Origin of the sequence: Natrinema altunense (assembly GCF_000731985.1) — an archaeon.
GTDB classification, from domain to species: Archaea; Halobacteriota; Halobacteria; order Halobacteriales; family Natrialbaceae; genus Natrinema; species Natrinema altunense.
Map to the genome: position 1 here is coordinate 1 of NZ_JNCS01000009.1, position 54,242 is coordinate 54,242.

The 54,242-nt window shown below is 66.5% G+C and carries 60 protein-coding genes (1 of these 60 running past the window's edge); 34 read left to right on the forward strand and 26 right to left on the reverse strand.

The annotated features are described in order from the left end of the window. The 4 genes from ALTAJ2_RS14315 to ALTAJ2_RS14330 all read left to right on the forward strand — a co-directional run. Nucleotides 1-542: phosphoenolpyruvate carboxykinase (ATP) (locus ALTAJ2_RS14315; protein WP_144240255.1), on the forward strand; the 542-nt coding region annotated here is incomplete at its 5' end. A 131-nt stretch (nucleotides 543-673) separates the two neighbouring features. Then, nucleotides 674-865 (forward strand): HEWD family protein, encoded by a 192-nt coding sequence (locus ALTAJ2_RS14320; RefSeq protein ID WP_006187267.1) that lies wholly within the window; start codon nucleotides 674-676, stop codon nucleotides 863-865. A 59-nt stretch (nucleotides 866-924) separates the two neighbouring features. After that, nucleotides 925-1,227 carry a divalent-cation tolerance protein CutA gene (gene cutA, locus ALTAJ2_RS14325; protein ID WP_007108517.1) on the forward strand — a complete coding sequence of 101 codons (303 nt, stop codon included), beginning with the start codon at nucleotides 925-927 and terminating at the stop codon, nucleotides 1,225-1,227. Nucleotides 1,228-1,325: 98 nt separating this feature from the next. Next, nucleotides 1,326-1,814, forward strand: coding sequence for a 50S ribosomal protein L11 (locus ALTAJ2_RS14330; RefSeq protein WP_007108518.1), 489 nt, complete (start codon nucleotides 1,326-1,328; stop codon nucleotides 1,812-1,814). Between the two features lie 227 nt (nucleotides 1,815-2,041). Here the strand turns inward: ALTAJ2_RS14330 and ALTAJ2_RS14335 are convergent, their stop codons facing one another. Continuing rightward, the gene (locus tag ALTAJ2_RS14335; RefSeq protein WP_049899966.1) at nucleotides 2,042-2,650 is read right to left on the reverse strand and encodes a hypothetical protein; all 609 of its coding nucleotides are present in this window, start codon (nucleotides 2,648-2,650) and stop codon (nucleotides 2,042-2,044) included. Between the two features lie 277 nt (nucleotides 2,651-2,927). On the opposite strand from ALTAJ2_RS14335, the gene ALTAJ2_RS14340 reads away from it, so the two are divergent. From ALTAJ2_RS14340 to ALTAJ2_RS14355, 4 genes are all read left to right on the forward strand, one after another. Beyond that, nucleotides 2,928-3,560: a 50S ribosomal protein L1 gene (locus tag ALTAJ2_RS14340; RefSeq protein WP_006187271.1), complete on the forward strand. Its 633-nt coding sequence runs from the start codon at nucleotides 2,928-2,930 to the stop codon at nucleotides 3,558-3,560. A gap of 1 nt (nucleotide 3,561) precedes the next feature. Next, nucleotides 3,562-4,602 carry a 50S ribosomal protein L10 gene (locus ALTAJ2_RS14345; RefSeq protein WP_007108520.1) on the forward strand — a complete coding sequence of 347 codons (1,041 nt, stop codon included), beginning with the start codon at nucleotides 3,562-3,564 and terminating at the stop codon, nucleotides 4,600-4,602. 18 nt (nucleotides 4,603-4,620) lie between these two features. Next, a complete protein-coding gene (gene rpl12p / locus ALTAJ2_RS14350; protein ID WP_007108521.1) occupies nucleotides 4,621-4,968 on the forward strand; it encodes a 50S ribosomal protein P1 in 348 nt (115 codons plus the stop codon). A gap of 157 nt (nucleotides 4,969-5,125) precedes the next feature. After that, complete coding sequence (locus tag ALTAJ2_RS14355; RefSeq protein ID WP_007108522.1) at nucleotides 5,126-6,364, forward strand: tripartite tricarboxylate transporter permease; 1,239 nt, start codon at nucleotides 5,126-5,128, stop codon at nucleotides 6,362-6,364. 20 nt (nucleotides 6,365-6,384) lie between these two features. Here ALTAJ2_RS14355 and ALTAJ2_RS14360 read toward each other — a convergent pair whose 3' ends face one another. Then, a complete protein-coding gene (locus ALTAJ2_RS14360) occupies nucleotides 6,385-7,227 on the reverse strand; it encodes a BtpA/SgcQ family protein (RefSeq protein WP_007108523.1) in 843 nt (280 codons plus the stop codon). A gap of 130 nt (nucleotides 7,228-7,357) precedes the next feature. Here ALTAJ2_RS14360 and ALTAJ2_RS14365 point away from each other — a divergent pair, with 130 nt between their 5' ends. Then, nucleotides 7,358-8,476 carry an NADH:flavin oxidoreductase/NADH oxidase gene (locus ALTAJ2_RS14365; RefSeq protein WP_007108524.1) on the forward strand — a complete coding sequence of 373 codons (1,119 nt, stop codon included), beginning with the start codon at nucleotides 7,358-7,360 and terminating at the stop codon, nucleotides 8,474-8,476. Nucleotides 8,477-8,527: 51 nt separating this feature from the next. On the opposite strand, the gene ALTAJ2_RS14370 is transcribed toward ALTAJ2_RS14365, so the two are convergent. The 3 genes from ALTAJ2_RS14370 to ALTAJ2_RS14380 form a co-directional block, all read right to left on the reverse strand. Then, a complete protein-coding gene (locus ALTAJ2_RS14370) occupies nucleotides 8,528-9,316 on the reverse strand; it encodes an HpcH/HpaI aldolase family protein (RefSeq protein ID WP_007108525.1) in 789 nt (262 codons plus the stop codon). A 116-nt stretch (nucleotides 9,317-9,432) separates the two neighbouring features. Further along, the gene (locus tag ALTAJ2_RS14375) at nucleotides 9,433-9,996 is read right to left on the reverse strand and encodes a thioredoxin family protein (protein WP_007108526.1); all 564 of its coding nucleotides are present in this window, start codon (nucleotides 9,994-9,996) and stop codon (nucleotides 9,433-9,435) included. Nucleotides 9,997-10,090: 94 nt separating this feature from the next. Then, nucleotides 10,091-10,315, reverse strand: coding sequence for a hypothetical protein (locus ALTAJ2_RS14380; protein WP_007108527.1), 225 nt, complete (start codon nucleotides 10,313-10,315; stop codon nucleotides 10,091-10,093). A gap of 116 nt (nucleotides 10,316-10,431) precedes the next feature. Between ALTAJ2_RS14380 and ALTAJ2_RS14385 the strand changes: the two genes are divergently transcribed. After that, on the forward strand, nucleotides 10,432-11,061 hold the full coding sequence (locus ALTAJ2_RS14385; RefSeq protein WP_007108528.1) for a hypothetical protein: 630 nt from the start codon (nucleotides 10,432-10,434) through the stop codon (nucleotides 11,059-11,061). 178 nt (nucleotides 11,062-11,239) lie between these two features. Here ALTAJ2_RS14385 and ALTAJ2_RS14390 read toward each other — a convergent pair whose 3' ends face one another. After that, nucleotides 11,240-12,394 (reverse strand): ABC transporter substrate-binding protein, encoded by a 1,155-nt coding sequence (locus ALTAJ2_RS14390; protein ID WP_049899969.1) that lies wholly within the window; start codon nucleotides 12,392-12,394, stop codon nucleotides 11,240-11,242. Between the two features lie 253 nt (nucleotides 12,395-12,647). Here ALTAJ2_RS14390 and ALTAJ2_RS14395 point away from each other — a divergent pair, with 253 nt between their 5' ends. From ALTAJ2_RS14395 to ALTAJ2_RS14410, 4 genes are all read left to right on the forward strand, one after another. After that, nucleotides 12,648-13,133 (forward strand): Lrp/AsnC family transcriptional regulator, encoded by a 486-nt coding sequence (locus ALTAJ2_RS14395; RefSeq protein WP_007108530.1) that lies wholly within the window; start codon nucleotides 12,648-12,650, stop codon nucleotides 13,131-13,133. A 2-nt stretch (nucleotides 13,134-13,135) separates the two neighbouring features. Then, entirely contained in the window at nucleotides 13,136-14,293 is a 1,158-nt protein-coding gene (locus ALTAJ2_RS14400) for a pyridoxal phosphate-dependent aminotransferase (RefSeq protein ID WP_007108531.1), read from the forward strand. Nucleotides 14,294-14,500: 207 nt separating this feature from the next. After that, nucleotides 14,501-15,733: a GNAT family N-acetyltransferase gene (locus tag ALTAJ2_RS14405; protein WP_007108532.1), complete on the forward strand. Its 1,233-nt coding sequence runs from the start codon at nucleotides 14,501-14,503 to the stop codon at nucleotides 15,731-15,733. A 233-nt stretch (nucleotides 15,734-15,966) separates the two neighbouring features. After that, nucleotides 15,967-17,820, forward strand: a complete 1,854-nt coding sequence (locus ALTAJ2_RS14410; protein ID WP_049899978.1) for a PAS domain-containing sensor histidine kinase — start codon at nucleotides 15,967-15,969, stop codon at nucleotides 17,818-17,820. Nucleotide 17,821: 1 nt separating this feature from the next. Here ALTAJ2_RS14410 and ALTAJ2_RS14415 read toward each other — a convergent pair whose 3' ends face one another. Beyond that, nucleotides 17,822-18,409 (reverse strand): response regulator, encoded by a 588-nt coding sequence (locus ALTAJ2_RS14415; RefSeq protein WP_007108534.1) that lies wholly within the window; start codon nucleotides 18,407-18,409, stop codon nucleotides 17,822-17,824. A gap of 169 nt (nucleotides 18,410-18,578) precedes the next feature. After that, nucleotides 18,579-20,729 (reverse strand): phosphoribosylformylglycinamidine synthase subunit PurL, encoded by a 2,151-nt coding sequence (gene purL, locus ALTAJ2_RS14420; protein WP_007108535.1) that lies wholly within the window; start codon nucleotides 20,727-20,729, stop codon nucleotides 18,579-18,581. Nucleotides 20,730-20,929: 200 nt separating this feature from the next. Between purL and ALTAJ2_RS14425 the strand changes: the two genes are divergently transcribed. The 3 genes from ALTAJ2_RS14425 (at nucleotide 20,930) to ALTAJ2_RS14435 (ending at nucleotide 23,248) form a co-directional block, all read left to right on the forward strand. Further along, a complete protein-coding gene (locus ALTAJ2_RS14425) occupies nucleotides 20,930-21,310 on the forward strand; it encodes a hypothetical protein (protein WP_007108536.1) in 381 nt (126 codons plus the stop codon). 106 nt (nucleotides 21,311-21,416) lie between these two features. Continuing rightward, nucleotides 21,417-22,100 (forward strand): PHP domain-containing protein, encoded by a 684-nt coding sequence (locus ALTAJ2_RS14430; protein ID WP_007108537.1) that lies wholly within the window; start codon nucleotides 21,417-21,419, stop codon nucleotides 22,098-22,100. Next, the gene (locus tag ALTAJ2_RS14435; protein ID WP_007108538.1) at nucleotides 22,097-23,248 is read left to right on the forward strand and encodes an asparagine synthase C-terminal domain-containing protein; all 1,152 of its coding nucleotides are present in this window, start codon (nucleotides 22,097-22,099) and stop codon (nucleotides 23,246-23,248) included. Before ALTAJ2_RS14430 ends, ALTAJ2_RS14435 begins: the two co-directional genes overlap by 4 nt. On the opposite strand, the gene ALTAJ2_RS14440 is transcribed toward ALTAJ2_RS14435, so the two are convergent. The 6 genes from ALTAJ2_RS14440 to ALTAJ2_RS14465 form a co-directional block, all read right to left on the reverse strand. Continuing rightward, a complete protein-coding gene (locus ALTAJ2_RS14440) occupies nucleotides 23,245-23,571 on the reverse strand; it encodes a cupin domain-containing protein (protein ID WP_007108539.1) in 327 nt (108 codons plus the stop codon). The genes ALTAJ2_RS14435 and ALTAJ2_RS14440 overlap by 4 nt on opposite strands. Nucleotides 23,572-24,236: 665 nt before the next feature. Then, nucleotides 24,237-25,328 carry an Mrp/NBP35 family ATP-binding protein gene (locus ALTAJ2_RS14445; protein ID WP_007108540.1) on the reverse strand — a complete coding sequence of 364 codons (1,092 nt, stop codon included), beginning with the start codon at nucleotides 25,326-25,328 and terminating at the stop codon, nucleotides 24,237-24,239. A gap of 150 nt (nucleotides 25,329-25,478) precedes the next feature. Continuing rightward, nucleotides 25,479-25,787, reverse strand: coding sequence for a hypothetical protein (locus ALTAJ2_RS14450; protein WP_006187297.1), 309 nt, complete (start codon nucleotides 25,785-25,787; stop codon nucleotides 25,479-25,481). Next, nucleotides 25,784-27,136, reverse strand: coding sequence for an NrfD/PsrC family molybdoenzyme membrane anchor subunit (nrfD, locus tag ALTAJ2_RS14455; protein ID WP_007108541.1), 1,353 nt, complete (start codon nucleotides 27,134-27,136; stop codon nucleotides 25,784-25,786). The genes ALTAJ2_RS14450 and nrfD overlap by 4 nt, the downstream gene beginning before the upstream one ends. Then, complete coding sequence (locus ALTAJ2_RS14460; protein ID WP_007108542.1) at nucleotides 27,133-28,794, reverse strand: 4Fe-4S ferredoxin N-terminal domain-containing protein; 1,662 nt, start codon at nucleotides 28,792-28,794, stop codon at nucleotides 27,133-27,135. Before ALTAJ2_RS14460 ends, nrfD begins: the two co-directional genes overlap by 4 nt. A 240-nt stretch (nucleotides 28,795-29,034) precedes the next feature. Then, nucleotides 29,035-29,709: a helix-turn-helix domain-containing protein gene (locus tag ALTAJ2_RS14465; protein WP_007108543.1), complete on the reverse strand. Its 675-nt coding sequence runs from the start codon at nucleotides 29,707-29,709 to the stop codon at nucleotides 29,035-29,037. A gap of 135 nt (nucleotides 29,710-29,844) precedes the next feature. Here ALTAJ2_RS14465 and ALTAJ2_RS14470 point away from each other — a divergent pair, with 135 nt between their 5' ends. The 12 genes from ALTAJ2_RS14470 (at nucleotide 29,845) to ALTAJ2_RS14520 (ending at nucleotide 38,553) form a co-directional block, all read left to right on the forward strand. Then, entirely contained in the window at nucleotides 29,845-30,072 is a 228-nt protein-coding gene (locus ALTAJ2_RS14470) for a DUF2249 domain-containing protein (protein WP_007108544.1), read from the forward strand. A 66-nt stretch (nucleotides 30,073-30,138) separates the two neighbouring features. Then, nucleotides 30,139-30,372 carry a DUF2249 domain-containing protein gene (locus tag ALTAJ2_RS14475; protein WP_049899984.1) on the forward strand — a complete coding sequence of 78 codons (234 nt, stop codon included), beginning with the start codon at nucleotides 30,139-30,141 and terminating at the stop codon, nucleotides 30,370-30,372. A gap of 76 nt (nucleotides 30,373-30,448) precedes the next feature. After that, entirely contained in the window at nucleotides 30,449-30,712 is a 264-nt protein-coding gene (locus ALTAJ2_RS14480; protein WP_007108546.1) for a DUF2249 domain-containing protein, read from the forward strand. 90 nt (nucleotides 30,713-30,802) lie between these two features. After that, a complete protein-coding gene (gene cyoE / locus ALTAJ2_RS14485) occupies nucleotides 30,803-32,245 on the forward strand; it encodes a heme o synthase (RefSeq protein WP_007108547.1) in 1,443 nt (480 codons plus the stop codon). Between the two features lie 227 nt (nucleotides 32,246-32,472). Further along, entirely contained in the window at nucleotides 32,473-33,051 is a 579-nt protein-coding gene (locus tag ALTAJ2_RS14490; RefSeq protein ID WP_007108548.1) for a plastocyanin/azurin family copper-binding protein, read from the forward strand. A gap of 148 nt (nucleotides 33,052-33,199) precedes the next feature. Continuing rightward, the gene (locus tag ALTAJ2_RS14495) at nucleotides 33,200-33,949 is read left to right on the forward strand and encodes an SCO family protein (protein ID WP_007108549.1); all 750 of its coding nucleotides are present in this window, start codon (nucleotides 33,200-33,202) and stop codon (nucleotides 33,947-33,949) included. 3 nt (nucleotides 33,950-33,952) lie between these two features. Next, nucleotides 33,953-34,486, forward strand: coding sequence for a TlpA family protein disulfide reductase (locus ALTAJ2_RS14500; RefSeq protein ID WP_007108550.1), 534 nt, complete (start codon nucleotides 33,953-33,955; stop codon nucleotides 34,484-34,486). Between the two features lies 1 nt (nucleotide 34,487). Continuing rightward, nucleotides 34,488-35,150 (forward strand): cytochrome c biogenesis protein CcdA, encoded by a 663-nt coding sequence (locus tag ALTAJ2_RS14505; RefSeq protein ID WP_049899988.1) that lies wholly within the window; start codon nucleotides 34,488-34,490, stop codon nucleotides 35,148-35,150. Between the two features lie 144 nt (nucleotides 35,151-35,294). Next, the gene (locus ALTAJ2_RS19470; RefSeq protein ID WP_160163679.1) at nucleotides 35,295-35,444 is read left to right on the forward strand and encodes a hypothetical protein; all 150 of its coding nucleotides are present in this window, start codon (nucleotides 35,295-35,297) and stop codon (nucleotides 35,442-35,444) included. Between the two features lie 4 nt (nucleotides 35,445-35,448). Beyond that, on the forward strand, nucleotides 35,449-35,991 hold the full coding sequence (locus ALTAJ2_RS14510) for a cupredoxin domain-containing protein (RefSeq protein ID WP_007108553.1): 543 nt from the start codon (nucleotides 35,449-35,451) through the stop codon (nucleotides 35,989-35,991). Between the two features lie 2 nt (nucleotides 35,992-35,993). Then, the gene (locus ALTAJ2_RS14515) at nucleotides 35,994-37,739 is read left to right on the forward strand and encodes a cytochrome c oxidase subunit I (protein WP_007108554.1); all 1,746 of its coding nucleotides are present in this window, start codon (nucleotides 35,994-35,996) and stop codon (nucleotides 37,737-37,739) included. Between the two features lie 82 nt (nucleotides 37,740-37,821). After that, nucleotides 37,822-38,553 (forward strand): hypothetical protein, encoded by a 732-nt coding sequence (locus ALTAJ2_RS14520; protein WP_007108555.1) that lies wholly within the window; start codon nucleotides 37,822-37,824, stop codon nucleotides 38,551-38,553. A 95-nt stretch (nucleotides 38,554-38,648) separates the two neighbouring features. Here the strand turns inward: ALTAJ2_RS14520 and ALTAJ2_RS14525 are convergent, their stop codons facing one another. From ALTAJ2_RS14525 to ALTAJ2_RS14540, 4 genes are all read right to left on the reverse strand, one after another. Next, a complete protein-coding gene (locus ALTAJ2_RS14525) occupies nucleotides 38,649-38,864 on the reverse strand; it encodes a hypothetical protein (protein ID WP_049899991.1) in 216 nt (71 codons plus the stop codon). A gap of 129 nt (nucleotides 38,865-38,993) precedes the next feature. Continuing rightward, nucleotides 38,994-41,489, reverse strand: coding sequence for a heavy metal translocating P-type ATPase (locus ALTAJ2_RS14530; RefSeq protein WP_007108557.1), 2,496 nt, complete (start codon nucleotides 41,487-41,489; stop codon nucleotides 38,994-38,996). An 85-nt stretch (nucleotides 41,490-41,574) separates the two neighbouring features. Then, on the reverse strand, nucleotides 41,575-42,018 hold the full coding sequence (locus tag ALTAJ2_RS14535; RefSeq protein WP_007108558.1) for a DUF3054 domain-containing protein: 444 nt from the start codon (nucleotides 42,016-42,018) through the stop codon (nucleotides 41,575-41,577). 155 nt (nucleotides 42,019-42,173) lie between these two features. Then, nucleotides 42,174-43,082, reverse strand: a complete 909-nt coding sequence (locus ALTAJ2_RS14540) for an alpha/beta fold hydrolase (protein WP_049900025.1) — start codon at nucleotides 43,080-43,082, stop codon at nucleotides 42,174-42,176. Nucleotides 43,083-43,348: 266 nt separating this feature from the next. Between ALTAJ2_RS14540 and nirK the strand changes: the two genes are divergently transcribed. After that, nucleotides 43,349-44,404, forward strand: coding sequence for a copper-containing nitrite reductase (gene nirK / locus ALTAJ2_RS14545; RefSeq protein WP_193365039.1), 1,056 nt, complete (start codon nucleotides 43,349-43,351; stop codon nucleotides 44,402-44,404). Nucleotides 44,405-44,519: 115 nt separating this feature from the next. On the opposite strand, the gene ALTAJ2_RS20320 is transcribed toward nirK, so the two are convergent. Together ALTAJ2_RS20320 and ALTAJ2_RS14550 are read right to left on the reverse strand one after the other, a co-directional pair. Next, nucleotides 44,520-44,645 (reverse strand): hypothetical protein, encoded by a 126-nt coding sequence (locus tag ALTAJ2_RS20320; RefSeq protein WP_007108561.1) that lies wholly within the window; start codon nucleotides 44,643-44,645, stop codon nucleotides 44,520-44,522. A gap of 137 nt (nucleotides 44,646-44,782) precedes the next feature. Continuing rightward, the gene (locus ALTAJ2_RS14550; RefSeq protein ID WP_007108562.1) at nucleotides 44,783-45,772 is read right to left on the reverse strand and encodes a transcription initiation factor IIB; all 990 of its coding nucleotides are present in this window, start codon (nucleotides 45,770-45,772) and stop codon (nucleotides 44,783-44,785) included. 190 nt (nucleotides 45,773-45,962) lie between these two features. On the opposite strand from ALTAJ2_RS14550, the gene gatC reads away from it, so the two are divergent. From gatC to ALTAJ2_RS14570, 4 genes are all read left to right on the forward strand, one after another. Continuing rightward, a complete protein-coding gene (gatC, locus tag ALTAJ2_RS14555) occupies nucleotides 45,963-46,241 on the forward strand; it encodes an Asp-tRNA(Asn)/Glu-tRNA(Gln) amidotransferase subunit GatC (RefSeq protein ID WP_007108563.1) in 279 nt (92 codons plus the stop codon). 2 nt (nucleotides 46,242-46,243) lie between these two features. Next, nucleotides 46,244-47,512: an Asp-tRNA(Asn)/Glu-tRNA(Gln) amidotransferase subunit GatA gene (gatA, locus tag ALTAJ2_RS14560; RefSeq protein WP_007108564.1), complete on the forward strand. Its 1,269-nt coding sequence runs from the start codon at nucleotides 46,244-46,246 to the stop codon at nucleotides 47,510-47,512. Between the two features lie 128 nt (nucleotides 47,513-47,640). After that, nucleotides 47,641-48,054, forward strand: coding sequence for a hypothetical protein (locus tag ALTAJ2_RS14565; RefSeq protein WP_007108565.1), 414 nt, complete (start codon nucleotides 47,641-47,643; stop codon nucleotides 48,052-48,054). A gap of 104 nt (nucleotides 48,055-48,158) precedes the next feature. Further along, nucleotides 48,159-48,947, forward strand: a complete 789-nt coding sequence (locus tag ALTAJ2_RS14570; protein ID WP_007108566.1) for a formate/nitrite transporter family protein — start codon at nucleotides 48,159-48,161, stop codon at nucleotides 48,945-48,947. A 90-nt stretch (nucleotides 48,948-49,037) separates the two neighbouring features. Here the strand turns inward: ALTAJ2_RS14570 and ALTAJ2_RS14575 are convergent, their stop codons facing one another. The 6 genes from ALTAJ2_RS14575 to ALTAJ2_RS14600 form a co-directional block, all read right to left on the reverse strand. Next, nucleotides 49,038-49,388 (reverse strand): helix-turn-helix transcriptional regulator, encoded by a 351-nt coding sequence (locus tag ALTAJ2_RS14575; RefSeq protein WP_007108567.1) that lies wholly within the window; start codon nucleotides 49,386-49,388, stop codon nucleotides 49,038-49,040. Nucleotides 49,389-49,460: 72 nt separating this feature from the next. After that, nucleotides 49,461-50,264, reverse strand: a complete 804-nt coding sequence (locus ALTAJ2_RS14580) for an NRDE family protein (RefSeq protein ID WP_007108568.1) — start codon at nucleotides 50,262-50,264, stop codon at nucleotides 49,461-49,463. 82 nt (nucleotides 50,265-50,346) lie between these two features. Continuing rightward, a complete protein-coding gene (locus tag ALTAJ2_RS14585; protein ID WP_007108569.1) occupies nucleotides 50,347-51,879 on the reverse strand; it encodes a class I adenylate-forming enzyme family protein in 1,533 nt (510 codons plus the stop codon). After that, nucleotides 51,876-52,973, reverse strand: a complete 1,098-nt coding sequence (locus ALTAJ2_RS14590) for a mandelate racemase/muconate lactonizing enzyme family protein (RefSeq protein ID WP_007108570.1) — start codon at nucleotides 52,971-52,973, stop codon at nucleotides 51,876-51,878. The genes ALTAJ2_RS14585 and ALTAJ2_RS14590 overlap by 4 nt, the downstream gene beginning before the upstream one ends. Then, entirely contained in the window at nucleotides 52,970-53,914 is a 945-nt protein-coding gene (locus tag ALTAJ2_RS14595) for a 1,4-dihydroxy-2-naphthoate polyprenyltransferase (protein WP_007108571.1), read from the reverse strand. The genes ALTAJ2_RS14590 and ALTAJ2_RS14595 overlap by 4 nt, the downstream gene beginning before the upstream one ends. Nucleotides 53,915-53,981: 67 nt before the next feature. After that, a protein-coding gene (locus ALTAJ2_RS14600) for a DUF7350 domain-containing protein (protein ID WP_007108572.1) crosses the window boundary here: on the reverse strand, nucleotides 53,982-54,242 show its end. The gene runs 945 nt beyond the window's last position; 261 of the gene's 1,206 nt are visible here — the last part of the coding sequence; the start codon falls outside the window, past its right edge — the gene reads right to left on this strand; its stop codon occupies nucleotides 53,982-53,984.

Here is a 54,242-nt window from a genome sequence, read left to right on the forward strand (position 1 = left end):
AGATCGACCTCGGTCGCATGGACCAGGTCTTCTTCATCACCCGCAACCCCCTGATGCCCCCGGTCGCCAAACTCGACGAGGAGCAGGCTGCCGTCGCCTTCATGCTCGGCGAGTCGATCCAAACCAGTGCGGGCGATCCGTCCCGGGCGGGTGAGTCGATCCGCGTCGTCGGGACCAACCCGTTCATCATCGGCTCCGAGGGAGAGGAGGGGAACATCTTCCACGAACTGATCGACATCCTCGATGTCGACTGTTACGTCATCAACACGGGCTATCTCGGCGATCGATCGGCGGATATCGGCGTCACCGAGTCCGTGACGATCCTCACGGAGGCCGCCCGCGGCACTATCGAGTGGACCCACGACGAGCGGATGGGGCTGACGATCCCCGAATCCGTCCCGGGACTCGATGTCGACGACTACTACGTCCCCGACCACGTCGACGACTACGAGGCGGCGCTGGCGGACCTGCGAACCGACCGTCGCGAGTACTTGGCGCAGTTCGACGAACTCCGCGAGGAGATCAGGGACGCCGTCTACTGATCGATCGCGTCCCGCACGTCCCGGTGCACGAACGATACTCCCGGTTTTCAGACCCGTTGCGATCCCCGGAGGGTGGCAGTACTTGCCGCACACGCACAGCGTTATATGTGTCGAGTTCTCACGGTTCGGTAATGAGTACCCAAGTGCGGAAACCGACCGCGAGAATCTGTGAATCGTGTGGTCGAGGTGAACAGTGGGACGAACGCCTCGAGGCCTGGCAGATCGCCCGCGACGGCGGCGAGAAACAGGTCGGCAACCCACACTGCATCCACGAGTGGGACATCACCGGCACCTTCACGCCTGTCGACGCGACCGACAGTTAGCCGATGCGCCGCGGGCGACGATATGGACGTTTTTCACCGACTGGTTCGTAGCGCTTTCCATGCCGACCGTCTACATCACGGCACCGCCCGAAGCGGCCGACGAACTCGCCGAAACGCTGGTCGAAGAGCGACTCGCGGCCTGTGTCAACCGGCTGTCGACGACATCGACCTACCGCTGGGAGGGCGAACTCCACCGCGACGACGAAGTCGTGTTGCTCGCGAAGACCACCGACGACGCCTACGACGCCCTCGTCGACCGCGTTCGCGACAGCCACCCCTACGACGTCCCCTGTATCGAGCGCTTCGACGAGAGCGACGTTCTCGAGTCGTTTGCGGCGTGGCGAACGGAACGCGTCGACTGACGGGACGGCACCCGTTCGGCCTGCGTACGGCAGACGGTCACAGACGATGACTGCCCGAATTAGCAACCCTTAAAACTCGCGCACGGGTTATCACGGGTATGGCTGGAACCATCGAAGTGCTCGTTCCGGGTGGCCAGGCCAACCCTGGCCCACCACTCGGTCCCGAGCTCGGACCGACGCCCGTCGACGTGCAGGCCGTCGTACAGGAGATCAACGACCAGACCGAAGCGTTCGACGGGACCGAAGTCCCCGTCACCGTCGACTACGAGGAGGACGGCTCCTTCGAGATCGACGTCGGTGTCCCGCCGACGGCGGCACTGATCAAAGACGAAGCCGGTTTCGAGACCGGGAGCGGCGAGCCCCAGAAGGACTTCGTCGCGGACCTTTCCGTCGATCAGGTCAAGAAGATCGCCGAGCAGAAACACCCCGACCTGCTCGCTTACGACACGATCAACGCCGCGAAAGAAGTCGTCGGAACCTGCGCCTCGATGGGCGTCACCATCGAGGGCAACGACGCTCGAGAGTTCAAGCAGCGAGTCGACGACGGCGAGTACGACGACGTGCTCGCCGGCGAAGCGAGCGCCTGAAGGCGGCGCAGCGAGTACTTCTCCGTTCTCGTGGACGGCCGGTAGCGCTGACGACACCGTTTGGCACACCGTGACGGCCGGCCGGTTTCCGTGTCCCCTCGAAACTGCCGTCACCGACAGTATCGGTCGGTAGTATTGACGTTCGCGCTCGATGCCGGCGGATGGAGGACAAACGAAACGGCCGTCGAGCCGACGATCCGGAGCAGGGACGCAGTTGGGACGGCTACCTAGATCTTGTTCGCGGGCGGGACGGTCCGATCGTCGGGACGGGTCGTCCCGGACGCTCCGAATAGAACCCGAATGAACGCACCGGTTCCGAGCGTCCCGGCCAGCCCGACGAGAGCGACGGTGGCCGGAAGCGACAGTCCGGCAGCCCCGCTCGCGAGCGCCCCGACGAGCAGCCCGGTCGCGAGCCGGTCGTCACCGAGCCGCGCGGCGACGGTTCGGCCGATCGCGACGCAGCCGATCGCCATCGCCGCCGGGAGGACGACCGCGCCGAGGATCACCATCGGAATCCCGAAGAACGTCCCGATGTCCGTATCGACGATCAGGTATCCCGTACTCGCGAGTCCGCCCACGACGAGGAACCCCGGGATCCCGACGCAAAGCGAGATGATGGGGCTCTGGCGTGATTTCGACACTGCCCGTCTGCTGCTGTTCTGTGCCAATCCGAAGACGACCATCGCCACGAGGGCGGTCGCGGCGAACTGAACGCCCATCCGAACGAGGGGCTCGAGCGAACGATACGCCTCGAGTTCACCGCCGGCCGGTGCCAGCACGGCGACCGAACTGATCCCCGCCCGACCGATGATAGTATATAAGTCTACTGGCCACATAGATGCATTATACATTGGCACGTATAATAGAGTTTTCGGTTGTTGTGAGCGTGAATAATACGTTACTGTGATGAAACGAGGTGGGAAGAACGCGGCCGCGTGGCTGTCCGTCTCGCCGAGACGGTCCCCGCGGAGACGACGGACGGACCCCACCGCGAGCCGAGCGTACTGGTAGTTCGACGGGTTTAAGTTCGGGTTGGCCCTCGGTTCAAGGGAGACAGGCATCGCCTGTTTCACTGACCCGTAGGAGCAGTCCTGCGTACTACGGAGGTGAACGATGGCAGATTCGGATATTGAAACAGCAGTAGCGCGCGCACTCGAGGATTCGCCCGATCGGAACTTTACCGAAACGGTAGACCTCGCGATCAATCTGCGCGACCTAGACCTGAACGAACCGTCGAACCGCGTTGACGAGTCGATCGTCCTGCCGGCCGGAACCGGCCAGGAGACTCGGATCGTCGTCATCGCCGAAGGAGAGACCGCAGTCCGCGCCGAGGAGGCCGCGGACGAGGTGCTTTCGGTGGACGACGTGGCCGATCTGGACGACGACGAGGCCAAAGACATGGCCAACGAGACGGACTTCTTCATCGCCGAAGAGGCGATGATGCAAGACATCGCCCGGCACCTGGGTACCATTCTCGGTCCCCGAGGGAAGATGCCGGACCCGCTCTCGCCCGACGACGACGTCGTCGAAACCGTCAACCGGCTCAAAAACACCGTGCAGCTTCGCTCCGGCGACCGACGAACGTTCCACACGCTCGTCGGTGCCGAAGACATGGACGCCGAGGACATCGGCGACAACATCGACGTCATCCTGCGTCGCCTGCACGCCGACCTCGAGAAGGGGCCCCAGAATATCGACGCCGTCTACGTGAAGACGACGATGGGGCCGTCCGTGGAGGTGGCCTAGAATGAGCGCACAGGCTGAACGCAAAACCGAGAACCTTCCCCAGTGGAAGAAAGAGGAAGTCGACGAACTCGCACGAATCATCGACGAGTACGAGAGCGTCGGCGTCGTCGGTATCGCCGGCATTCCCTCGAAGCAGCTCCAGGACATGCGTCGCGACCTGCACGGTACTGCCGTGTTGCGCGTCAGCCGCAACACCCTGCAGACGCGTGCCCTCGAGGACGCCGGATTCGGCGACCTCGTCGAGCACATCGGTGGTCAGGTCGGCATCATCGCGACGGACGAGAACCCGTTCTCGCTGTACAAGGAACTCGAGGCGTCGAAGACGCCCGCGCCGATCAACGAAGGCGAAGTCGCCCCGAACGACATCGTGATCCCCGAAGGGGACACCGGTGTCGACCCGGGGCCGTTCGTCGGCGAACTTCAGGGTATCGGCGCGAACGCGCGCATCGAAGACGGATCGATCCAGGTCATGGAGGACTCGACGGTCCTCGAGGCCGGCGAGGAAGTCTCCGCCGATCTGGCAAACGTCCTCAATGAACTCGGAATCGAGCCAAAGGAGGTCGGGCTCGATCTGCGCGCCGTCATCGCCGAGGGCGTGCTCTTCGATCCGGAGGACCTCGACATCGACGTCGAGGCCTACCGGAGCGACGTGTCGACGGCCGCCGCCCGCGCTCGGAACCTCTCGATCAACGCGAGTTTCCCGACCGCGACGACGGCCCCGACGCTCATCGCCAAGGCGACGGGCGAGGCCAAGAGCCTCGGCCTGCAGGCCGCCATCGAGGACGAAGACCTGATGCCCGACCTCGTCAGCAAGGCCGATGCACAGTTGCGTGCGCTCGCCGGCCAGATCGACGACGAGGAGGCGCTTCCTGACGAGCTTCAGGACGTCGCGGCTCCCGCCGAACCGGCGGCGGCCGACGACGAGGACGAATCGGCAGACGACCAGACTGACGACGAGGCCGAGACCGAAGACGCCGAGACCGACGATGACGACGAAGACGACGGCGACGGCGCGGCCGGTCTCGGCGAGATGTTCGGCTAATCAACGGAGGATCCAACAATGGAATACGTATACGCTGCACTCATCCTGAACGAATCGGACGAAGAGATCAACGAAGACAACCTGACGAACGTGCTCGACGCTGCCGGCGTCGACGTCGAGGAGTCCCGAGTCAAGGCGCTCGTCGCCGCGCTCGAGGACGTCGACATCGACGAGGCAGTCTCCGAGGCCGCTGCCGTCCCCGCCGGCGGGGCCGCCGCAGGCGGTGCCGCAGGTGGCGAGGCCGCTGCCGACGACGCCGACGAGGAAGAAGAGGCCGAGGAGACCAGCGACGTGCCGGACACGACGGACGACGACGACGATGACGACGAGGCCGACGGCGAGGGTCTCGGCGAACTCTTCGGATAACGCGTCCCGTCGATCCGGTTTCGACGAGTTTCCAATCCCGATTTTTATCGATGCTCGGCGACGAGTGGCAACGCCGCCCGCGGGGACGCGGCGGATCAGGACTCGATCGCTCCGCCGAGCCGAGACATTATAACGGAAGGCGCGGCCACAGTCGGCGATGCCCACCCCAGTCGAGGTCGTCGCCGAGCCGATGCTGACGCTCCAACTACTCGCGTGGGTGGTCGCCGGCTCGCTGCTGGGGTGTTGTAGCGGGCTCGTTCCCGGCGTACACGCCAACAACTTCGCGTTCTTGCTGGCCGGGGCCGCGCCGTCGGTCCCCGCGCCGCCGCTGTTCGTCGGCTGTGCGATGCTCGCGGCCGGCGTCGTCCACACCTTCTGTAACGCCGTCCCGGCGATGGCCCTCGGCGTTCCCGATGCAGAGATGGCCGTGACCGCACTGCCGGGCCATCGGATGGTTCTCGAGGGGCGGGGCTACGAGGCCGTTCGGCTCTCCGCGCTCGGCAGCATCCTCGCCGTGATCGCGGCGGTTCCGCTGGCCGTTCCCGTCACCTGGGCCGTGACGGCCGTCTATCCGACGCTCCGGGCCCACCTGTCGCTCGTTCTTGCGTTCGTCGCGGTCGCGCTGGTCGCCTCGGAACCGACGTGGCGCGGCCGGGTCGGTGGGCTGCTCTCGTTCGCGCTCGCGACCGGCCTCGGCGCGCTCACGCTGGATCTCGCCACGGACGCCCCGCTCGAGGCGGGTGGCACGCTCGCGCCCCTTTTCGCCGGCCTCTTCGGCGCGCCGGTGTTGATCGACGCGATCCGGGGCAGCGGGATCCCGCGACAGGAGAGCGACGGCGTACGGGCCTCGCGACCGTTCGTCGGCGTCACCGCCGTCGCCGGCGCGCTTGCGGGTGCCGTGGTCGGCTACCTGCCCGGAATCACGGCGGCGATCGCCGCCGTCGGGGTGCTGGCGCTCGTCCCGAACGGAGCCAGCGACCGCGGCTACATCGTCGCGACCAGCGGCGTCGACACGTCGAATACGATATTCGCGCTCTTCGCACTGGTCGCGATCGGTCAGCCCCGAACCGGCGTGATCGTCGCGTTCGAACGGACGGCCGCGCCGCTCGAGGTACCGATCCTGCTCGCCGGCGTCGTCCTCGCGGGGCTGATCGGGTTCGCGGTCGTGATCGTCGTCGGCGACGCCTATCTCGAGGTGATCGGCCGGCTGACCTACTGGAAGGTATCGGTCGCCGTCCTCGCCGTCCTGCTCGCCCTGTCGTATCTGTTTACCGGCCCGGTCGGTATCGGGATCTTCGCCGTCGCGACCGCGATCGGCCTGGTGCCGGTTCGGGTGCGGTGTCGCCGCGTCCACCTGATGGGCGTACTGATCGGGCCGCTGATGCTCGGCCTCTGATCCGTTCGCCGTCCTCACCGTCAGTCGTCGCTGGTGGTGGCATCGCGAGCAGCCGCGACGAGCGCTTCGACGCGCTCCCGTGAGACCGGAGCAGTCGTCTCGCCACCACGTTTGAGTGCGGTGCCGACGATGACGCCGTCTGCATCCGCGTCGAAGCACTCGGTGACCGTCTCGCTCGTCACGCCGCTCCCGACGAACACCGGAACCCGATCGTGGTCCCGCTCCGCGAGCGCGTCGGCGACGCGTTCGACGTCCGCGAGCGAGGTTTCGACGCCGGTTCCAGCTCCGGAAACGATGACGCCGTCGGCCGCGCCGCGCTCGACCGTCTCGAGGGCCGTCCGCTCGATATCTCGCTGTCCCATCGGCGTCGCGTGCTTGACGTGGACGTCCGCGAGGATGGCCACGTCGGCCCCGATCCGATCGCGAAGCCGGAGCGTCTCGTGGGCCCGGCCCTCGACGAGACCTTGATCGGTCGCCGCGGTGCCCACGTGGACGTTGACCCGGACGAACGCGGCGTCGGCGGCCGCCGCGATCGACAGCGCGGCGCGGGCGTCGTTGCGGAGCACGTTGATCCCGACCGGCACGTCGACGGCGTCGGTCAGTGCCGTCGCGACGGCCGTCATCTCCGCGACGACGTGTTTCGGAACGTCATCGGGATGGAACGGCGCGTCGCCGAAGTTCTCGAGGACGATGCCGTCGACGCCGCCCGCCTCGAGCCGGGTGGCATCCTCGAGTGCGCGGGTTCGGACGGCCCGGCGGTCGCCGTCGAAAGCCGGTGCGCCGGGGAGCGGCGGGAGGTGAACCATGCCGATAACGGGGCGGTCGGCGTCGAATCGCTCCGAGAGTGCTGTGGCCGTGGCCATATCGATGCTGGGTGCGAGCCGAATAAATGAGTGCGGATCGCTCCGCCGGACGAGACACGTTGTACTGACGATCCGGCAAGCCCCGCTCCCTCCACGGCTGTTTTTTCGGCGGCGTGGTAACGTTTTGCCGATGACAGACGTACTCGCTCCGTTATCATTGCGCGACCGTGAGGCGGAAAACCGGATCGCCGTCTCGCCGATGTGTCAGTATTCGTGTGAGCGCGACGGGCTCGCGACCGAGTGGCACCGCGTCCACCTCGGAAGCCGGGCCGTCGGCGGTGCCGGCATCGTCATGACCGAGGCCACGGCCGTCGAGCCGGCCGGCCGCATCACGCCCTACGACCTGGGGATCTGGAGCGACGAACACGCGGCCGCGCTCGAGCCGATCACCGAGTTCATCCGCGACCAGGGCGGGCTGCCCGGAATCCAACTCGCCCACGCGGGTCACAAGGCCAGCAAGGAACGGCCCTGGGAGGGCCACGTCCCGATCCAGCCCGACGGGACCGACCCCCACGGTGCGTCCGGTTGGGAAGTCCTCTCGCCGTCCCCCGACGCTTACCCGCCGTTCGACGGCGACCGGCCGGCGATGCGGAAGGCCGACCAGGACGATATCGAGGGCGTCATCGAGGCCTATCGCGCGGCGGCCGAACGGTCGCTCGAGGCCGGCTTCGAGATCGCGGAGATCCACGCGGCCCACGGCTACCTGCTCCACGAGTTCCTCTCGCCGGTTACGAACACCCGCGAGGACGACTACGGCGGCAGCTTCGAGAATCGGACCCGGCTGGTCCGAGAGGTCGTCGCGGCCGTCCGCGAGGTCTGGCCCGACGACAAGCCGGTCTTCGTCCGCATCTCCGGTACGGACTGGCTCGACGACCGCGAATCGTGGGACATCGAGCAGTCGGTCCGACTGGCGAACGACTTCGCCGATCTCGGCGTCGATCTGGTCGACGTGAGTTCGGGCGGGCTCCACCCCAAACAGTCGATTTCGGGCGGCCCGAACTTCCAGGTGCCGCTGGCAGAGCAGGTCCGTGAGGAAGCAGACGTCGCCGTCGGCGCGGTCGGCGGTGTCACCGAACCGGAACAGGCGGACGCACTGGTCCGTAACGGCCGCGCCGACCTCGTACTCGTGGGCCGGGAGTTCCTGCGCGATCCGTACTTCGGCCTCCGCGCAGCCGACGACCTCGAGCGTGACCCGGACGCGGCAGCGAACGCGTGGCCGGCCCAGTACCGGCGCGCCGCACAGCGGTAACGCGATCGACTCGATTCCGGGTTCGAACCGGTCGAAAAAGCGGAACTCGAGTTACGTTCCGTCGAAGCCGTCCAGCCATCCGGTGACCGAGGACTGTAACGCGCCCGTCGTCGTCCCGATATTCAGGAGTTGGTAGCCGTTCGCGGTCTTTTCGTTGACGTCGTCCATGCCGAAGCCGAGTCCGCCCACCGGGACGTCCGCCTCGATGGCGGCCGACCGGATCGTCTCGACGGCTTCCTCGACCTCCGGGTGATCGAACTCGCCTGGATGGCCCAGCGAGACCGAGAGATCGAGCGGGCCGATGAAGACGAAGCCGAGTTCGGGGACCGCGAGGATATCGTCGAGGTCGTCGAGAGCGGACTGGGTCTCGATCGTGACGCCGACGACAACGGACTCGTCCTCGCTGGTCACGTAGTCGTCGGTCAGTCCCCAGCGGCCGGCACGCGGGTTCGCCATGCCCCGGCGGCCGGGTTCGCCGTCGTACTCGAACCGACCGGCCCGAACCGCCGCTCTGAGTTCCTCGGCGCTGCCGACTCGCGGGAGGAAGACGTTTCGAACGCCGGCATCGAGGGCTTTCCGTACCAGCGACGGGTCGGTATCGGGGAGCCGAACTAACAGCTCCGTCTCGGTGCCGTCAACTGCGCGCAGCAGTTCCTCCAGCCGGCCCGCGTCCCGCGGACTCGGGCCGCCGTGCTCGAGGTCGATCCAGACGAAATCGACGCCCAGCGCCGCGTAGAGTTCGACGACCGTCGGGCTATACGTGTTCTCGAGGACGCCGAGGGCGACCTCGCCGGACTCGAGCGTCTCGCGGAGCGCGTTGCCGCGCGGTGTCTGACTCATACGGCCGAAAGTCACGCTCGCCCGCGACTAAAGTCTGCGGCCACCGGCGTTCCCGGCCTGAACCGAAGGGTCGAAACACCGTCGAAGGGCTCGAAAAACAACCGCGGACGGCCACGTCAGTCGTCCGTCCACTTGATCGAACAACCCCGGGAGGGCTGCCACTCGAGGTCGACCGGGTCGTCGGCGAGGACGGCGTCGATCGCCTCGCGGATGTGGTACCGGCTCGGCTCGTCGTCGGGGTTGGGGGCGTCGTCGAGCCGACCGTGGTAGACCAGTCGGAACGCACCGTCCTCGCGCGCGAACAGGAACGGATCCGGCGTACAGACCGCGCCGTAGGCGCGAGCGACCGCCTGGCTCTCGTCACGGAGATAGGCGTCGTAGTCGACCCGGCCGTCGTCGACGAACGCCCGCATCTGCTCGACGGAATCGTCGGGGTACTCCTCGGCATCGTTGGGGTTGATCCCGACGACCGAGACGTCGTCGTACTCGGCGGCCAGTTCGTTTAGCAGGTCGAACTTCGCCTGCGCGTACGGACAGTGATTGCACGTGAACACGACCAACAGCGCCTCGTCGTCGGCGAAGCTCTCGAGCGAGTACGTCTCGCCGTCGACGCCCTCGAGTTCGAACGCGGGAGCGGGGTCGCCGGCCTCGAGTTCCGAGTCGGACTCTTTGAGAACCATGGCCGACCGTTCGGGTCGTTCAGCCTTAATCGTCACGTTCGGGGCAGTCGGGTTCCATGGGCAGTTCAAGGCGCGCGGCCGCTGGCATCGCGCCCTATCCGAACAGCTCCGCGACTGCCAGAAGTACTCCCGGAACGACCAGCAGGGCGACCCCGCCGACGAGCAGGGCGAGCGGGACGACCAGGCTGATGTCTGTCAACAGCCAGAGGGCGAGTCCGCCCAGGATGGCCAGCAGGCCCACCAGCCGGAGCAGCCAGACGAACAGCCCCTCGAGCTCCGAATCGGCGACGACATCGGCGAGTTCGAGTACCTCGTCCATGAGTGTTCGCAACTGGCCGACGGATTCACTTAATTCCGGCGACAGATGTCGCGAGTCGATCCTCGCGTTCCCCGTGACGACTTACATATTTGTACCCCCGGCCGCATCGACTGGGTATGAAGACGCTCGAGGTCACCGACGAACAGTATGCGTTCATCCAGCACCTCCGCGAGGAAATTTCCGAATCGGTCGTCGGCAAGTACGGGTTCGTCCGCGAACAGGACGCCGTCCAGTTCCTGGTCGACAACCTCGACGAGGAGATCGAGATCGACGCCGACGAGTTCGACTCCTCGGCGACCGACGACGTTTCGGCATCCGTCGGTGCCGCCATCGACGGCAGGGACGATCCGACCGAACTCGAGGAAGTCTCCTACGTCGAAGGCGACGCCGCCGACCCGCCGGCCGACGACACGGGAGACGCCGACGGCTCGAGCGAGACGAGTCCGACCGACGACGCGGACGAGACCGGAACTGAATCGGACGACGGCGACGCCGACACGGACGCCGACGACGGCGACGATGAGGACGCAAGCGATGGCGATGGTTCGGCCGACGACGGCGACGGCTCGGCCGACGACGACGACATGTTAGACGAGATGATGAGCCTGCTCGAGACCCACGACGACAAGTGGAGGGAATCGGACTCGGCGGACTACCGGTATACGGTCGACCTCCCCGACGGCTCGTCGGAACAGGTCCAGACCAAAGACGACGTGCGGGCGTTGCTGTTCAAGAATTATCGCTGATACAGCCGGGACAGCGCCGTCTCGCCGGGTTCCATCGCGCAGCCGAGGGATCGTCGGTATCGTGACGCGAGTCAGGTGAGCGGCCGCTCGAGTGTGGGCCTGCGACGGAGCGCCCTCGTATCGCGTTCCGAGAACCGATCTCGCTTGCGGGACTGCCGTCGGTCGTGGGTGCGTTCGGTCAGATCGCTCCGTTGATGATGTCCGCGACTTCCTGTCGATCGAAGAGGTGTTCGTCGCCGGTCACATCGCCGAACTCTTCTGGGAACAGTTGCTTCGCTGCTCGTTCCGTCAGGAAGAGGTTGTGAATCGGGCCCTGATTGAGGTAACCGCCGCGATACACGCGCCCGTTCTGTACGGCAGTGAGTTCACTCCCGACGGGATGGCGCTGCATATAGTCGAGAACCGTGTCACGGAATTCCGTCGCGGACTTCCGCTCGTGGCCGCGGATGAGGATCACAGCAGGATCGATTTCGAGCAGGTTCTCGTAATCGAGTTTTCCCCGGTTCGTGGTGCTGAGATTCTCGGTTCCGGTCCCCGCCAGCGCGTCGTGGATACCGAGGTCCCGCCACTGTTTCTTGCTCGTCCCCTCGTCGTCGAGCCGGTACGGTGAGAACGTCTCCGGCTCTTCGGAACCCTCGAACGTGAGGAAGACGGACGGGCGGTCGTCGGCCGGTGGGAGCCGCTCCTGCACCGACGCGATGAACGCGGTGTGGAGTTCGCGAAACGCCTCGTAGCGATCACGCTGTTGGAACACTGCCGCTACTTTCTCGAAGGCCTCGTACAACGTGTAGTAGCGGTAGTCGTGCCATTCGTCCGATCGACGGAAGATCAGGTTGCCGACGAACGGCGCGACCATCGACGTGATTTCGTCGATATCCGCATCGTCCCACCCGAACCAGTTGATGAGCATCTGTGGGTCGTACAGGTGCACGTCGCTGTCGAGTTCGTAGAACTCCTCTTTGGTCCGGACCTCCGGATAGGACTCGAGGACGTCTCGATCGACTGTGACTCCGGGAAGTTCGTCGTACACGTCGGTGTAGTACCGATTCGCTCCGCCGAGCCCCGCTAATCCATCAGCTTGCCCCAGTGCGACGGCCATATCCGCGTATCCGCCGTCGTACGCGACCCAGCGTTCGGGTACCGTCTCGAAGGTGACGCTTCCCATCGGTTCCATCGACACCGAGTACGAGTCGCTCCCACTTGTCTCGCCCTGCTTGCTCTGGTCGGCCAACTCTGAACAGCCGGCGAGGGAAACGCCGGTCGCGAGCGTTGCGCCGTATTTTAGCGTGTCTCTGCGTGTCGGGACATCGTGTGTTGTCTCATCCATCCCCATGATTTTAGGCCGGCCTAAAATATGATAAACGCTCCGATTATTAGGCGTGCCTAAAATTACGGTCGACGGAACCGCGCGGTGTCTCGAGGGGACTGGGCATCGCACCGGTTTCACCGGCTTGACACCCCACAGCGCCGCGTACGGACCATCCATTGCGAGCACCTCGTCGTGGGTCCCGTCCTCGACGACCGTCCCCGCGGGCCGCCGGCCGGACAACGTTAAACCTTTACACACGCTCGCGCTTTCACGCCGTATGAGCGAACGCGAGGTGCTCGAGTTGCTTCGTGAGAACGCGCGCTACTCCACGGCGGATATCGCGCGAATGACCGACCTCGAGGAACGCGAGGTCGAGGCGACCATCGAGGAACTCGAGGCGGCGGACGTCGTCCGGGGCTACCAGGCGGTCGTCGACTGGGACAAACTGGAAGACGAGCGCGTCCGCGCCGAGGTCGAGTTGAACGTCACGCTCGACCGCGAGACGAGCTACGACGACATCGCGGAGCGCCTCGCGCGGTTCCCGGAGGTCAAAGCCCTGCGGCTGATCAGCGGCGACTACGACTTCGACATGGAGGTCGAGGGCGATTCCATCCGCGAGGTCTCGCAGTTCATCAGCGAGAAGGTCGCGCCCGTCCCCGAGATCACCCAGACGGTCACCCACTACGTGATGGCCTCCTACAAGGAGAACGGGATCGAACTCGGCGACGGCGAGGGGGACGATCGCCTCTCGTTCTCACCCTGACCATGACGTTCGAACTGTCAGACCGCGTGCAGACGGTGCCGCCCTCGGGCATTCGGCGCTTCTTCGAGATCGCCGAGGAACGCGACGACGTCATCTCGCTTGGCGTCGGCGAACCCGACTTCGCGACGCCGTGGGCGGCCCGCGACGCCGCGATCACGTCCTTAGAACAGGGGAAAACCTCCTACACGGCCAACCGCGGGAAGCGAGCGCTCCGCGAGGCGATCGCCGACTACGTCGCCGATCGGTTCGATCTGGGGTACGGTGCCGACGAGGAGATCATCGTTACGGCGGGTGCGAGCGAGGCGGTCGACCTGGCCTTCCGGGCCTTCGTCGACCCCGGCGACACGGTCGCGATCGCCCAACCGGCCTACATCTCCTACGAACCCGGCGTGATCTTCGCCGGCGGCGACGTGTTGCCGGTGCCGACCAAGGAGGAAGACGAGTTCCGACTCACCGCCGAGGCACTCGAGGCGGCCGGCGCGGCCGACGCGGACGTGCTCGTCCTCTGTTATCCCAACAACCCGACGGGCGCGATCATGCCCGCCGAGGACCTCGAGCCGGTCGCGGCGTTCGCCCGGGAGCACGACCTGACGGTCCTGTCCGACGAGATCTACGCCGAGTTGACCTACGACGGCGAGCACACCTCGATCGCGACGCTGCCGGGGATGCGCGAACGGACCATCGTCTTCAACGGCTTCTCGAAGGCCCACGCGATGACCGGCCTCCGGCTGGGCTACGCCCTGGGTCCCGCCGATGCCATCGGTGCGATGAACAAGATCCACCAGTATACGATGCTCTCGGCCCCGACGACGGCCCAGCATGCCGCGCTCGAGGCGTTGGATTCCTGCGATGACGACGTCCGGGAGATGGTCGCCCAGTACGACCGCCGCCGGCAGTTCGTCCTCTCGCGGTTCCGCGAGATCGGGATGGACGTCTTCGAGGCCAAGGGCGCGTTCTACTGCTTCCCCGAGGTCCCCGAGGGCTTCACTGCCGAGGAGTTCGCCGAGGCAGTCCTGCGCGAACAGGGCGTGGCCGTCGTCCCCGGCGACGTCTTCGGCGAGGGCGGCGCGGGTCACCTGCGGATCTCCTACGCGACCGGCCTCGAGGACCTCCGACGGGCGCTCGACCGGATCGAGGCGTTCGTCGAAGAACACACCTGAAACGGGAGTGACCGGCGTCGCTGCTCGCGACCACGTCTCCCGACCGTCGGTCCACCGGGAACGCCGGCCACGCACTATCGGTGTTACTGAAGACCACTGCACACCTGACCACATGACGGCGCTGCGGTCAGCATGGTAATCGGCTCAGTGGCTCCGATAGTGTGACGATCACGAACAGTTTTCCCGATCGCCCGCACTCTCGTGTACATGGTCGACTATCGTCCCATTCCGGACGAGCGGGACGTCTTTCACGAGTACCGCAGCTACGCGTTCAGGCCCGAGGAGGGGGTGCCGGCGTACGACCCCGACGAGCACGAAACGCCCCGCGCGACGCTCGGGTCCCGTCGCGGCGTGTACGAAGCCGGTGCGGCCGACGACGCGGAGCCCCGGTGTGTCTGTCGGCACTACTGGCTCGAGTCACGCGTTCGCGACGAAAACCACCGAACGGCCGGGCTCGCGTCCGTCGCGACGCCACCCGAGCACCGCCGACGGGGGTACGTCCGGCAGTTGCTCGCCGACTCGCTCGCGGAGTATCGCGACCGTGACATCCGGTTTTCCGTACTGTGGCCGTTCAGTTATCGGTTTTACCGGCAGTACGGGTGGGACACGTGCAACCGGATCGTCACCCACGAGTGCGAGCCCTCGGTGCTCTCGTTTGCGACCGCCGCGGTCGATCGGGATGCGGGGTCGATCCGCCGATTCGCGGCCGACGAGTTCGAGTCGCTCAGACCGGCCTACGAAGCACACGCCGACCGATACGCGCTGGCCCTCGAGCGCGACGCGGACTGGTGGCGGTATCGCGTGTTCGCCGGCCACGATCGGGACCCGTTCGTCTACGCGTACGAACGTGACGGGCACGTGCGGGGCTATCTCGTCTACACGCTCGACGGCGAAATGGGCGACCGGACGATGGCCGTCTCCGAGTTCGTGTCCGCGGATCGCGATGCCACCCTATCGTTGCTGTCGTTCTGTCACGATCACGCGTCACAGGTCGAGCGCGTGCGGCTTCGCGCTCCCGCGGCCCTTCCACTCCGCGATCTCGCTCGAGACCCCGACCGGATCGAGACCCACGTCGAGGACGGGCCGATGGTCCGCATCGTCGACGTCGCGGAAACGCTCTCCGCACTCTCGGACCCGGCTCTGGACGTCGATCTGACGATCGCCGTCGAGGACCCGCTGGCCGAGTGGAACGAGGGCGTGTTCCGGCTGGCGGTCACGGCCGACCACGCGGACTGTACCCGTCTCGGCGACCGGTCGGCGTCGGCCGTCGACGCCGACGCTCGCCTCGAGATCGGTGCACTCTCGCAGCTCGTCGTCGGGTTCCGGTCCGCGGCGAGCCTCGAGCGAACCGGAGGGATCGAGACGGCCGATTCGGAGGCCGTGGAGGCGCTGTCGACGCTCTTTCCCGAAACGGACATCTACCTCGGTGATCAGTTTTGACTGCACGCGACGCTGCGTCGACCGCCGCCTTCGACCGGCGGGGGAGGGAATTCGATGACGGACGGGGATTGTCACAGCGTCCCATCCAAACGCTCGGCCACGGCACTGAAATAGGACGTTCACTAACTACGTGCTAACTGTCTGTCGATGATGACTACGGTTGCGAGTGGCGATCGCCTCGAGCGCGGGGTGGGTCGGTGTCGGTCGGCGAGTCGGGGTGGAGAGCCGTGACGATGCGCTCCGTTCCGATCGTCGATCGGGTGACCGACGCCTTCTTCGCCCTCGATACGGGCTTTCGGTTCACCTATCTCAACGAGCGAGCGGAGACGCTCCTCGAGCGGTCCCGCGAGGAACTGATCGGGCGCGTCATGTGGGACGAGTTCCCTCAGACCGTCGAGACCCAGTTCCCCGACGGGTTCCATCGCGCGATGGACGAGCAGGTGCCGGTCTCCTTCGAGATCTATCACATGCCCCTCGAGACGTGGTTCGAAGCCCGGGCGTATCCGTCCACCACCGGCCTCTCGGTGTACATGCGCGACGTCACCGAGCGGAAGGCACAGGAGACGACGCTGGCCCAACACGCCGCCGTCGTCGAGGCGGTCCACGACGCCGTCGTCACGCTCGACCGCAACCGGGAAATCGTGACGATAAACGGTGCGACCGAATCGATTCTGGGCGCGGAGCGGTCGGCCATCGTCGGCGAACACGTCGAAACGCTCACCGAACTGGCCGGGATCGACGACCAACACGCCGTCGACATCGGCCGCGCGATCACCGACGTCGACGTCAGGAACGCGGATCGCCGCCAACTCGAACTCCCCTACGTCGGCCCGGACGGTGACGACCGGATGGCCGAGTTCCGGTTCGTGCCGATCGAGGACAACACGGCGACCGTCGCCGCCGTGGTTCGAGACGTCACCGACCGACACGAGTACGACCGCGTCGTCACGTCCCTCCACGAGATCACGCGGTGGCTCCTCGAGTCGGACGATCCGGAGGAGATCTGTGCGATCTCCGTCCACGCCGGCAGCGATCTGCTCGACCTCCCGATCAGCGGCGTCTGGCTTCTGGAGGAGGAACGGGGCTACCTCGAACCCGTCGCCGGGACCGCGGGTGCCCACGACGAGTTCGGCGGCCTGCCGCGATTCAACGCCGGTGAAGGGCTCGTCTGGGACGTCTTCGAGGCCGGCGAGGTCGAACTGTTCGACGACCTCGAGTCGGTCGACGGCCTCTACAACCCGGATACGACGCTCGGGTCGGAGATCATCGCACCGATCGGTACCCACGGCGTCCTCATGACCGGCTCGCTCAAGCCCCACTGGTTCGACGAGACCGACGTCGATCTCATCTCGACGCTCGTCGAGAACACGCGGGCCGCCCTCGATCGGGCCGAACGGGAGCAGGTTCTTCGGGACCGGACGACCGAACTCGAGCGCCAGACCGAGCGCCTCGAAGCCGTGGCCGACGTCCTCTCGAGCGATCTGCAACGCCAACTCGAGGCCGTGGCCGACGCGCTCGAGGACGATCGGGCCGACGAGTGGGAGTTCCCCCTCGCGGAGGACACGGTCGAAACGACGCTCGACCGCACCGAAGGGCTCGTCGACGACATCCGGGAGTTCGCCCGCAACGCCTCGCGAGTCGGGACCCGAAGCCGGCTCCGCCTCGAGTCGGCGATCGCCGACGCCGTCGGCGAGTCACGTCTCGACGAGGCCGCCGTCGTCGTCGACGGCTCGGCGGTGCTCCGGGCCGATCCCGATCGGTTTTCCCACCTGCTCGAGACGGCCTTCGACAGCGCCGTCGCACGGGCCGACGGCGACGTGACGGTCCGGATCGGGCTCGTCGGGTTCGACGACGACGGGAGCCGTGGCTTTTTCGTCCTCGACGACGCGGCGAAAATCCCGCCGAACGCACACGATCGCGTGCTCGACCCGACCGCCGACGACGAGACCGCGATCGACGGACTCGGTCTCGCGCTCGTCCGTGCCATCGCCGAGGCTCACGACTGGGAGTGTACCGTCACCAACGGCGACGGCGGCACGCGGATCGAGTTCCGGGACGTGACGACACTCGAGCGCCGGCTCGAGTGACTTACTCTCGAATCACCGACTCGCCCGCGATGTCGCGACAGAGCTGTCGGTAGCCGTCTTGTTCGAACAGCGACTGCATCGTGTCGTTGACCTGGACCCGGAGGACCGCCAGTCGGTCCCTGAGTTCGGCGTACTCCTGGCTCGACTTCCGTTGGGCGTCGGTCTTCTGGTCGTCTAACAGCGCCTTCTTCGACGCGAGCGCGAAAAACTCCTGGAGTTTCTCGTTGTAGCTCGCTCGGAGCTGCAGTTGGTCGATGATGTCGACCAGTTCGCCCTTCGAGACCGGCTTGACGAGGTAGTCGTCGAACCCCAGCCCGATGATGTCGAAGTCCGGCTCGACCGCCGTCACCATCGCGACGCGACAGTCGAGGCCCCGTTCCCGAATCGTATCGAGGACGGTATCGCCGGAGAGTCCCGGCATCCGCCGGTCGAGTAGCACGACATCGATCGAGCCGTCGATGGCGTCTAACGCTTCGTTGCCGTCGTAGACCGTCTCGACGTCGCAGTCGTCCTCGAGCCAGGCGGCGTAGAGATCCGCGAGGTCGGGTTCGTCTTCGACGATCAGGACGGACGGGGTGTCGATTGTCATCGAAGTTCCTCCGAGACTATCGGTTCGTCGGGTAGGTGGGCCCGACTGTATATCAATATTCCGGACAATAGATCGACGGAATCACGACACGGGTAGATATTACTATACCTTAGCTCGAGTGACAGGTGTGGTAACCCGGATCGTGATCGGTCGCTTCGTCGACGGCTCGTTACTCGAGGTCGCGTTCGATCGTCGCGCGTCGCTCGCGGATCGTCGCCGCGTCGGTTTCGATCGTCCGATCGCCCGCGTCGATCACCAGCCGTCCGCCGTCGGTCGCGGTCCCGAGTTCGACGACCGGTGCGACGCCGTCGAACGCGTCGCGGACCGCCGCCGGCGAATCGGTCTGGATCAGCGCTCGCCCCGGCTGTTCGTGGAACAACGTACCCGCGGGATCGTCGCCCGGGAGCGACACCTCGAGACCGGCGTCCGCGGTGACCATCTCGGCGAGCGCGACGGCGAGGCCGCCGTGGCTGACGTCGTGGACCGCAAGCGTCGCGTCCTCGTCCGCGACCGCTGCGAGCGTCTCGATCAGGGCCGCGGGATCGTCGGGGAGCGCCGGGAACCGGTCGCTGCCGTCGAACTGTGCGAGGTACTCCGAGCCGCCGAGTCGGACGTCGTCGGCTGCGAGGCCGCGATCGCCGACGAGCAGCAGGTCGCCGTCGGCCGCGACCGACAGCGGCGGGGCGTCGTAGCCGTCCTTGGCACCGACCATCGCCAGCGTCGGCGTCGGCGGGATCGGCCCGGCGACGGAGTCGTTGTACAGCGAGACGTTCCCGCCGACGACCGGCGTCGAGAGGGTTTCGCACATCTCGGCGAGCCCGTCGACGATTCCCGTGAACCCGCCGTACACGTCCGGCTTCTCCGGGTTGCCGCCGTTGAGACAGTCGACCGCGGCCAGCGGCGTCGCCCCCTTGGCCGCGATGTTCGTCGCGTTCTCGAGCGCGACCGCGCGGGCCCCCTCGTAGGGCGCGGCGTCGGTCCAGTTCGGTGCCCCGCCGGTAGATAGTGCGAGCCCCTGTTCGGCTTCTCGGACCGCCATAATCGCGGCGTCGTCGCCCGGTCCGACGCTCGTGCGGACGCCGACCTCGTGGTCGTACTGCCGGTAGACCCACCGCTTCGAGGCCGTGTTCGGGCTCGAGACGACCGCGTCGAAGGCGTCCGTGAGGTCCGCGTCGGGCAGGTCGGGTTCGGGTTCGGGGGGTACCTCGCTCTCGAGGTCGTTCATCGGCGCGCCCTCACCGAGGAAGTAAGCGTCGACGTCGACGACCGTCTCGCGCTCTCCGGACGCGCTCTCCTCGACGGTACAGACGTAGTTGCCCTCGGTGACCTCGCCGATGACCGAACAGCCCAGATCGAACCGCTCGGCGATCTCGCGGACCCGCTCGACGTTGTCGGGCTCGACTTCGTAGCACATCCGCTCCTGGGATTCGGCGAGCAGGATCTCGAGCGCATTCATGTTCGGTTCGCGCTGGTGGACCCGATCGAGTTCGATGTGGGCACCGAGATCGGCCTTGGCGACCATCTCGCTGGATGCACCGCCGAGACCGGCGGCACCGAGGTCGCGGGCCGATTCGATCAGGTCCTCGTCGACGAGTTGCTCGTTGGCCTCGATCAGCAGCTTCTCCGCGTAGGGGTCCCCGACCTGAACGGCGGGGCGGTCCTCGGTCTCGGCGTCCTCCGCTAGGTCCTCGCTGGCGAAGCTCGCGCCACCGAGCCCGTCGCGGCCGGTGGCGTTCCCGACGAGCACCAGTTTGTTGCCGGGCTCTTGGGCCTCGGCGGTCACGAGTCGCTCCTCGGTCGTCAGGCCGACGCAGGCGACGTTGACGAGCGGGTTGCCCTCGTAGTCCGTGTGGAAATCGACGCTGCCCGCGACCGTGGGAACGCCGATACAGTTGCCGTAGTGACTGATCCCCTCGACGACGCCCTCGAAGAGGTACTTCGAGTGCTCGTCGTCGAACTCGCCGAAGTACAGCGAGTCCGCGAGCGCGATCGGGTAGGCACCCATCGAGAGCGTATCCCGGACGATACCGCCGACGCCGGTCGCCGCGCCGTCGAACGGGTCGACGTAGGAGGGGTGGTTGTGGCTCTCGATCCCCAGCGTGATGTAGGTCTCCCCATCGAGCGCGACGACCGCCGCGTCGTCGCCCGGGCCGACGACGACCCGCTCGCCCTCGCTGTCGAAGGCCGACAGCAACGGTCGCGAGGAGCGGTACGCACAGTGCTCGCTCCAGAGGTTCTCGAACAGCGCCGCCTCCGCTCGAGTCGGCTCCCGATCTAACTCGGAGACGACGAGTTCGCGGTCCGAATCGGCAAGACTCATTCACCTAGGTGATGAAAGTCGGTCGGTAAATGGGTTTCTATATGCACGTTCGTGGATAAAATACGCGCCAGAGCGAGCGGGCAGCGGAGCGGTTCGGTGAGAGGGTCACCGCGGTGTCAGCGTAGATCGCGGCGTGACCGTCGAGAAGGTGGGTCGACGTCCCGCGAACGTTTCCTATCCACAGTGTGACGGGACCATCGATGAGTGGGGACGAATTCGACGACAGGGATCTGGTCGATGTGCTTCGCTACGAGACCGCATCCGGACCCAGCTACCGGTCCGTGCCCGCGGGAGAGGGAACGCGGATCGTCGCCGCCCACGAGAACGAGTTGCGAAAGCGGATTCGGGTTCGACGGCTCGGAATAGCGGGGATCGCGATCGCCGTCGGCGTCGGCGGCGTCTTGGTCGAGCACGCGATAGTCGGGGCGCTCGTCGCGGCGATTCTCGTCGGTGCGGGCTGGCTGGTCGAGGGCGATCACGAGGGGTTCGTCCCGACCGTCGTCGACGAACGAATACGGCTGGAACGCGCGGCATCGACGTACGATATCGACGTTCATTCGGCAGACCCCTACAAGGAGTAGTCCCATCGACGAGACAACCCGTTGTCTCGAGTCGCGACGATGGCTCCGTTCCCCGACCGTAGTCGGGACCGAGTCGTTTTTGATCAGGCCGCCTAAACGTGCGATCGTGCTGTCGGTCGAACTCCACACGCATTCGTCGCTGTCCTACGACGGTCGCGACCCGGTCGAGCTCATTCTGGAGCAGGCCGAAGCCATCGGCCTCGACGCGATCGCCGTGACGGACCACGACGAGATCGACGCGAGCCTCGAGGCCGTCGAGCGCGCCCCCGATTACGGACTGGTCGCCATTCCGGGCATGGAAATCTCGAGCAAGGCGGGCCACGTGCTCGGCCTAGGGCTCGAGGAGGCCGTCCCGCCGGGACTTTCGTTCGAATCGACGCTCGAGGCGATCCACGACCAGGGCGGCCTGGCCGTGATTCCCCACCCGTTTCAGGAGTCTCGCCACGGCGTCATGGCGCGGATTTCGCGGGACCAACTCGCCTTGGGCGACGCGATCGAGGTCTACAACTCCCGGCTGTTTACCGGACGCGCCAACCGACAGGCCGAACGTTACGCCCGCTCGCGGGATCTGCCGATGACCGCCGGGAGCGACGCTCACATCAGTGAGATGGTCGGCCAGGCGGTCACCCGCGTCGACACCGACGAACGCTCCGTCGACGCGATTCTGGACGCGATCGCCGCCGGACGGACGACCGTCGAGGGCAAACGAACCCCCTGGCGGATCAGCGTCCAGCAGTTCGCCGGCGGCGTCACGCGACGACTGAGCCGCGTTCTGAAACTCCTCCAATGACAGCGCCACGCCTCCGCGGCACCGAGCCCCCGGTCGTTCGCACCGCCCTCGAGAATCGCGACCCGCTCCCCGGAACGACCGGCTTCGCGGGAGCGGTCGACGACCGGCTCGTTCGCGACGTGCTCGGACGGGTCCCCCTCTTCGTCGACGGCGCTTCGAGCACGACACGCGCGGAGCCGACGTGGGCCTTCGAGCCGACCGCACTCGAGGAACCGACGCTCTTTCCGGCCGGCGCAGCCGCGGCCGTCGGCGAGTCGCTTCCCGACCCCGAGTCCCACTGGGCGCTCCCCGATCCGACGCCGGCAGCGCCCGACGCCGCTCTCGCGGGGCTCGCCGACGCGATCGAAACCGCGGCCGACGCGGCTCGGCGGGACGACCGGGATATCGCCGTCGCCTTCTCCGGTGGCGTCGACTCGGCGCTGGTCGCCGAACTGCTGGACGCGCCGCTGTACGTCGTCGGCTTTCCGGACAGTCACGACGTCGAGGCCGCACGGACGGCGGCCGACGCGATGGGGCGCGACCTGACGGTCGTCGACCTCGAGCCGGCCGACCTCGAGCGCGCCGTCCCCGACGTGGCGCGGGCGACCGGCCGGACGAACGCGATGGACGTCCAGATCGCGCTGCCGCTGTTTCTGGTCGGCGAACGCGTCGCCGCCGACGGGTTCGACGCGCTCGCCGTCGGACAGGGTGCCGACGAACTGTTCGGCGGCTACGAGAAAGTCGTCCGACTCGACCACCGAGTCGAGGCCGAGACGGTTCGCGGGGCCGTTCGCGAGGGGATCCGCAGCCTGCCCGCCCAGCTCCCTCGAGACGTGTTGACAATTCGGGCGACGGGCCTCGAGCCGGTCGCGCCCTTCCTCCACGACGCCGTGGTCGCGGCCGCACTCCGATTGCCCGACGAGCTACTGGCCGACGAGGACGAACGAAAGCGTGGCTTCCGTCGCATCGCCGCCGAGTATCTCCCCGCCGAGGTCGCCACGCGGGACAAGAAGGCGGTCCAATACGGGAGCCTCGTCGCCCGCGAACTCGACCGGCTCGCTCGCCAAGCCGGCTACAAGCGCCGAATCGACGATCACGTCACCAAGTACGTCGCCGCGCTGTGTTCGGACGGCCCGACCGAACGCGATTCCTCTTCCGCGTCGTCTTAGGACGGCAGCGGACAGAGGCTCGCCGTGAAGAGTACCGTCTCGTCGGTCTCGTTTCTCGCGCCGTGGGCGACGCCGCGCTCGTGGTGGACCACGCCTGGTGCATCGACCCGCTCGCGTTCCTCGTCCTGGACGACGGTCACCGTCCCCTCGAGCACGTGAAAGACGTTCGTGCTGTCGGCGTGGTCGTGGACCTCGAGTTCCGCAGCCGGACCGAGGGCGAACGCCTTGACGAGCACGTCGTCGGTGACGATCAGTTCCGCGGTCTCGACCTCGCCGTCGGCGGGCTCGAGGTCGGCGATCGCATCGGCGTACGTATCCAACATGGGCGTCGGTTCGAGGGGACGCGGTTTGACATCCTCCTCCGGGTAAACGCGGAGGAATCCCGAGCGGTAGGAGTTTCAGGTTCGCAGTCCAGTCACCGGACTCCCAGTTCTTTCGGGCACGGGTAGTCCCACACATCGAACTGGTGGACTGCTGGCGGTGCCAAACCGCCGTTACCCCTCTCCTTGACCGTTTTTGGCGTCCCGGTATTGTTTTTGCCAGCGGGATGCCGGCAGGTGTCAGCAGAGTCGGGGGTATCGTGGTGCTCGCTTTGAACAGTCAGCACAGACACACTCTTCTGGAAAGTGCGTTCACCGACTGCCGTTCCGGATACTGCCTCGTTTCGTGGGCGGACAGGCCGCCTCCGAAGGACGGTTCGGAATCCGATCCGTTCCGACCGATTCCTACTCTACAGTAGGTCGCCTGCCACTTAACCATCACCATGGGAAACTCGGGAGTGGCGTTTGAACGGTGAGTTGTTACGACAAGTGACGGCTCGTATCCACGCCGTGAACGGCGTGGTATTGTGCCTGTTCAGCCTATAACGGCGGGGGGAAACGGAGACCGAAACCGGGATTCGCAATCGGAGTTGAACCGCTCCGTCTCGGGACTGGCCAGCACGAAAATTCGACCTGCGGTCCGCACGTCGTACTCGCCGGGACGGACGTTAGTCCTCGGTCTCGGTCGGCAGCTTGTTCGCGGGTTCCTGCGTGATGTTCTCCGATACCGTCCGACGGTTGGTCTCGCCGATCCGATCCGCGACCTCGCCGACGACGTCCTCGAGGTGGCTCTGGACCTCGCTGTCGTCGTCCTTGACGAGCGCACCCTGGCTGCCGTCGGCTCCGAAGTCCGGGTGGATCGGGATTCGACCGAGCAGCGGGACGTCGTACTTGTCGACGATGGTGTCCGCGCCGCCAGTGCCGAACAGGCCGTGCTGGTCGCCACAGGACGGACAAATAAAGGAGCTCATGTTCTCGACGACGCCCAGCACCGGCGTATCGTGTTTGTTGAACATCTGAATCCCCTTCCGGGTGTCGTCTAACGCCATCTCCTGGGGCGTCGTGACGACGACCGATCCCGTCACGGGCATCGACTGGAGCAGGTTCAGCGTCGCGTCGCCGGTCCCCGGCGGCAGGTCGACGATGAGGTAGTCCAGCCGCCCCCACTCGACGCCCTCGAGGAACTTCATCATGAACTTGTTGACCATCGGACCGCGGAGGATCGCAGGGTCGTCCTCGTCTTCCATCATCATTCCCATACTGATGATGCGGACGCCGTCCGATCGGGGCGGAACGATCTCCTCGTTGGGCGTGACGCCGGGGTCGCTCTCGGGCGGGAGAATCTGTGGGACGTTCGGGCCGTGAATGTCCGCGTCGAGTAGGCCGACCATCGCACCGCGTTTCTCGAGCCCGGCCGCGAGGTTGGCCGCGACCGTCGTCTTCCCGACGCCGCCCTTCCCGGAGGAGACGGCGATGACGTTACGAACCCGCGGGAGGACTTCGTCGTCGAAGCCGTGGTCCTCGCCGACGTGCGCCCGCAGGTCGGCCTCGAGACCGGCGTCCTCGATGACCTCACGGACCTGATTCCCGATCTCCATCTCGGAGGGCGCGTAGGGCGCGTTGAAAGCCAACGAAATGCGGGCGGTCTCGTCGTCGATGGTAACGTCGTTGACCAGCCCAAGCGAGACGATGTCCTCGCCGATGTCCGGATCTTCGACCCCCTCGAGTTTGATTTCGAGTTCGTGTTCTGTGATACTCATAGTGACTGTATGCTAGCCGAATGGAGGGCGTGCAACGGGATACGTGTGATGGTTCGATACTCGAGCGGCGGCTCACGGACCGCGTACTGGGGGCCGGTCACAGCGGGCGCGAAAAAACGAAACGGTGTTCGGATGCGATTCGAGTGACGGTTACGGCGGACCGACGCTGCTGATCGGCTCCGGTGGGCCGCCGTAGAAGACGACGCCGATCAGCACGGTCAGGACGAACATCCCGACCCACATCGATGTCGTCAGGCCGACGAGGTAGCTTACGCCGGTCAATCCGGCTTTCGTGTCGCGTGGTTTCCCGAGGAACCAGGCCGCGAGCATGATGTAGACCGGGACCAGAATGACGGCGAAGATGATCCAGGTCCCCTCGTTGGCGAAGCCAGTGAAACCGGACGTACCGTCGTAGCCGTGGTACAGGAGCGTCGAGAGGATCGTTTGCGTAGTACTCATGCTTCCACCTCCGGTTCGGTCGCTTCCTCACTGTGCTCGTGCTCACCGCGCAGGTGTTCGATCGCGTGGAGTTCGACCACCGGGACGAGCTTCGAGAGGTTGAGGAATAAAAGTACGACCAGCGCAGTCGTTCCGACGAGCGACAGCCATTCGATCGCGCTCGGGAAGTAGGACCCGGGCGTGTTGGCGTAGATGTTGAAGTGCGGGTCCATGAAGCCTTCGACGACGAACAGGACCTTCTCGGTCAGGGTTCCCATGAGCACCGCACAGCTGACGACGAGCGCTCGTTTCTTGCTGAACAGCGCCGGGCGGATTCCCTGAGCGAAGATGTACACGAGCGAGGCGAAGATGAGCCCGATCGCGATACGGTAGAGTGGGTGGGCGATTTTCGCTTCGGCCGCGTGTGCCTTGTCGAGCGGACCGAGGAAGATGCCGTTGAAGACGGCCTGAAGCTGGAACCAGAGGAACAACAGGGTGAAGAACCCGAGCCACAGGAGCAGCCCGCGGAAGATGTCGTCGGTGATGATGTGGTCCCAGTCGTAGGCACGACGGAACCCATAGGAGATGATGATCACGCCGCTGATCGCGGACATCAGCGCGATACTCAGGAACATCGGCCCCTGAATCGCACCGGTCCAGGCGGGCATCGCCGGCAGCAGCGCGAACAGCCACGGAATGACGCCGCCGTGGAGCAGGAGCGGGGCCATGATGATGACCGCCGCCGCGAGCCACCAGACCATCCGCTGGATGACCTCGTCCTCTCGCTTGGTGTAGCCGATCGTCATGATCTTGTAGATCGGCTCGAACATGTCGGGGAGGTCGTCACGCAGGCGGTTGACGTCGTACCGGAGCGTCAGACCGAGGTAGGTGGCCGACAGCACGAAGTACGCCGTAATGACCGTCACGTCCCACACCAGCGGCGAGTTGTTGACCGTGATGTGATAGTGACCGATGATGCTGGTGACCATCCGGTCCGGACGGCCCATGTGAACGATAATGTAGAAGCCGGCGGCCGAGAGGCCACCGATCGTTGTCATCTCCGCGAGTCGGGCGATCGGCATGTATCGGTCCATGCCGAGCAGGCGAACGGCGGCCGAGAGGATGATGCCGCCGTGAGCGACGCCGACCCACCAGATGAACGCGCCGATGTACAGGCCCCAGGTCGAACCGCCGCCGCTGCCCCAGTCGCCGAGGCCGGTGACGACCAGCCCTTTCTGGAGCTGGTATCCCCAAGCGACGATGAAGGCGAGGAGGCCGATGGCGGCGATACCGTAGACCAGGAAGTACTTCTTCGTGAGCGTGTTGATCGGACGAAGGATGTCCGCTTCGGACGGCTCCTTCGTGCTCATAGCGACACCCCGTCAATACCGCCGACGGTTTCCTCGTCGAGGAGATCCTGCCGTTTGTCGACGAGACCGACGTCCTCGTACTTCGTCGGCCCTTCGACCTGCTCCGCTTCCGGTCCGGGCTGTTCGCCGAGATAGGTGACGTTCGGGTTCGTCCCGACGTCCTCGAGCAACTTGAACGAGTTCGGCTTGCCGGTGTACTGCTGGATGCGGAACCTGGCCTGCCGCTCGCTGCCGTCGCCGAGTTGCAGTTGAGTGATGGCCGCGTCGGTCTCGAGGTCGACGTACTGTTCGAAGGCGTCGACGGCGGCGACGACCTCCTGTTCCTTGCGGAGGATGCTGTTGTTCTCCTCGTCACCGGGCTCGGTGCGATCGCTGACGAGCTCGACCGCCTTCATGATCGAGAGGGTCTCCTTGTCGAGGTTCTCGAACTTCTCGAGGGCGGACTCGATGTCGTCGTCCGAACTGAGCGTCCCGTCGATCGTCTCCGGCGACGGAATGCCGCTCGAGTCGGTGTGCTCGCTCGATAGACGGATGACGGCCCGGCTCTTGCTCGGGTGCTCGCGGTGCTGGTACGGATCGCTCTTCTCGTCTTTGACGTTCCCGAACTGGATCGCGTTCGGCGGGCAGGCCGTCTCGCAGGCGCTCGTGCCGACCTTCTCGTCGCCCTGTTGACCGTCCTGCATGGACGGACACATCGTACACTTGCTCATCACGCCACGAGGTGCGCGGCTGTCAACCCAGCGCTCGCCGTGTTCGTACTGGGCGTGTGTGATCTCGTCGGGACTGTCGACATCGCGGTCCTTTGCCTTCGGGATGTCCTCGTAGTCCGTGTGGGGTTCGTCCCACTGGAAGTAGTTGACGCCGTAGGGACAGGCGACCTGACAGTAGCGACAGCCGATACAGACGTCGTAGTCGGTCAGGACGAGCCCGTCCTTGTCACGCGTATGCCGGGCCGTCGTCGGACAGACCTTCTCACAGGGGGCGTCCGTGCAGTGCTGGCACGGCCGCACGAGCATGTTGAAGTCGCTCCCCATGTTGAAATCGGAGCTGTAGACGCCGGTGTCGGTGCCCTCCTCGTGGCCCTCGTGGAGTTCGTCCTCCCAAGCCATGACGTACATCCAGTTGACGCCGGCGTCGAGGTCGTTCTCCTGGGTACAGGCCGTCATACAGGTCAGACAGCCGTCACAGCGCTCGAGGTCGATCGTCATCCCCCACTGCGTGTCGCTGTGTTCGGTGGTTTCCGAGTGTCCGCCCTCGGCGGAGAGGCTCTCCATGGGACCGTCCCGGGTGGAACTGAACGCACCCATCCCGACGGCCGCTGCACCGACGCCCATCTTTTTCATCGTCTCGCGACGCGTCTCTCCACCGTCGCCGTCGAAGGCATCGAGCATTCTGGAGGCGGTTCCCTTGGCCTCCTCCTGTGCTGCCTCGTAGGCTTCTTTGGTCGGACGCTCGTCCTCGCCGAACTCCTCCATCACGGCCTCGTGATGCTTCTCGTGGAATTCGGCCTCGGAGAGTTCGCCCTTGGTGACCCGCATCGCGTCCTGGGCCATCTCCATACCGAGATCACTATCGTACTCGGTATCGTCGAGCATCGTCTCGAGTTCGTCCTCCCACTCGTCCCCGAGCGGGTGGAATGATTCATCGTCCGTGCTCATTAGATCAGAACACCTCTGAATATGACACTGGTGTCATGCCGGAGGTACTCGACGGCATGCACTTGAAATCGTTCATTTATCGATCCTCATTCGGCCTCTCACAACCGTACTCGGATGAAATACCGAGCCGATTTCCATTGCGTGAGAATAGCTGCGAACATGTTCGCAAATACAAATAGGATGGTCCGAAACGCGGCCGGTGATCGGACGGGTATCGGTTCCCGCCAACCGGTGCCCTATTTACGTACTCGCGAGTTCCTCCTCGATCGGGTCGCCGCTGTCGACGCTCGGGAGGTCCTCGACGAATCGCTTGATTACCGCCTCCTCGGCTCGGTGTAGCGTTTCGCTACAGGTCGACTTGGCGATATCGAGGTGGTCGGCCAGTTCCGTCAGCGAGGACCGCCGCGGGGTGTCGTAATACCCCTCTTCGACCGCCGCGACGATGACCTCGAGTTGTCGCTCCGAGAGCAGTTGGCTCTCGTGGAGTCGCTCGCGGACGTGCTCGATCCGATACTGCAACCCGAAGTGCTCGAGTTGTTCGGCGAGTTCGGCGAGCCGTTCGCGGGAGCCGGTCACGTCGATCCTCGCCTCGCCGTCCTGAATCTCGACCGGGAGTTCGATGGGCATGCCGGACTCTCGAGAGGAGAACAACAGAAGCGGTGCCGTCGTCTCGAAGTGAACCGTCGCCTCGTTATCGCTCCACTGGGCGAGCGTGATTTCGGTAAGCTGTGGGTGGTCGTTCATGGCTTCGATCACGTCGGGGACCACCGGCCCGGCGATCCGGACGAGAGCGAAACCGGACTCGGAGCCGGGCACGGCCGCGAGAACCCGGAACGTCGATTCGGGATACTCCGTCGAAATCTGCTGAATCCAGACGTTCTCGGGCATCGTGAGTGTAAGGGTTGCTTGAGCCATACGAACGTGTTCCGCTCGAACCTATATACCGGTGGTTACGAATATGTTCGGTGAATTCTCGTCCCGCGGGAAGACCGAGGGCTGCGAACACGTTCGGACGAACGTCCAACCGGACCCGGATCGAACGCGGAACCGATGGCAACGAAATCAACGGACCGAACGCTGGATGTCAGGGAGATCGACGGCCCGCCGTTCGACGACATCATGGCCGCCCTCGATGATCTCGAGGCGGGGCAGCGGCTCCGGTTGATCGCCCCGTTCGAACCGAAACCGCTCTACGAGGTGCTCGACGACCGCGGGTTCACCCACGAGAGCGAGAAACGCGAAGGCGGCGTCTGGCACGTCCGTATCGATCGTGCGTAGCGACGGGCTGATCCCGATCATGTTCGTACGAAAGTCGATGTGGGGCTCGGTCCGAGTACGCACTGCATGACACGACTCGATGTCAGGGACATTCCGCCAGTGAACCGCCATCCCAAGATCCACGACGAGTTCGACGCCCTCGAGCCGGGCGAATCGCTGACGATCGTCAACGACCACGAGCCCAAGCCGTTGTTCTACGAGTTCGAGGCCGAGGTCGACAGTTTCGACGCCGACGGCTACGAGGTCGAACAGGTCGCTCCCGACGAGTTCGTCGCTACGTTCCCGAAAACGGAGGCCTGATCGGATCGTCCGGATAGCCGATCGACCGAACACGTACGGGAGCAGAGATAGCCGCCACCGGATCGAACCGACACCCATGCAATCGGGACCCTCGATCGTCGACCGCACCGACGCACCGGATGACCGACCGCAGGAGACGATCGACGTCCGATCGGCCGGCCCGCCGGAGCCGCTCCAACGGACGCTCGAGACGCTCGTCGAACTGCCCGACGAGACGGTTCTCGTCCAGCGAAACGACCGCGTTCCCCAGTTCCTCTTTCCGAAACTGGACGACCGCGGCTACAGCTACGAGACGGTCGAACGCGACGACGACGTCGTGACCGTCATCTGGCGTGGCTGACGCCGTCGTACGACGGGCGAATCGGCCGACGACTGACCGGTTGCGGGGCCGCGGGAACGGGGACGGTAACGGCCGGGAAAGTACGCAGGGATGACAACGGAACTCAGCCGACGACGGTTCGCGGACGTACTGACAGCGACGGTGATCGCGGCGTACGTCCTCGTGGCGCTCGGGACCGCCGTCTCGACGACCGATAGCGCGGCCGCCTGCAGTGCGTGGCCGACCTGTGCTACCGATCCGATCGTCGGCTCGGGCACCGGCGATACCCTCCTCTACTGGGGCCATCGCGTGGCGGCTCTCGTGGCCGGCTGCCTCGTTCTCGCGTCCGGACTCGCCGCCCGCCGGGTCGCGGTCGGCCGCCGCGTGACCGCCCTCGTCGGCTGTGCGCTCGTCCTCTTTCCCGTCCAGGTCCTCCTCGGGGCGACCATCGCCGTCGGCGGCCCGTCGGTCGCGGGTCCGATCCATCTCGCCCTCGCGATGGCCATCTTCGGCTGTCTCCTCGTCGCGCTCGTGTTCACCCTCGAGGAGGGTACGCTCGAGGCGGAGTCCGACCGGTTGACTCCGACGCCCAATCCGTCACCCGACGGCGACGACGCCGGTGGGGTCTCGGCGACGGCCCCGCAGTCGGCCCCGCGACCGACCGGTCGGCTCGTCCGGCTCCGACGAACGATCGGCGCGTACCTGACGCTGACCAAACCACGGCTGATGTGGCTGCTCTGTCTGGTCGCGCTGGCGGGGATGGGGCTGGCGACGCTGTCCGGCGCGGCGCTCGAGCCGGCGACGGCGCTTGCGACGCTCGCCGGCGGCGTTCTCGCGATCGGGGCGAGCGGGACGTTCAATCACGTCTACGAGCGCGACCGGGATCGGCGGATGGACCGGACCGCGGACCGGCCGCTCGTCCACGACCTCGTGCCGGCGCGCAACGCCGTAGCGTTCGGGGTCGGACTCACGGTCGTTGCGATGACCGTTCTCCTGACGTGGGTCAACGCGCTCGCGGCGGTGCTCACCCTTGCGGCGATCGGGTACTACGCCGTCCTCTACACGGCGGTTTTGAAGCCGAACACGGCCTGGAACACGGTGTTGGGCGGCGGCGCAGGAGCGTTGCCCGCGGTCATCGGCTGGGTCGCCGTCACCGGGCGCGTCGGACTCCCCGCCGTCGCCCTCGCGGCGGTGATCTTCCTGTGGACGCCCGCCCACTTCTACAGCCTCGCGATCGCGTATCGCGACGACTACGCACGCGGGGGCTTCCCCATGTATCCGGTCGCCGAAGGCGTCGCCGCGGCGCGTCGTCACATCGCGTTCTACCTCGGTGCGACGCTGCTCGCCGCCAGCGGCCTGGGCTGGGTGGCCGGGCTCGGTTGGGTCTACGGAGTCACGTCGATCGCCCTCGGCACCGTCTTCCTGCGTTCGGTGGTCCGCCAGTTCCGTCGGCCGACCGACGAGGTCGCACTGCGGTCGTTTTACGTCTCGAACTACTACCTCGGGGCGATCCTCCTGGCGATCGTCCTCGAGACGCTCGTCATCGGGAGCTAACCGGACTAGTCCTCGACGGGGCGTCGCCGACGGTCGGACGAGCGGCCCGGCGCCGCGTACCGAGCCCCGACGGACGGTCTCCTTTTACCGCTCTCCTGAACATGTCCGCCCCCTCTCTTACCGCCCGAGAACCGTCGGTTCGGTTGAACTGGCTCGCCCCGCTAGACGAACGTGAGGGCAGCGACTCGAGACCCGTTCGATCGACCGCCAGGCCGGAACACATACCCATGACACACCTCTCACGCCGTACCGTACTCCGATCGACTGCCTGTACAGCCGGCCTCGCGGTGGCAGGCTGTCTCACCGAGGGCAGCGATCAGTCAGACGACGAGCAGCCCCCGGAAAACGCCGGGGAACTCGGCACTCCCGCCGAAGCGGTCACGATCACGGCGAACTCCCGACCGTATCCCGAGTTCGATCCACAGATCGTCCACGTCGTTCCGGGGGCGACCGTCGAGTGGCTCGTCGAGACCGGTCGCCACGACGTTACCGGCTACCACGAGCGTAGTCACGGCCCGCACCGATCCCCCGACGGCGTCGAACCGTGGGGAAGCGATCGACTGACCGGGGTCGGCTCCGAGCACGAACACACCTTCGATACCGAGGGTGTCTACGATTACGTCGATACCCAGCAGGTCTGTACCTCACACGAAGTCGCCGGAAACGTGGGCCGAATCGTCGTCGGCTGGCCCGATCCCGCCGACGAACCTGCGATGGCCGACCCTCAGGAGGAACTCCCGTTACAGGTCGTCAACGCGATCGAACTGTTCAACGAGGAAACCCGTCCCGTACTCGAGGAGGCATGAACGGCGGTGTCTCGGGTCGGCCGTCAGGCCTCGAGCTGTCCGGCGGACACGCCGTTCGGCGAACAACTACCGGACATGTTCGAGCACTTCTAACGGGGCGGGAATACGAGCAGCGCTTTACCACCGACAGCCGCAAGTAACGACTATCATGAACCGTACAGATCCGACGCTCGATCGACGAACGGTGTTGCGGACAGTGGGCGCGGCGGCCATCGGCGCGTCCGTCGCGGGGTGTTCGGCCTTGAACAGCGCCGAGAGTGACGGCGACCGGCCCGTCCTGCCACCGCCCGAAAACCACGAGCGGATCAAGGAATCGGGGATTCCACACCCGATTTACGGGGAGGAGATCCCCGAAGCGACGGTCCCGGCACCGCTCCACGACCGCTCGGTCACGACCACGGCGTTCACCGGCGATCGTCACCTGATGCTGACGTTCGTATACACCAGCTGTACGACCGTCTGTCCGGGACTGACTGCCGCCCTGCGGCGAGTCCAGGCCGATGCGACCGATCGGGACTACGCGGACGAGATCGCGTTCCTCCCGATGACGTTCGATCCGGAATACGACACGGCGGACGTCCTCGAGTCCTACGGCGAGGACCACGGCGTCGACTTCGACGCCGGGAACTGGTATTTCCTCCGGCCGGAGACGCCCGACGACGCGAAGCGTATCGTCCAAGACACGTTCGGCGTCGCGTTCGAGCAAGGCAACGAGTCGTCCGATACGGGTGACGACGGGATGGATCACAGCGAAATGGATCACAACCGACAGTTCGTCCACACCTCCCTGATCCTGCTCGTGAACAAGGAGGGCGTCGTCGAGCGGGCCTACACCGGCGGCTCTCCCGGCGGTAACGAGATCGTCGAGGACGCCCGGACCGTCGTGGAGGGGTGGTGACCGATGCGCCGTCGCGAGGTACTCGTGGGAGTGGCCGGACTCGCCGCCCTCGGCGGCGGCGGTGCGCTCGCGGTCGGCGAATGGAACCCCCTCGAGAGCGGCGACGCCGTCGATTCGATCGAACTCGAGACGATCGACGCGCCGGGAAGCGACGCGGGCACCGCGAGCGTCCCAGAACGCGGACGAGTGACGTTCGTCGAACTGTTCGCCACCTGGTGTACCGTCTGTGAGCGCCAGATGGAACCGCTCGGGGCGGTCCACGAGACGGTCGACGACGATGTCCAGTTCGTCTCCGCGACGAGCGAACCCGTCGGGAACACCGTCACTCGGGCGGACATCGCGGACTGGTGGCGCGATCACGACGGCGACTGGCCCGTCGCACTGGACACGGATCTCGAGTTGACGGAGGCCCTCGACGCCTCGGGCGTCCCGTACGCGTTCGTGCTGGACGAATCGAACGCAGTCACGTGGTCCGGTCGCGGGCGCGAATCGGCCGACGAGATCCGATCGGCGATCGACGCCGCCGGAGGTGAGTGACGTGACGAGCGGCGAACTCCTCGGCACCGTGGCGTTCGCCCTCGGTGCTGGAATCACCACGTTCTTCTCGCCGTGTGCGTACGCGCTCTTGCCCGGATACGTCGGCTACTACGTCGCCGCGACCGGCGATGAGACCGCACCGCCGCTGTCGGGGACGCTCGCCCGCGGGCTCGCCGCCGCCGGCGGCGCGGTGGGAGTTCTCGGCGTGCTCTCGATCGTCGCAGTCGTCGCGGGTGAGGCCGTCGGCCAGGCATTGCCGCTACTCGAGTACGGTGTCGGCGTCGGGTTGGTGGCGCTCGGGATCTGGGTGGTGTACGGCGGGAGCGGTGCCGTCCACGTCCTTCTGCCCGAACGCCGGTCGACCGTTCTCGGGTTCGGTCTCTTCGGCGCGATGTACGCGCTGGCGGCGGTCGCCTGTGTCCTCCCGCTGTTCCTGGGGCTCGCGTTTCGATCGCTGACGATGCCGCCGCTCGAGACGGCGCTGGTACTCGGGACGTACGCCGTGGGATTCGGGTCACTGACGGTCGCGATCACGGTCGCGACGGCATTCGGCTACGAACTGGGTGCCGGCCGCATCGCCGGCTCCGTCGACCGCGTGGTACGACTGGCTGGGGTCGTGCTGATCGTAGCCGGCCTCGGACAGCTATACGTCGCCGCGGTCTGACGCCGGCTCGACGGCGGTCCCTTCTCTGTCCTGTCAGTATTAGCACCCGCCCCCACCACATTCGGCTCTGCAGACTGTCTGATGGGAATATGTGCGGGGGAACCGATATGCAAGTTCCACAATGAGACCGGAGCGAACGGAGCTATGGCACCGTCACAACGAACCGAATCAGAGCCGACGATGCAACGATTGTACGACCGCATCTGGCTACTCGCAGCGGCAGCGCTCCTGTTTTTTGCGCTGTCGTACGTCGCGTGGGGCTGGGTGGACGTCTTCTCGGTACCACTGGGGTGATTCCATGACATCACCGATCAAACCCCCGGACGGCAACTGGTGGGACCAACCCGTCAACAGGCGCGAATCGATCTGGCTCGGACTCGGTGTCGGCTGGTCGCTGATCCTCTTCGGCTGGATGAGTGCCTGGACGCGGGTCGGTGATCAGAACCCCATCGGCGAGACGTTCCGCGTCGAGGCCGAGGAGTTCCGCGAGAAGTTGACCGACTACAAGGAGCGTGCCGAGGACACCGACGACGGACTCGTTCCGCCGGACCAGGACGTCTATATTCAGGCGATGCGGTTCCAGTGGGACGGCGCGCCGGTCGTCCTCGAGACGGGGACGGAGTACGACTTCCACCTCAACTCGATGGACGTCCAACACGGCTTCTCGCTCCGACCCGAGGACGCGCTGAGCAAACAGATCAACCTGCAGGTGTTGCCCGGCTACGAGTGGGTCGTGCCGATGACCTTCGACGAACCCGGCACCTACCACATCATCTGTAACGAGTTCTGTGGGCAGGGCCACCGGAGCATGCACGGCACCATCGTCGTGGAGGAGGGATAACGATGGCACACAGACTGGACGTTCTCGGGCTGTTCGACAACGAGTACCGTGAGGACGGCTTCCGGACCTGCTCCGTGACGGGGCTCGAGGTCCACCGCTCCGTCGATAACCACGTCAAGCTGTTCGGGCTCACGGCGGTCGTCGCCCTGCTGTACGGCGGTATCTTCGCCTTCACCGTCGCGATGACCCGCTGGGAGGTGATCGGGCTGCTCGATCCCGGAGCCTTCTACACCCACCTGAGTCTACACGCCTGGAACCTGCTGATCTTCTGGATGGTGTTCATGGAGATCGCCATCCTCTACGTCGGCGGTCCGATGGTGCTTGGCAGACGGCTGCCGTTCACGAGGGTCGCGAAGGCCGGCTGGCTCGTCATGGCCGCCGGGGCGGTCCTGGTCAACTACGCCATCTGGACCACCGAGGCACCCAACGAGGCACCGCTGTTGACTGCCTACGTGCCGATGCCGATCGCCCCGCTGTTCTACGCGGGCGCGATCGTCTTCATCTTGGGCACGGTCGTCGCGGCGCTGCCGTTCTTCGCGACGATGTGGTTCGAGAAGCGCGAGAACCCGGGCAAGACGCTGCCGCTTGTCAGCTTCGCCGCCTTCGTCACGTCGATCATCGCCGTCGAGGCGCTGGTTGGCGGCCTGCTCGCCTTCGGCCCCGCCCTGTTGTGGCGGCTCGAGATCATCGAGTGGTGGGATGCGGCCTGGTACCGCCAGATGTACTGGATCATCGGCCACGGCACCCAGCAGATCAACCTCGTGGCGATGATCGCGGTCTGGTACTTCCTGACCCACGTCGTCGCGGGCGCGGAGGTCGCCAGCGAGAAGGTCTCGCGGACCGCCTTCATCCTGTACCTGTTCTTCATCAACCTCGGGGCGGCACACCACCTGCTGTCCGATCCCGCCGTCTCGACCGGCTGGCGGATCTGGAACACGTCCTACGCGTTCTACGGGGCGACGTTCGCGAGCCTGATCCACGCGTTCGCCATCCCGGCCGGCCTCGAGGCTGGCCGGCGCAAACGCGGGAAAGGCGGCGGCCTGTTCGGTTGGCTGACGTCCGCGCCGTGGTCGAACCCCGTGTTCTCCTCGACGATCTTCTCGATCATCCTCTTTGGCTTCCTCGGGGGGATCACGGGCGTCATGATGGGCCAGCTCCAGCTCAACATGACCTGGCACAACACGTTCGCGACCGTCGGGCACTTCCACGGCACCGTCGTCCTCGGGACCACGGTCGCGTTCATGGGCCTGGTCTTCTTCGTGATCCGGACGATGTTCATGCGCCAGTATATCTCCGAGCGGCTGGCTTCGATCCAACCGTACTTCTACTCGGCCGCGATGGGCGTGGCCGTCCTGATGATGATGTACGTCGGCATCCTCTACGGGATTCCGCGCCGGACCGCCGAGGTCGTCGAGAACATCCCCGGCACCGAGTTCAGCCTCTCGGCCGCCGCGCCGCTGTTTGCGGTCTTCGGAATCTTCGCCCTGCTCGCGATCACCGGCGGGGTGTTGTTCGTCCTCGTGGCCGTTGGGTCGCTGGTCTTCGGTGACCGCGTCGAGAACGCGGCCGACAACGCCGACCTCGTCGCCGACGGCGGGCTCGGCATGGCACAGGATCCGGACGATCCCGTCCACGCCTACGAGATGCGGGGGACGTTCGTCCTCTGTCTGGTCTTCCTCGCGGCGTTCGTGATCACCTACCTGCTGAACTGGTATCTGCTCACGCAACTCTGGTCGATCGGAGCCTAACCGACCGGCCCCGATCCTCGACGGCCGAACCGACCGCCCTCGCGGGCGAATCGATTCCCGACTCACGATCACCGACGCACGAATGACAGCATCCGACACCGACGCAACCGTATCGCCGCTCGAGTACGTCAGGCGAGTCCTCCGACAGGCATGGCGTGACATCTTGAGCGTGTACTACGCGAACACGCCGATCTGGCGGCTGTTCAAGAGCGTCGGTCTGCTCTTTTTCGGCTTCTTCTGCTGGACGGCGTCGAACCTCCTGTTCTCGTACGGAGTCGAGTGGACGGTCCTCGAGTACGTTCGGGCCTACGGCTTCGTCCTCATCCTCTGGGGGCCGCTGACCCACGCCGTGATCGTCCCGCTGGTGATCCGGCTCCGACGGACCGCCGACCGGTCCATCGTCCGAACGATCGCACGCAACGGATCCAAGATCAACCTCTCGGTCTTCCTCGCGATCGTCCTGATTCTGGGAACGGCCCCGATCTCGCCGATGGTACTCGACTTCCAGCCGACCCTCGAGGGCGACTCGAGCGCGGACGTGAACCCCGACCTCTCCTGTACGCGGGCGGCCGGCGAAATCACCTGCGAACTCTCCGAGTCCGAGGGGATCGACAGCGTCGTCGTGACCAGCGGCGGGAACGAGGTGACGCGGACCCAGGACCCACCGTACGACGTCACGTTCCGGGAGGCCGACCTCGAGGAGGCGGTCGGTCAGAAGGAGTTCATCGTCGAACTCCGCGACGAGGACGGCGAGACGCTGCGGCGGTACCGGCGACCCGTATCGTCGGTGTCCGAGGCCGATAGTAGCAACTGAAACGATTTACACACTGATCGCAATGCCCTCGTGCGATCAGGTGTGCAATGACTTTCAGTTGCTACTATAGGTCGTCGCCGACCGCGCGGAGCGGTTCAATCGAAGGTTGCGACGAGATTACCCGCCGCGAGCGGATCCGAAGCGTTTGCTTCCCGCTCGTTCGGTTCCAGCGTCGTCGCGTCGTCGTATTCGACTCTGGCTGCGCCGGTTTCGTCGACCGCGTAGACGACGCCGCTGGGCACGACGTCGAGACAGCCGGCGATGGCTCCCGTTACCGCGCCGACCGTCGCCAGCATCGCTCGTCGATTCATATACGAACGTATTGGAAAATCGACTTCACAAACCCGACTCGAGCTAAAACGGCCGTTTCAGTTATCGGGGACCGGTATCGAGGCAGTGATACGCCCGGCGTTGGCCCTCGAGGCGTCGCGGCTCCCGGTTCACCGATCGTCCGAAAGCACCGGCCGCGAGGAGTTGACGACGACGATGGCGCTGCTGGTGGCCATCGCGACGGCGGCGAACAGCGGGTTGAGCAACCCCGCCGCGGCCAGCGGGATCGCGACCGCGTTGTACAGCAGCGCCCAGCAGACGTTCTCGCGGATGCGCCGTCGCGTGCCCGCCGCGAGATCGAACACGGCGGGGACGGCGCGGAGATCGCTCCCGGTCACGACGGCGTCGGCGGCGTTGGTCGCGCGAGCGGTCCCGCTGTCGAGCGCGATGCCGACGTCCGCGGCCGCCAGTGCGGGCGCGTCGTTGGTCCCGTCGCCGACCATCGCGGTGGTCCCCTCGTCGGTGAGCCGCCGGAGGGTCTCGACTTTGCCGTCCGGCGGGACGCCCGCGAAGACCCGATCGACCGCCGGATGGTCGCGGAACGTCGCCGTCGCGGCTTCGTCGTCGCCCGTCAGGACGATCACCTCGCGGTCGGCGACCGACTCGAGGACCTCGCGCCACTCCGCACGCCGGCGGTCCCCGACGACCGCGACGGCCCGCGCCCGCCCGTCGTAGCCGATGACCGCGGGGAGGTCGCCGTCCGCTCGAGTTTCGTCGATCGCCGCCTCGAGCGCCGTCGGGATCGGGCCGACCAGCCGTTCGACGAGGTCGGGCGTCCCCACCACGACGCGGCGACGGGCCGCGAGAGACGGCTCGAACACCCGCTCCTCGGGCGCGGGCCGATCGGACGACTCGAGACCGACCGTCGCACTCACGCCCTCGCCGGGGTGTCGTTCGAAGTCGGTCACCGCGAGGTCGCGGCCGCGAGGGACCGGGTCGCCGGCCGCCGCGGCGTCGACGGTACCGCCGTCGGACGCGACCGGGTCGTCGGCTCCCGCGCCCTCGGCCGCAGCGTGGGCGACGATAGCGTCCGCAACGGGATGTTCGGAGCGGCGCTCGACGACCGCGGCGAACGCCATCGCCGAATCCTCGCCGTGGACCTCGCGGACCGACATCTCGCCGGCGGTCAGCGTGCCGGTCTTGTCGAAGACGACCGTCTCGGCGGCCGACGCCGACTCGAACAGGGTCGCGTTCGCGACCACGATTCCGCGCTCTAAGGCGTCGCGCAGTCCGGACGCGACCGCCAGCGGCGTCGCCAGCCCCATCGCGCAGGGACAGGAGACGACGAGGACCGTCAGCCCCGTCAACACGGCGTCGCCGACCGGCATCCCCGTCGCGAGCCGCCAGGTCGTGACGAGGACCGCGACGGTCACCACGAGGGGAACGAAGACCGTCGCGAGTCGGTCGGCCAGCCGCTGGACGCCCGGGGTCGCGCTCTGGATCTCCCACATGAGCGTCGCGATCCGGTCGAGCGTACTCTCGGCGTCCGCGCCGACCTCGAGAACGAGGGCGCTGTCGGTCACGATCGCGCCGCCGACGACTCGGTCCCCCGGCCCCTTCGTGACCGGCAGCGACTCACCCGTGAGGACCGACTCGTCGACCGCCGCCGTCCCCTCGCGGACGGTGCCGTCGACCGGGATCCGCTCGCCCGGTTTGACGAGCAGTTCGTCGCCGGCCGCGAGCCGATCGACGGGGACCGTCTCGGTCCCGTCCGGGAGCCGACGGGTCGCCTCACGGACCTGCGCGGCCGTCACGTCCGCGAGCAGATCGGTGGCCCGGCGCTTGATCCGGCGCTCGTAGTAGGTGCCAAGCGAGACGATCATGATCACGGCGACGGTCACGTCGTAGTAGAGGTGGGTGCTGCCCGTCGCCAGCGCGACCGTGCTGTAAGCGTAGGCCGAGACGGCGGCGACGGCGATCAGCAGGTCCATGTTCGGCTGGCCGACCCGCAGGCTGACGTACGCGCCCCGCAGGACGGGGTAGCCGGTATAGCACAGGACGCCGGTCGTCAGTAGCCCGATCATCGCCATCGGCAGGTAGATCCCGACCGGCGAGGTCGCGTCGACCGAGAGGATCCCCGTCTCGATGCCGACGTAACTCGGATAGAGGTAGAACAGGTACCACGGCATGATCAGCATCGCGAGGAAGCCGCCGACCAGCAGCCGCTGGACCAGTTCCGTCTCGTCTCGCCGGCCGCCGTCGCCGTCGCGGAACCGCGCCTCGTAGCCGTAGCCCGAGAGCGTCTCGGGGAGGTCGGCCCGCTCGAGCCGGTCGGGATCGTAGACGATCCTGGCGGTATCGGTCGCGTAGCTCGCCTCGACGGTCAGGATACCCGGCTCGTCCTCGCCCAACAGTGAGACGAATCCCTCGCAGGTCGAGCAGTGCATCCCATCGACCGCCAGGAACGTCTCCTCGGCCCCCGCGGGTACCTCGCGGTCGGTCGACTCCCGCGCGCGATCGACCACTCGCTCGCGCTCGAGTCCGTCGACGTCGTCGAGGGTCGCGCTCACCTCGAGACAGCCGCGACAGCAGAACGTCCCCTCGACGTCGGCCGCGGTCACCGGGTCGTCGGGGATCGACAGCCCGCAGAGCGAGCAGGAACTCATCTCACGGTCGAACGTCGTCGACGAACCGGGTAGCCGTGGCCCCGAACGAGTTCGGCTCGGTGCCCGCGGGACAGTCGAGTCGATTTCAACCGCGGCCCGACCGCCAGCGGTGGCCGCCCGTCACCGCGAGCCGCCACGGGATAATAAAGCCGAGCCCGAGGACGGCGTTGACTATCAGGAACGCCGGCGGCGCGCCCCCAGGAAACAGCGCGGACGAACGGATGAGACCACCGATCAGGGTTGCCGCGACCCACGCGGCAGCAACGATCGCGAGCGTCCGTCCGACCGACTCGAGGACCCGTCTCCGGTAGGCCCCGACCAACGGCGCGGCGATCGCCCAGCCGATCACGAACGGCGTCGCCGTTCGAAGGGTGTAGGCCGGGAACGCCCACGGTTCGATCGCGTGCATGAACAACCCGACGCCGATGAACGCCACGACGACGAGCGCGTCGACGACGGCCAGCGACAGGACGAACGGTTCGGTGACGATTCGACCGACCGACTTCGGCTGGATGCGCGATTCGATCATGGTAGTCCTCGAGCGCCGCGTGGACCGACGAGACGGGACGGGGCCGCCGGTGACCGATACGGGGCGACTCGTTCGGAGCGACGCTCGCATCGGACGCGGTTCCTCTCCCGAACGTGTTCCGCCCGTCCCGATCGATGTTCGACGGGGGCGGCCGTTCAGTCAGCCAGATGTGCGAGGACCGCCTCGGTGAGTCGCGTCGGCGCTTCGTGGGGGACCCAGTGGCTCGTCTCCGGGAGCAACTCGAGTCGGCGTTGGGCACACAGCATCGCACTGTCGACCGCCAGGGAGGGGACGAGCGCGGTGTCGTCCTCGCCCCAGACGACGAGCGTCGGTGGTTCGATCGGATCGGTCGGGGTCCGAGGCGGATACCGGGCAGCCGCTCGATACCAGTTCAGCATCGCCGTCAGCGCCCCCTCTCGGTCCCAGGCCCGCCGATAGCGAGCCAGTTCGTCGTCGCGGAACGTTCCCGGTGCGGCCGTCTCGCGAAGGGCTCGCTCGAGGAAGCGGTAGTCGTCGTATCGGGCGACGCGTTCGGGAAGCCACGGCAACTGGAACCAGAGGGCGTACCAGCTCCGGCGCAGTTGCGCCGGGTTCGATACGAGCTGGCGTTGGTAGGCGGTCGGATGCGGAGCGTTCACGATAGTCAGCCGGTCGACGACCTCGGGGTGGTAGGCCGCGACCGACCAGGCGACCATGCCGCCCCAGTCGTGGCCGACGACGGCCGCGCGTTCGCGATCCTCGGTCCCGATCAGTTCGACCACGTCCCGCGTCAGTTCGGTGAGACGGTACGAACCGACGCCGTCGGGTTTCTCGCTTCGGTTGTAACCGCGCTGATCGGGCACGACGACCCGATAGCCGGCGTCGACGAGCGGCCCGATCACCTGCCGCCAGCCGTACCAGAACTCGGGGAAGCCGTGGAGCAAGACCACCAGCGGCGCCGACTCGTCACCGCCGGTAACGACGTGCAGATCTACTCCGTTGACCGTTCGTCGACTCGAGCGTAGTTCGACCAACGGAACGGTCACATCGAGCGCCGCGTCCGAAGCGCTCCCGTGTGGTTCCATGCTGCCGACTTGATCGAGAACCAACATATCTGTTTGGGTCGGCCGCACTCGAGAGTTACCACTCGTCCGGACTGTAACCGCCGAAGCGGGCCGAATTCGGCCGAGCAGCGAAAGCCGACGGAATGGAGTATTTAATAGACCATTATATCTCGGGTTTCGACGATCGGATTACTATCCGGCGAGAACCATCGCGATGGTTGATCATACGTCCACCGCTATCTTCAGATAGGACGATGACCCAATCTAACCTTACCCGACGACGGGCGATGCAGGCGATCGGAGCGACCGGGGCGCTGGCGGTGGCCGGCTGCCTCGGTGGCGAGAGTCAGACGAACGATGAGGAAAACGAACCGGCAACTGAAGACGACGGGCTACCGGCGGCCAAGTCCGTCGACGTCGATCGTATCGCGCGGGACCCCACGGACATTCCGCCGCCGGTCGACTGGGACGAGCCCCGCGAACACGACGTCACGATCCGGACCGAGCGAGTGACTGCGGAGATCGAGCCGGGGGTCACCTTCGAGTACATGACCTTCGAGGGGCAGGTGCCGGGACCGATGCTCCGGGTCCGCCGCGGTGATCGGGTGAACCTGACCTTCGACGTGCCGGATGACCTGAACGTGGCCGCCCACAACATGGACTTCCACGCGGTCTACGGGCCCGGCGGCGGGGCCGACGCGACCACGATCGCGCCCGGCGACGACCCTACCCAGATCAGCTTCACCGCCGACTACGCGGGGGTGTTCATCTACCACTGCGCGATCCCGAACATGGACCAGCACATCAGTTCGGGCATGTTCGGCTCGATCCTCGTCGAACCCGAGGACGGCCTCCCCGAGGTCGACAACGAGTTCTACCTCGGCCAGCACGAGATCTACACGGACGGCGACCTCGGCGAGGAGGGCCACCACGGCTTCGACTTCGACGCCATGCTCAAAGAAGAGCCCACCTACGTGGTCTTCAACGGCCAAGCCTACGGCTTCACCCCCGACGGCGGCGTCCCCATGGCGGCCAACACCGGCGAAACCGCCCGGGTGTACTTCGCCAACGGCGGCCCGAACCTCCTGAGTTCCTGGCACGCCATCGGCAACGTCTGGAGTCGCTTCTACCGCGACGGCGACCTCCTGACCGACCCCGACCGCAACGTCGAAACTGCACCCGTCGCCCCCGGCACCACCGCCGCGGCCGAAATGGAGTTCCCCGTCCCCGGCCCCGTCAAGATCGTCGACCACGCCCTCACCCGCGCCGCTCGCCGCGGCGCACTCGGCGTCGTCGACGTCACCGGCGACCCCACCCGAGACATCTACGACGCAGATCCGTAACGGCACCCGCCCGCCCGCTCGAGTCGATTCCCCGTTGTCCTCCTGTTCTCGACGCACGACGGACGCGCTGCTTGCGGCCGCCGAACCGCCCGCCCCGCAGTCGCGGGTCACACCGTTACGTCCAGACGCGGAGGCAGTCGGTCGAACAGAAGTGCAGTTGGACGTGATCCTGCCCCGCCGGTTCGACGTGGGTCGTTAACGTGTAGGCGACCTCGTCGGCGTCACAGTTATCGCAGTGCATACTGTCAGCGCCGACGGGATCGGCCTTGGGTATACAGTTGTTAACCGTTCGCTCGCGAGCGAACGGGGACAGTAGTATCGCGTTAACGACCAGTAATACGGTATTGAACGGGCGGCTCGGCCACGGGTTCGGGCGATTCAGACCGCCGCCCCGTCTTCGGCCTCGAGCAGTTCGTGGTAGCGGTTCCGAATGGTCACTTCGGAGATGCTCGCGACCTCGCTGACGTCGTTTTGGGTGACCTGTTCGTTCGTCAGGAGCGCGGCGGCGTACACCGCCGCTGCGGCGAGGCCGACGGGGGATTTGCCGCTGTGAATCCCCTTTTCCTTGGCCGTCGTCAGGAGATCGCGAGCGCGCAGTTCGGTCTCGTCGGAGAGGTCGAGATCGCTGGCGAAGCGGGGGACGTAGCTCACGGGATCGGCCGGCTGGACCTCGAGCCCGAGTTCGCGGACGACGTACCGGTAGGTTCGAGCGACTTCGGCTTTGTCGACCCGGGAGACGGCGGAAATTTCGTCCAGACTACGCGGGGTTCCGGCCTGGCGAGCGGCGGCGTACAGCGAGGACGTCGCGACGCCCTCGATCGAGCGCCCCGGCAGGAGCTCGTCCTCGAGCGCGCGGCGGTAAATGACGCTGGCGGTCTCCCGAACGTTGTCGGGGAGGCCGAGCGCGGAGGCCATTCGGTCGATTTCGCCCAGCGCCTGCTTGAGGTTTCGTTCTCTGGAGTTGCGAGTGCGGAACCGCTCGTTCCAAGTGCGCAGACGCTGCATTTTCTCGCGCTGGCGGGAGCTCAGGGACTTCCCGTAAGCGTCCTTGTCCTGCCAGCCGATGTTCGTCGAGAGCCCCTGATCGTGCATCATGTTGGTCGTCGGCGCGCCGACGCGGGACTTCTCGTCTTTCTCGGCGGCGTCGAAGGCGCGCCACTCGGGGCCGCGATCGATTTCGCCCTCCTCGACGACGAGCCCGCAGTCCGCACAGACGGTCTCGGCGTGTTCGTCGTCGGCGACCAGCCGGCCGTTACACTCCGGACAGCGCTCTCGCTCGGTGGTTGTGTCGGCCGACGCGTCGCTCTCGGTTTCGGGCGCGGTCCGGGTTCGCTCGTCGATCTGCGTTCGGGTGGGAGTGTCAGTCATTGTCGGCGAATCGGGAGCCTGCCGCTGGAAAACGTTCTCTCGCCCTATCGTAACGAATTGCTGTCACTTAAACGCTGGGATCACCGTCGGGGGACAGGGCAGCGGCATCAGACGCTCGACCGTGGAAACGAACTGCGGTCGTTCCGACCGTATCGAAACCCTTACTCTCCGGAGGCCGGTGCGAACACGTATGAGCGACGACGCCGTCAGTCCCGAGGAAGTCCGCCACGTCGCGGATCTGGCTCGCGTCGACCTCGACGACGACGAGGTCGACCGGTTCACCGAGCAGTTCGCGGACATCCTCGAGTACTTCGAGACCCTGGACGAGGTGCCGGAAGTCGATCGCGAGACCGACCTCACGAACGTGATGCGTCCCGACGAGGAACGGCCGTCCCTCGAGAGCGAGGCCGCACTCGGAAACGCGCCGGAAACCGAGGACGGCTACTTCAAAGGCCCCAACGTCTCGTGATCATGTCGGACGATATCTTCATCACCGAGGAGCGGATCGAAGGCGCGGAGGACGGCCCGCTGGCCGGTAAAACCGTCGCGGTCAAGGACAACATCTCGACCGACGGCGTCCGGACGACCTGTGGCTCCCGGATGCTCGAGGACTACGTTCCACCCTACGACGCGACGGTCGTCTCCCGGCTCAAAGCGGCCGGTGCGACCATCGTCGGCAAGGCCAACATGGACGAGTTCGGGATGGGAACGACCACTGAAACCTCCTACTTCGGCGAGACGGACAACCCCGCCGCGCCGGGCCACGTCCCCGGCGGCTCCTCCGGTGGCTCCGCGGCCGCCGTCGCCGCCGGCGAGGCCGACCTCGCGCTCGGGTCCGACACCGGCGGCTCGGTCCGCTGTCCGGCCGCCTTCTGTGGCGTCGTCGGCATCAAACCCACGTACGGGCTGGTCTCGCGATACGGCCTCATCGCCTACGGCAACAGTTTAGAGCAGATCGGCCCCTTCGGCGAAACCGTCGAGGACGCCGCGCAGTTACTCGACGTGATCGCCGGAAGCGACGACCGCGACGCGACCACTCGCAGCGAGGGCGACGACTCGAGTTACGCCGACGCCGCGACCGGCGACGTCGACGGGCTCTCGATCGGCGTTCCGACCGAGTTGCTCGAGGGAGCCGACGAGGGCGTCGTCGAGACGTTCTGGGAGGCGCTGGGCGAACTCGAGGATCGCGGTGCCGAGTACCACGAGGTCTCGCTCCCGTCGGTCGAACACGCCGTCGAGGCCTACTACGTGATCGCGATGTCGGAGGCCTCCTCGAACCTCGCGCGGTTCGACGGCGTCCGCTACGGGCATTCGGGCGGCTACGACGGCAACTGGAACGAGACCTTCGCTCGCGCCCGCGAAGAGGGCTTCGGTGACGAGGTCAAACGTCGGATCCTGCTCGGAACGTACGCGCTCTCGGCGGGCTACCACGACAAGTACTACAAGAAGGCACAGGACGCTCGCGCGTGGGTCAAACAGGACTTCGACGAGGCGCTTTCCGAGGCCGACGTGCTCGCGAGCCCAACGATGCCGGTCCCGCCGTTCGAACTCGGCGAGAGCTTGAACGACCCGCTCCAGTTGTACCTCGCCGACGCGAACACGGTGCCGGTCAACCTCGCCGATCTGCCGGCGATCTCGGTTCCGGCGGGCGAAACCGACGGCCTTCCCGTCGGCCTCCAGCTCGTCGGCCCCGCGTTCGGCGAGGAGCGGTTGATCCGCGCCGCGAGCGCGCTCGCCTGAGACCGCAAAGCGCCAGCGGACGGGACCATCCCTCCGATGGCAGCGGCAACGGCGATGCTCGAGGCATAGATTTTTATGCCGATTTTCCTAACAGTAGCCCGACCGAACGCCCGGTCGGTTTGAACGTCATGAAGATCACACGGAACCAGGAAGTCCAATTCGACGAGTTCTCGCGGGCGTGCGATCTCGTCGAGGCGTACTTCGACGAGACGATCGACGACGTCGCGCTTCATGCGCCGGTTTCGCGTCGCCAACTTATCGCCGTCCTCGCTCGCGCGCAACTCTCCGGCCGCCAGTTCGCGATCGACGGGTTGACCGAACAGGGCGAGGTCGTCTACCAGTCGAGCGACGAAACCCTGTTCTGGCTCGACGGCGGGTTCTGGACCGACATGCGCGGCACGCATCACCTAGAGCCCGACGAGGGCCGGGCCGCACGTGAAGTCCACCGGCGGCTCATCGAGGCCCTCGACGGGGACGTACCCTACTACAACCGCGAACGTGATCCGTTCGTTCTCATCGAGCGATTCGCCCTCTACGAGTGACCGATACCGGGCCGCCCGAGCCGCGTTCCGGCCCGGTTCCCGATGCATCGGCGTCCGGCGTATTCATGTCCCGCCCTTATTCGTCAACGAGCCGTAACTAGTCCGTGTCTACCGTTCCGGATCCCGCCGGAATATTCGACCGCGCCGTCGACGAGGGGCAACGGCGACTCGAGCAGTCGCTGCTCGAACTCGCCGCGACCAGCTTCATCGCGGGGTTTACGATCGTCTTCGGCATCGTCGCGCTCGGGGTCGTCGATGGGCTCGTCGAACCGCAGTTCGGCAAGGCCGCACACGTGGCAGGCGCGCTCACCTTCGGCGTCGGCATGGTGTTTCTGGTCGTCGGCCGCACGGAACTGTTCAACGAGAACTTCTTCGATCCGGTCGCGGCGGCGGCTGCTCGAGACGGGACGTGGCTGCTGGTCCCGATCGGTCGCCTGTGGGCGGTCACGCTCGTCTTCAATCTCCTCGGCGGGTTCCTCTTCGCGGTCGTCTTCGCCGTCGAGGGCGTGCTACCGCCGGAGTCGGCACACGCGCTGTCCCGAACCGCGGAGGGGATCGTCAACCGACCTCCGAGGGGCATCTTCGCGAGCGCGATCGTCGGCGGAGCACTCGTGAGTCTCCTGTCGTTCCTTCTAGCGGCGGCCGACAGCGTCGGGAGCCGTCTCACGCTGGCCTATCTCGTCGGCTTCCTGCTGGCGCTTGGCCCCTTCGACCACGTGATCGTCACCGCGATCCACGTTTTTTTCGGGTACCTCTTCGACGCGGCGATCGGCTCCGGCGCGCTCGGGGAGACGATCGTGGTCTCGGCCGCGGGCAACGTCGTCGGCGGTATCGGGCTGGTCACGTTCACACACGTCGCTCAGGTGCGGGGTGCGGAGGGAAGCGACGACTGACCGACGGGACAGTTCACGCTCGAGCGACCGCCGAACCGGGAACAGCAATCAATGAAAGAGACGGGGTGTCCGCCGATCACGGGCGACGAGTTACTCCTCGTAGGCGAGGTTCATGATCCACTGTGAGAAGGCGTCGCTGTTGGGGTCGACCTCCTCCTCGCCGATAAAGGGCGAGAGCATGTCGCCGGCCATCAGGAGGGTGAAATCGAGATCCCGGGCGGTCGGCGAGATGTAATAGGTGTTGTGGCCGTCGTAGACCGTCTCCTCACGATCGACGAGTTCCTTTTCGACGAGCGACTCGACGATCCGGCTGCCCTTCCGCGAGGAGACGTCCAGTTCCTTCCAGAAGTCGCTCTGATGGATGCCGCCGGACTCACGAACGAGTTCGAGACCGGCCCGCTCGTCGTCGGTGAGTTCGGCTTCGGCCGCGGACACGCTCACGGTGACCACCTCGCCGTGTGCGTCGCTACTGGCAGGAGTGCGTCCATACCCATACGAGATAGTGCGAGCCGCTTAAATGTGCCCTTCGCCGTCGACCGCCGGCTCGTCGCTTCGCCCGTCAGTGACATCGGCGGCCGCCCCGGTGACGGTCACCGACTCGTAGCTCGTCCGGCAGGGCGGCCCCGGCGCGTGATCGTACCGCGTCGTCTCGGGGCCGAGCGCGATCAGCGACGACGACCGCGTCCCGAACCCGTCGCGGTGGATACAGACGCCGTACTCGTGATCGCCGAGGACGTCGCCCGCCCGCTCGAGCCAGTCGGCGGCCGTCTCGCCCGCCTCGGCTGCAAGCGTCGCTCGCACCGCTCGAGCGTTGGCCGCCTGCTCCCGACCAGCGTCGGGTCGAACGGATGGGACGTCGACATCGTCGTCGACCGCGACGTTGACGACGACGTGGACGCCCGGTTCGAACTCGGTCAGGGAGAGCGTGCCGTCCCACTGGTAACAGAACGCGTCCGCCGCGTCGGCGACGACGAGGTAGAAGCCGCTGTACTCGTCGGTATCGGTCGCCGATTCGACGATCGACTTCGCCGCCGCGGCGGATCGCGCCTCGAGCACGTCGGCGACGAGGTGCCCGCGCGAGCGGTCGCCGGCGAGGTCCGCGTCGGTCCACTTGTTCGTGAGTCCGACGAAGACGCCGTCCTCGTTGTAGCCGATCCACGTGCCGCCGGCCTCGGCGTCCCGCGGCGCGACGATCAGCGGCTCCTCGGCGTAGACGGCGGGGGGAGTCGAATCCCGGCCCAGCGCCTCGTCACGGTTGGCGGCGACCGCGACCGGCGCGTCGTCGAAGACCTGCCAGGCGAGGGTGAGCGTACACACGGGACGACGATAGGAACGCCACCGTCTTAACTTCGGTTCCAGCGGCAGTCTCGACGGGCGGCGGACGGCGAGCGAGCGGCGATCACGCCGCGTCGGTGACGTCCGTTCCGTCCTCGCGCAGTCGCTCCCGAACCGCCTCGCGGTCGACCGTTCCCGAGGCCGTCCGTGGGAGCGCGTCGACGACGCCGACCGTCTTCGGCCGCTTGAACCCGGCGAGGCGCTCGTCGCAGTGGGCGAGCAGCGACCTGGACTCGAGCGAACCCGCCGTCCCCGATTCGGGAACGACGAGCGCGGCGACCCGCTCTCCCCACTCCTCGTCAGCGAGTCCGACCACCGCGGCGTCGTCGACGCGGGGATGGTCCCGGAGCGCGGCGACGACTTCGCCGGGATCGACGTTCTCGCCGCCGGTGACGATACGGTCGCTGCGACGATTGAGGATCCAGAGCCGGCCGCCCTCGTCGCGGTAGCCGACATCGCCGGTGTGGAGGCCGTGGTCGCCGAACGCCGCCGCGGTCTCGTCGGCGTCGAGGTAGCCCGGCGTCACCGTCGGCCCCGAGACGACGAGTTCGCCCTGTTCGCCCGGCTCGACCGCCGCGCCGGTCTCGTCGACGACGGTGACGTCTGTGAACATAAGCGGCTGTCCAACAGTCCCCTCGTGGGCGGCGGCCCCGTCCGGCAGCGCCGTCGCGATCTGCGAGGCCGTTTCGGTCATGCCGTAGGTCGGACAGACCGGCACGCCACGCTCCCGGCAGCGCTCGAGCAGGTCGCTCGAGGCCGGCGCGCCGCCCAACAGGACGAATCGCAACGTAGCAGGCGGCGTCCAGCCGGCATCGAGTAAGCGCTTGCACATCGTCGGAACCAGCGAGACGCCCGTGATGTCCTCGTCGTCGATGATGCGAGCGGTTTCCCGGGGATCGAACTCGCGTTGGAGCACGGCGGTCGTTCCGTACAGCGTCGACCGGACGACGGGTGCCAGCCCGCCCATGTGATACATCGGGAGACAACACAGCCACCGGTCGTCGGGGCCGACACCGAGCCGGAACGCGGAGGCGGTCGCGCTTGCAACGAGATTGCCGACCGTCAGCCGGACGGCCTTCGGCTCGCCGGCGGTCCCCGAGGTGAACATGAGGAGCTGCGTTTGCTTCCGCTCGAGCGGGACTGGGGTCGTGGACGCCTCGGTGACCGGCTGCAGCGATTCGACGCCGTCGTGCTCGGGACTGTCAACGGAGACGACGGGACAGTCGGCGATATCGAGCGCGAGCGCCTCCGTCTCCGACTCGCAGACGATCGCGTCGAGAGCGGTTCGCGTCGCCTTCGACTCGAGTTCAGCAGCCGTTTCGCGGACGTTCAGCGGAACGACCGTGACGCCGCGACGCATCGCGGCGAAGTATATCTCGGCGAACGCGACTCGTGTCCCCATGAGGACGCCGAGACGGTCGTCGGGTCCGGAGACGACGGTCTCGAGCCGCTCCGTGACGGCATCGACACGTCGATCGAACTCCCCGTAAGTCCACGTCTGACCGCTATCGGCGTCGATAAGCGCCGTCTCGTCCGGCGTCGTCGACGTACGATGAGACAGCAGGTCGCGCGTCGGCCAGTCGACGGGGGCGGTCATCGCTCACCCCACACGTCGCCGACGCCGAGCCCTTTCGCCTGCGGGACGACGGCCGACCCCTTCTCGAACAACACGGGATCGCGACCCAGATCGGTCGCGAGCAGATCGCCGGTCGCGAGCCCACAGGCCGGCACGTCGGGGATCGCCGCCGCGAGGTGGACCGCGCCCGTCCGGGCGACGACGCCGTCGATCGTGGTCGTCACCAGCGGCGTGATATCGAGTTCGGTCAGCCAGGCCGCGACTTTGCGGGCCACGTCGATCCCACCCAGCGCCATGGGTTTCAGGACGACGACGTCCGCCGCCTCGGCGTCGCAGATCGCGTCGACGCCGTGCTCGAGCAACCCCTCGTCGAGCGCGACCGAGACGCCGGTCCGGAGGTCGCGGAGGGCGGCGTGCCCCTCGAGCGCGCCCGCCGGCAGCGGCTGCTCGAGGATCGAGAGACCGAGGTCGCCGAAGGCGTCGATCGCCGACCGGGCCTCCTCGTAGGTCCAGGCCTCGTTGGCGTCGGCCCGCAGTTCGACACCGTCGCCGACGGTCTCGCGAACGCGCCGGACGCGTTCGATGTCCGCATCGACGCTCCGGAGCCCGACTTTGAGCTTACAGCAGTCGAACCCGCGATCGACGGCGGTGCGGACCGCGTCGGCGGTCTCGGCCGGCGATCCGTCGCCGATCGTCGCGTTGATCGGCACCCGGCCGACCATCGGCCCTTGCCCGAGATAGCGGTACAGCGGCGTCGACTCGCGGGTCGCCTGCAGGTCCGCCAGCGCAAGCGCCAGCGCGTGTCGGGCCGCGACCTGCCGGTCGACCGCCTCGAGCGCCTCGCTCGGGCCGCCGGACCGGATCGCGTCGCGTGCGCGCTCGAGCGCCCGCTGGCACCCCTCGCGCGACTCCGTCCAGCCCGACAGCGGCGTCGCTTCGCCGTAGCCGACGACCGATCCGTCGCCGGGGCCGGTCCCACCCGGTGCGCCGTCGTCGACCAACCGAACGAGAAAGCCGTCCCGGCTCTCGATCGTCCCGTCTGCCGTCTCGAGGGGTTCGGCCAGCGGCAGGGAGAACGACCGATACTCCAGCTCGAGATCCTCGGGCGGGCTCATAGCACCACCAGCCCGCCGGCGAAACAGATCGCGTACATCGCGAGCAGTTTGCCCGTCTGCTCGAGCGCCGGGTTGAGCGCCTCACCGTCGGTTCGCGTACAGACCGTGCGGGCGACCATCGCGGCGTAGGGGAGCGTCACCAGCGGAAGCACCACGCCTGGCCCGACGTCCGTCCGGAGCCAGAACCAGCCGGGCACGACGTAGGCGAGCGCGAGCATGGCGACGTACTCGAGGCGGCTCCATCGGTAGCCGAGCCGGACCGCCAGCGTCCGCTTGCCGGTCTCGGCGTCGGTCTCCCTGTCGCGAACGTTGTTCACGATGATGATGGCCGTCGAGAGCCCCGCAACCGGCAGGCTCGCCGCAACGGCCGTGAGCGTGACCGTACCGTCGGGAATCGCCGTCGAAAGCGGCTCCGCGAGGACGGCTGCTGCCTGAACGTAGTAGGTCCCCGTCACGGCGACCACTCCGAAGAAGACGAACACGAAGGGATCGCCCAGTCCGTGATAGCCCAGCGGATAGGGGCCGCCGGTGTAGGCCCACCCGCAGAAGACGCTCACGAGCCCCACGACGAGGATCGGGAGCCCGCCGACGTAGACGAGGTAGGTTCCGGTGAGGATCGCCAGTCCGAACGTCACGATGGTCGCGAGCTTGACCTGTTCGGGGGAGATGAGCCCCGACTGGGTGACGCGGGTAAAGCCCTCGCGGTCCTCGGTGTCGGCCCCCTTGATCGCGTCGTAGTAGTCGTTCGCGAAGTTCGTCCCGACCTGAATCAGCGCCGCCCCGACGAACGCCATCACCGCCGGCAGCGGCGCGAACACGCCCTCGTGGACCGCCAACCCCGTCCCCACGATGACCGGGGCCGCAGCCGCGGGCAAGGTCTGGGGGCGGGCCGCCATCAGCCACGCCTTCGTCCGTGAGATTTCGACCTCGGCCGAACTCATTGTACGAGTGTCCCACTCGAGAGAGTGTCAACGTTGGCATTGCGGGCCGCCGACGGGATCGCACGCGTTACGCCGGGGGCACTACCAACTCGAGGGGCTCCATGTCGAAAAAGGCGGTCTCGTATCCCTGATGGCGGGCCGCTTGCGGTGGCGACGCGATCGTCAGCGTGACAGAATCACCCGGCCCGATATTCGCCACCGAGCGGCCGTAGTGCAGGCCGACCGCGGCGTCGAGCGTCGCCGTCAGCTCGAGGGACCCGTCGCCGACTCCCGTCCCGTTCCGGCGGACGGCGGCGCGCAGCGATGTGTTCACCAGCGGCACGCGATT

Excerpts from the sequence above, each read along its gene's own strand:
- ALTAJ2_RS14385 (WP_007108528.1), top strand. The coding sequence starts at position 10,432 with ATGAAGACGCTCGAGGTCACCGACGAACAGTATGCGTTCATCCAGCAC.
- ALTAJ2_RS14490 (WP_007108548.1), top strand. The coding sequence starts at position 32,473 with ATGACACACCTCTCACGCCGTACCGTACTCCGATCGACTGCCTGTACA.
- ALTAJ2_RS14450 (WP_006187297.1), bottom strand. The coding sequence starts at position 25,787 with ATGAGTACTACGCAAACGATCCTCTCGACGCTCCTGTACCACGGCTAC.
- ALTAJ2_RS14480 (WP_007108546.1), top strand. The coding sequence starts at position 30,449 with ATGCAATCGGGACCCTCGATCGTCGACCGCACCGACGCACCGGATGAC.
- ALTAJ2_RS14425 (WP_007108536.1), top strand. The coding sequence starts at position 20,930 with ATGAGTGGGGACGAATTCGACGACAGGGATCTGGTCGATGTGCTTCGC.
- ALTAJ2_RS14510 (WP_007108553.1), top strand. The coding sequence starts at position 35,449 with ATGACATCACCGATCAAACCCCCGGACGGCAACTGGTGGGACCAACCC.
- ALTAJ2_RS14520 (WP_007108555.1), top strand. The coding sequence starts at position 37,822 with ATGACAGCATCCGACACCGACGCAACCGTATCGCCGCTCGAGTACGTC.
- ALTAJ2_RS14535 (WP_007108558.1), bottom strand. The coding sequence starts at position 42,018 with ATGATCGAATCGCGCATCCAGCCGAAGTCGGTCGGTCGAATCGTCACC.
- ALTAJ2_RS14585 (WP_007108569.1), bottom strand. The coding sequence starts at position 51,879 with ATGACCGCCCCCGTCGACTGGCCGACGCGCGACCTGCTGTCTCATCGT.
- gatA (WP_007108564.1), top strand. The coding sequence starts at position 46,244 with ATGTCGGACGATATCTTCATCACCGAGGAGCGGATCGAAGGCGCGGAG.
- ALTAJ2_RS14540 (WP_049900025.1), bottom strand. The coding sequence starts at position 43,082 with ATGGAACCACACGGGAGCGCTTCGGACGCGGCGCTCGATGTGACCGTT.
- ALTAJ2_RS14365 (WP_007108524.1), top strand. The coding sequence starts at position 7,358 with ATGACAGACGTACTCGCTCCGTTATCATTGCGCGACCGTGAGGCGGAA.
- ALTAJ2_RS14360 (WP_007108523.1), bottom strand. The coding sequence starts at position 7,227 with ATGGCCACGGCCACAGCACTCTCGGAGCGATTCGACGCCGACCGCCCC.
- ALTAJ2_RS14335 (WP_049899966.1), bottom strand. The coding sequence starts at position 2,650 with ATGTGGCCAGTAGACTTATATACTATCATCGGTCGGGCGGGGATCAGT.
- rpl12p (WP_007108521.1), top strand. The coding sequence starts at position 4,621 with ATGGAATACGTATACGCTGCACTCATCCTGAACGAATCGGACGAAGAG.
- ALTAJ2_RS14395 (WP_007108530.1), top strand. The coding sequence starts at position 12,648 with ATGAGCGAACGCGAGGTGCTCGAGTTGCTTCGTGAGAACGCGCGCTAC.
- ALTAJ2_RS14410 (WP_049899978.1), top strand. The coding sequence starts at position 15,967 with ATGCGCTCCGTTCCGATCGTCGATCGGGTGACCGACGCCTTCTTCGCC.
- ALTAJ2_RS14445 (WP_007108540.1), bottom strand. The coding sequence starts at position 25,328 with ATGAGTATCACAGAACACGAACTCGAAATCAAACTCGAGGGGGTCGAA.
- ALTAJ2_RS14380 (WP_007108527.1), bottom strand. The coding sequence starts at position 10,315 with ATGGACGAGGTACTCGAACTCGCCGATGTCGTCGCCGATTCGGAGCTC.
- cyoE (WP_007108547.1), top strand. The coding sequence starts at position 30,803 with ATGACAACGGAACTCAGCCGACGACGGTTCGCGGACGTACTGACAGCG.
- ALTAJ2_RS14355 (WP_007108522.1), top strand. The coding sequence starts at position 5,126 with ATGCCCACCCCAGTCGAGGTCGTCGCCGAGCCGATGCTGACGCTCCAA.
- ALTAJ2_RS14565 (WP_007108565.1), top strand. The coding sequence starts at position 47,641 with ATGAAGATCACACGGAACCAGGAAGTCCAATTCGACGAGTTCTCGCGG.
- ALTAJ2_RS14330 (WP_007108518.1), top strand. The coding sequence starts at position 1,326 with ATGGCTGGAACCATCGAAGTGCTCGTTCCGGGTGGCCAGGCCAACCCT.
- ALTAJ2_RS14595 (WP_007108571.1), bottom strand. The coding sequence starts at position 53,914 with ATGAGTTCGGCCGAGGTCGAAATCTCACGGACGAAGGCGTGGCTGATG.
- ALTAJ2_RS14475 (WP_049899984.1), top strand. The coding sequence starts at position 30,139 with ATGACACGACTCGATGTCAGGGACATTCCGCCAGTGAACCGCCATCCC.
- purL (WP_007108535.1), bottom strand. The coding sequence starts at position 20,729 with ATGAGTCTTGCCGATTCGGACCGCGAACTCGTCGTCTCCGAGTTAGAT.
- ALTAJ2_RS14470 (WP_007108544.1), top strand. The coding sequence starts at position 29,845 with ATGGCAACGAAATCAACGGACCGAACGCTGGATGTCAGGGAGATCGAC.
- ALTAJ2_RS14515 (WP_007108554.1), top strand. The coding sequence starts at position 35,994 with ATGGCACACAGACTGGACGTTCTCGGGCTGTTCGACAACGAGTACCGT.
- ALTAJ2_RS20320 (WP_007108561.1), bottom strand. The coding sequence starts at position 44,645 with ATGCACTGCGATAACTGTGACGCCGACGAGGTCGCCTACACGTTAACG.
- cutA (WP_007108517.1), top strand. The coding sequence starts at position 925 with ATGCCGACCGTCTACATCACGGCACCGCCCGAAGCGGCCGACGAACTC.
- ALTAJ2_RS14415 (WP_007108534.1), bottom strand. The coding sequence starts at position 18,409 with ATGACAATCGACACCCCGTCCGTCCTGATCGTCGAAGACGAACCCGAC.
- ALTAJ2_RS14435 (WP_007108538.1), top strand. The coding sequence starts at position 22,097 with ATGACAGCGCCACGCCTCCGCGGCACCGAGCCCCCGGTCGTTCGCACC.
- ALTAJ2_RS14530 (WP_007108557.1), bottom strand. The coding sequence starts at position 41,489 with ATGAGTTCCTGCTCGCTCTGCGGGCTGTCGATCCCCGACGACCCGGTG.
- ALTAJ2_RS14500 (WP_007108550.1), top strand. The coding sequence starts at position 33,953 with ATGCGCCGTCGCGAGGTACTCGTGGGAGTGGCCGGACTCGCCGCCCTC.
- gatC (WP_007108563.1), top strand. The coding sequence starts at position 45,963 with ATGAGCGACGACGCCGTCAGTCCCGAGGAAGTCCGCCACGTCGCGGAT.
- ALTAJ2_RS14405 (WP_007108532.1), top strand. The coding sequence starts at position 14,501 with ATGGTCGACTATCGTCCCATTCCGGACGAGCGGGACGTCTTTCACGAG.
- ALTAJ2_RS14375 (WP_007108526.1), bottom strand. The coding sequence starts at position 9,996 with ATGGTTCTCAAAGAGTCCGACTCGGAACTCGAGGCCGGCGACCCCGCT.
- ALTAJ2_RS14340 (WP_006187271.1), top strand. The coding sequence starts at position 2,928 with ATGGCAGATTCGGATATTGAAACAGCAGTAGCGCGCGCACTCGAGGAT.
- ALTAJ2_RS14440 (WP_007108539.1), bottom strand. The coding sequence starts at position 23,571 with ATGTTGGATACGTACGCCGATGCGATCGCCGACCTCGAGCCCGCCGAC.
- ALTAJ2_RS14320 (WP_006187267.1), top strand. The coding sequence starts at position 674 with ATGAGTACCCAAGTGCGGAAACCGACCGCGAGAATCTGTGAATCGTGT.
- ALTAJ2_RS14465 (WP_007108543.1), bottom strand. The coding sequence starts at position 29,709 with ATGGCTCAAGCAACCCTTACACTCACGATGCCCGAGAACGTCTGGATT.
- ALTAJ2_RS14460 (WP_007108542.1), bottom strand. The coding sequence starts at position 28,794 with ATGAGCACGGACGATGAATCATTCCACCCGCTCGGGGACGAGTGGGAG.
- ALTAJ2_RS14400 (WP_007108531.1), top strand. The coding sequence starts at position 13,136 with ATGACGTTCGAACTGTCAGACCGCGTGCAGACGGTGCCGCCCTCGGGC.
- nrfD (WP_007108541.1), bottom strand. The coding sequence starts at position 27,136 with ATGAGCACGAAGGAGCCGTCCGAAGCGGACATCCTTCGTCCGATCAAC.
- ALTAJ2_RS14345 (WP_007108520.1), top strand. The coding sequence starts at position 3,562 with ATGAGCGCACAGGCTGAACGCAAAACCGAGAACCTTCCCCAGTGGAAG.
- ALTAJ2_RS14495 (WP_007108549.1), top strand. The coding sequence starts at position 33,200 with ATGAACCGTACAGATCCGACGCTCGATCGACGAACGGTGTTGCGGACA.
- ALTAJ2_RS19470 (WP_160163679.1), top strand. The coding sequence starts at position 35,295 with ATGGCACCGTCACAACGAACCGAATCAGAGCCGACGATGCAACGATTG.
- nirK (WP_193365039.1), top strand. The coding sequence starts at position 43,349 with ATGCAGGCGATCGGAGCGACCGGGGCGCTGGCGGTGGCCGGCTGCCTC.
- ALTAJ2_RS14390 (WP_049899969.1), bottom strand. The coding sequence starts at position 12,394 with ATGGGGATGGATGAGACAACACACGATGTCCCGACACGCAGAGACACG.
- ALTAJ2_RS14525 (WP_049899991.1), bottom strand. The coding sequence starts at position 38,864 with ATGAATCGACGAGCGATGCTGGCGACGGTCGGCGCGGTAACGGGAGCC.
- ALTAJ2_RS14590 (WP_007108570.1), bottom strand. The coding sequence starts at position 52,973 with ATGAGCCCGCCCGAGGATCTCGAGCTGGAGTATCGGTCGTTCTCCCTG.
- ALTAJ2_RS14550 (WP_007108562.1), bottom strand. The coding sequence starts at position 45,772 with ATGACTGACACTCCCACCCGAACGCAGATCGACGAGCGAACCCGGACC.
- ALTAJ2_RS14370 (WP_007108525.1), bottom strand. The coding sequence starts at position 9,316 with ATGAGTCAGACACCGCGCGGCAACGCGCTCCGCGAGACGCTCGAGTCC.